This window comes from Streptococcus oralis (assembly GCF_023109315.1).
Taxonomy (GTDB): domain Bacteria; phylum Bacillota; class Bacilli; order Lactobacillales; family Streptococcaceae; genus Streptococcus; species Streptococcus oralis_BS.
Genome location: NZ_JALDUF010000002.1, coordinates 1 through 56,530 on the forward strand (window position 1 = coordinate 1; position 56,530 = coordinate 56,530).

The 56,530-nt window shown below is 41.4% G+C and carries 55 protein-coding genes, 17 tRNA genes, 4 pseudogenes, 1 riboswitch and 2 other annotated features; of the genes and pseudogenes, 58 read left to right on the plus strand and 18 right to left on the minus strand.

Annotated elements, in window-relative coordinates; all coding sequences use genetic code 11:
• Positions 1-181 precede the first annotated feature (181 nt).
• From M1F74_RS02580 to M1F74_RS02665, 18 genes are all read left to right on the plus strand, one after another.
• A tRNA-Val gene (locus M1F74_RS02580) sits at positions 182-254 on the plus strand.
• Between the two features lie 4 nt (positions 255-258).
• A tRNA-Asp gene (locus M1F74_RS02585) sits at positions 259-331 on the plus strand.
• A 24-nt stretch (positions 332-355) separates the two neighbouring features.
• Positions 356-428 (plus strand) — tRNA-Lys (locus M1F74_RS02590).
• A gap of 5 nt (positions 429-433) precedes the next feature.
• Positions 434-515, plus strand: a tRNA-Leu gene (locus tag M1F74_RS02595).
• A 12-nt stretch (positions 516-527) separates the two neighbouring features.
• A tRNA-Thr gene (locus M1F74_RS02600) sits at positions 528-600 on the plus strand.
• A 27-nt stretch (positions 601-627) separates the two neighbouring features.
• Positions 628-699: transfer RNA gene (locus tag M1F74_RS02605), tRNA-Gly, on the plus strand.
• A 7-nt stretch (positions 700-706) separates the two neighbouring features.
• Positions 707-792, plus strand: a tRNA-Leu gene (locus tag M1F74_RS02610).
• An 11-nt stretch (positions 793-803) separates the two neighbouring features.
• Positions 804-877: transfer RNA gene (locus M1F74_RS02615), tRNA-Arg, on the plus strand.
• A 15-nt stretch (positions 878-892) separates the two neighbouring features.
• Positions 893-966: transfer RNA gene (locus tag M1F74_RS02620), tRNA-Pro, on the plus strand.
• A gap of 5 nt (positions 967-971) precedes the next feature.
• Positions 972-1,045, plus strand: a tRNA-Met gene (locus M1F74_RS02625).
• A 13-nt stretch (positions 1,046-1,058) separates the two neighbouring features.
• A tRNA-Ile gene (locus tag M1F74_RS02630) sits at positions 1,059-1,132 on the plus strand.
• Between the two features lie 11 nt (positions 1,133-1,143).
• A tRNA-Ser gene (locus M1F74_RS02635) sits at positions 1,144-1,233 on the plus strand.
• A 10-nt stretch (positions 1,234-1,243) separates the two neighbouring features.
• A tRNA-Met gene (locus M1F74_RS02640) sits at positions 1,244-1,317 on the plus strand.
• 3 nt (positions 1,318-1,320) lie between these two features.
• A tRNA-Phe gene (locus M1F74_RS02645) sits at positions 1,321-1,393 on the plus strand.
• An 18-nt stretch (positions 1,394-1,411) separates the two neighbouring features.
• Positions 1,412-1,482 (plus strand) — tRNA-Gly (locus M1F74_RS02650).
• Positions 1,483-1,516: 34 nt separating this feature from the next.
• A tRNA-Ile gene (locus tag M1F74_RS02655) sits at positions 1,517-1,590 on the plus strand.
• 6 nt (positions 1,591-1,596) lie between these two features.
• Positions 1,597-1,684 (plus strand) — tRNA-Ser (locus M1F74_RS02660).
• Between the two features lie 144 nt (positions 1,685-1,828).
• Positions 1,829-2,533 carry a hypothetical protein gene (locus tag M1F74_RS02665; RefSeq protein WP_247946216.1) on the plus strand — a complete coding sequence of 235 codons (705 nt, stop codon included), beginning with the start codon at positions 1,829-1,831 and terminating at the stop codon, positions 2,531-2,533.
• 102 nt (positions 2,534-2,635) lie between these two features.
• On the opposite strand, the gene birA is transcribed toward M1F74_RS02665, so the two are convergent.
• Together birA and M1F74_RS02675 are read right to left on the minus strand one after the other, a co-directional pair.
• Positions 2,636-3,574: a bifunctional biotin--[acetyl-CoA-carboxylase] ligase/biotin operon repressor BirA gene (gene birA / locus M1F74_RS02670; protein WP_247946217.1), complete on the minus strand. Its 939-nt coding sequence runs from the start codon at positions 3,572-3,574 to the stop codon at positions 2,636-2,638.
• Entirely contained in the window at positions 3,571-4,431 is an 861-nt protein-coding gene (locus tag M1F74_RS02675) for an AraC family transcriptional regulator (protein WP_247946218.1), read from the minus strand. Before M1F74_RS02675 ends, birA begins: the two co-directional genes overlap by 4 nt.
• Positions 4,432-4,538: 107 nt before the next feature.
• Between M1F74_RS02675 and M1F74_RS02680 the strand changes: the two genes are divergently transcribed.
• The 14 genes from M1F74_RS02680 (at position 4,539) to M1F74_RS02745 (ending at position 19,632) form a co-directional block, all read left to right on the plus strand.
• Positions 4,539-6,701, plus strand: a complete 2,163-nt coding sequence (locus tag M1F74_RS02680) for an alpha-galactosidase (protein WP_247946219.1) — start codon at positions 4,539-4,541, stop codon at positions 6,699-6,701.
• Between the two features lie 34 nt (positions 6,702-6,735).
• Positions 6,736-7,986: an extracellular solute-binding protein gene (locus M1F74_RS02685; protein WP_247946220.1), complete on the plus strand. Its 1,251-nt coding sequence runs from the start codon at positions 6,736-6,738 to the stop codon at positions 7,984-7,986.
• A gap of 18 nt (positions 7,987-8,004) precedes the next feature.
• A complete protein-coding gene (locus M1F74_RS02690; RefSeq protein ID WP_247946221.1) occupies positions 8,005-8,877 on the plus strand; it encodes a carbohydrate ABC transporter permease in 873 nt (290 codons plus the stop codon).
• 16 nt (positions 8,878-8,893) lie between these two features.
• A complete protein-coding gene (locus M1F74_RS02695; RefSeq protein WP_247946222.1) occupies positions 8,894-9,727 on the plus strand; it encodes a carbohydrate ABC transporter permease in 834 nt (277 codons plus the stop codon).
• Between the two features lie 201 nt (positions 9,728-9,928).
• Positions 9,929-11,371: a sucrose phosphorylase gene (gene gtfA, locus M1F74_RS02700; protein WP_247946223.1), complete on the plus strand. Its 1,443-nt coding sequence runs from the start codon at positions 9,929-9,931 to the stop codon at positions 11,369-11,371.
• A 132-nt stretch (positions 11,372-11,503) separates the two neighbouring features.
• On the plus strand, positions 11,504-12,697 hold the full coding sequence (locus tag M1F74_RS02705) for an O-antigen ligase family protein (protein ID WP_247946426.1): 1,194 nt from the start codon (positions 11,504-11,506) through the stop codon (positions 12,695-12,697).
• A gap of 143 nt (positions 12,698-12,840) precedes the next feature.
• Complete coding sequence (locus M1F74_RS02710; RefSeq protein ID WP_247946224.1) at positions 12,841-13,278, plus strand: MarR family winged helix-turn-helix transcriptional regulator; 438 nt, start codon at positions 12,841-12,843, stop codon at positions 13,276-13,278.
• Between the two features lie 3 nt (positions 13,279-13,281).
• The gene (locus tag M1F74_RS02715) at positions 13,282-14,046 is read left to right on the plus strand and encodes a nuclear transport factor 2 family protein (protein ID WP_247946225.1); all 765 of its coding nucleotides are present in this window, start codon (positions 13,282-13,284) and stop codon (positions 14,044-14,046) included.
• Between the two features lie 14 nt (positions 14,047-14,060).
• The gene (locus M1F74_RS02720; protein WP_247946226.1) at positions 14,061-14,789 is read left to right on the plus strand and encodes an ATP-binding cassette domain-containing protein; all 729 of its coding nucleotides are present in this window, start codon (positions 14,061-14,063) and stop codon (positions 14,787-14,789) included.
• Positions 14,782-16,302, plus strand: a complete 1,521-nt coding sequence (locus M1F74_RS02725; protein WP_247946227.1) for an ABC transporter permease/substrate-binding protein — start codon at positions 14,782-14,784, stop codon at positions 16,300-16,302. The genes M1F74_RS02720 and M1F74_RS02725 overlap by 8 nt, the downstream gene beginning before the upstream one ends.
• Before the next feature lie 337 nt (positions 16,303-16,639).
• Complete coding sequence (locus M1F74_RS02730) at positions 16,640-17,242, plus strand: hypothetical protein (protein ID WP_000846130.1); 603 nt, start codon at positions 16,640-16,642, stop codon at positions 17,240-17,242.
• Positions 17,242-18,033, plus strand: a complete 792-nt coding sequence (locus M1F74_RS02735) for an energy-coupling factor transporter transmembrane component T (RefSeq protein WP_000130447.1) — start codon at positions 17,242-17,244, stop codon at positions 18,031-18,033. The genes M1F74_RS02730 and M1F74_RS02735 overlap by 1 nt, the downstream gene beginning before the upstream one ends.
• Positions 18,009-18,845 (plus strand): ABC transporter ATP-binding protein, encoded by an 837-nt coding sequence (locus M1F74_RS02740; RefSeq protein ID WP_247946228.1) that lies wholly within the window; start codon positions 18,009-18,011, stop codon positions 18,843-18,845. The genes M1F74_RS02735 and M1F74_RS02740 overlap by 25 nt, the downstream gene beginning before the upstream one ends.
• Positions 18,832-19,632 (plus strand): energy-coupling factor ABC transporter ATP-binding protein, encoded by an 801-nt coding sequence (locus M1F74_RS02745; protein ID WP_060628726.1) that lies wholly within the window; start codon positions 18,832-18,834, stop codon positions 19,630-19,632. The genes M1F74_RS02740 and M1F74_RS02745 overlap by 14 nt, the downstream gene beginning before the upstream one ends.
• Positions 19,633-19,856: 224 nt before the next feature.
• On the opposite strand, the gene M1F74_RS02750 is transcribed toward M1F74_RS02745, so the two are convergent.
• The 5 genes and pseudogenes from M1F74_RS02750 to M1F74_RS02770 form a co-directional block, all read right to left on the minus strand.
• Positions 19,857-20,018, minus strand: coding sequence for a hypothetical protein (locus M1F74_RS02750; protein WP_001062367.1), 162 nt, complete (start codon positions 20,016-20,018; stop codon positions 19,857-19,859).
• The gene (locus tag M1F74_RS02755) at positions 20,006-20,233 is read right to left on the minus strand and encodes a hypothetical protein (protein ID WP_001152920.1); all 228 of its coding nucleotides are present in this window, start codon (positions 20,231-20,233) and stop codon (positions 20,006-20,008) included. The genes M1F74_RS02750 and M1F74_RS02755 overlap by 13 nt, the downstream gene beginning before the upstream one ends.
• Positions 20,234-20,245: 12 nt before the next feature.
• Positions 20,246-20,503 (minus strand): plasmid replication protein, encoded by a 258-nt coding sequence (locus M1F74_RS02760; protein WP_001287840.1) that lies wholly within the window; start codon positions 20,501-20,503, stop codon positions 20,246-20,248.
• Positions 20,496-20,882, minus strand: a pseudogene (locus M1F74_RS02765) (DNA replication protein); the annotation flags it as partial. The pseudogene M1F74_RS02765 and the gene M1F74_RS02760, both read right to left, overlap by 8 nt.
• A pseudogene (locus M1F74_RS02770) lies at positions 20,868-21,191 on the minus strand (IS6 family transposase); the annotation flags it as partial. The pseudogenes M1F74_RS02770 and M1F74_RS02765, both read right to left, overlap by 15 nt.
• A gap of 39 nt (positions 21,192-21,230) precedes the next feature.
• Between M1F74_RS02770 and pnuC the strand changes: the two are divergent.
• Positions 21,231-21,737 (plus strand): annotated as a pseudogene (gene pnuC / locus M1F74_RS02775) (nicotinamide riboside transporter PnuC); the annotation flags it as partial.
• 36 nt (positions 21,738-21,773) lie between these two features.
• Here the strand turns inward: pnuC and M1F74_RS02780 are convergent.
• Together M1F74_RS02780 and M1F74_RS02785 are read right to left on the minus strand one after the other, a co-directional pair.
• A complete protein-coding gene (locus tag M1F74_RS02780; RefSeq protein WP_000958145.1) occupies positions 21,774-22,106 on the minus strand; it encodes a hypothetical protein in 333 nt (110 codons plus the stop codon).
• Positions 22,107-22,132: 26 nt separating this feature from the next.
• Positions 22,133-22,687, minus strand: a complete 555-nt coding sequence (locus M1F74_RS02785; protein WP_247946427.1) for a TetR/AcrR family transcriptional regulator — start codon at positions 22,685-22,687, stop codon at positions 22,133-22,135.
• Between the two features lie 132 nt (positions 22,688-22,819).
• On the opposite strand from M1F74_RS02785, the gene M1F74_RS02790 reads away from it, so the two are divergent.
• The gene (locus M1F74_RS02790; RefSeq protein ID WP_247946229.1) at positions 22,820-23,710 is read left to right on the plus strand and encodes a cation diffusion facilitator family transporter; all 891 of its coding nucleotides are present in this window, start codon (positions 22,820-22,822) and stop codon (positions 23,708-23,710) included.
• 33 nt (positions 23,711-23,743) lie between these two features.
• Here M1F74_RS02790 and galR read toward each other — a convergent pair whose 3' ends face one another.
• On the minus strand, positions 23,744-24,748 hold the full coding sequence (gene galR / locus M1F74_RS02795) for a LacI family DNA-binding transcriptional regulator (RefSeq protein WP_247946230.1): 1,005 nt from the start codon (positions 24,746-24,748) through the stop codon (positions 23,744-23,746).
• Between the two features lie 164 nt (positions 24,749-24,912).
• Here galR and M1F74_RS02800 point away from each other — a divergent pair, with 164 nt between their 5' ends.
• The 8 genes from M1F74_RS02800 (at position 24,913) to M1F74_RS02835 (ending at position 31,955) form a co-directional block, all read left to right on the plus strand.
• Positions 24,913-26,091 (plus strand): galactokinase, encoded by a 1,179-nt coding sequence (locus M1F74_RS02800; protein WP_247946231.1) that lies wholly within the window; start codon positions 24,913-24,915, stop codon positions 26,089-26,091.
• Between the two features lie 11 nt (positions 26,092-26,102).
• Positions 26,103-26,762: an HAD family hydrolase gene (locus tag M1F74_RS02805; RefSeq protein ID WP_247946232.1), complete on the plus strand. Its 660-nt coding sequence runs from the start codon at positions 26,103-26,105 to the stop codon at positions 26,760-26,762.
• Positions 26,759-28,246, plus strand: coding sequence for a UDP-glucose--hexose-1-phosphate uridylyltransferase (locus M1F74_RS02810; protein ID WP_247946233.1), 1,488 nt, complete (start codon positions 26,759-26,761; stop codon positions 28,244-28,246). The genes M1F74_RS02805 and M1F74_RS02810 overlap by 4 nt, the downstream gene beginning before the upstream one ends.
• A 69-nt stretch (positions 28,247-28,315) precedes the next feature.
• Positions 28,316-28,720 (plus strand): PaaI family thioesterase, encoded by a 405-nt coding sequence (locus tag M1F74_RS02815; RefSeq protein ID WP_057489289.1) that lies wholly within the window; start codon positions 28,316-28,318, stop codon positions 28,718-28,720.
• A 99-nt stretch (positions 28,721-28,819) separates the two neighbouring features.
• Positions 28,820-29,674, plus strand: a complete 855-nt coding sequence (locus M1F74_RS02820) for a DNA adenine methylase (RefSeq protein WP_247946234.1) — start codon at positions 28,820-28,822, stop codon at positions 29,672-29,674.
• Between the two features lie 25 nt (positions 29,675-29,699).
• Positions 29,700-30,467: a DNA-methyltransferase gene (locus tag M1F74_RS02825; RefSeq protein ID WP_049520473.1), complete on the plus strand. Its 768-nt coding sequence runs from the start codon at positions 29,700-29,702 to the stop codon at positions 30,465-30,467.
• Positions 30,460-31,032 (plus strand): PD-(D/E)XK nuclease superfamily protein, encoded by a 573-nt coding sequence (locus tag M1F74_RS02830; protein ID WP_049520394.1) that lies wholly within the window; start codon positions 30,460-30,462, stop codon positions 31,030-31,032. Before M1F74_RS02825 ends, M1F74_RS02830 begins: the two co-directional genes overlap by 8 nt.
• Positions 31,033-31,046: 14 nt before the next feature.
• On the plus strand, positions 31,047-31,955 hold the full coding sequence (locus M1F74_RS02835; protein ID WP_247946235.1) for a type II restriction endonuclease: 909 nt from the start codon (positions 31,047-31,049) through the stop codon (positions 31,953-31,955).
• 45 nt (positions 31,956-32,000) lie between these two features.
• Here M1F74_RS02835 and M1F74_RS02840 read toward each other — a convergent pair whose 3' ends face one another.
• From M1F74_RS02840 to M1F74_RS02855, 4 genes are all read right to left on the minus strand, one after another.
• Complete coding sequence (locus M1F74_RS02840; RefSeq protein ID WP_247946236.1) at positions 32,001-33,263, minus strand: nucleobase:cation symporter-2 family protein; 1,263 nt, start codon at positions 33,261-33,263, stop codon at positions 32,001-32,003.
• Positions 33,263-33,844: a xanthine phosphoribosyltransferase gene (locus M1F74_RS02845; RefSeq protein ID WP_000770431.1), complete on the minus strand. Its 582-nt coding sequence runs from the start codon at positions 33,842-33,844 to the stop codon at positions 33,263-33,265. The genes M1F74_RS02840 and M1F74_RS02845 overlap by 1 nt, the downstream gene beginning before the upstream one ends.
• Before the next feature lie 120 nt (positions 33,845-33,964).
• Positions 33,965-34,060: riboswitch (purine riboswitch) on the minus strand.
• A 132-nt stretch (positions 34,061-34,192) separates the two neighbouring features.
• Positions 34,193-34,579, minus strand: coding sequence for a bleomycin resistance protein (locus M1F74_RS02850; protein WP_247946237.1), 387 nt, complete (start codon positions 34,577-34,579; stop codon positions 34,193-34,195).
• An 11-nt stretch (positions 34,580-34,590) separates the two neighbouring features.
• Positions 34,591-35,418 (minus strand): exodeoxyribonuclease III, encoded by an 828-nt coding sequence (locus M1F74_RS02855; protein WP_247946238.1) that lies wholly within the window; start codon positions 35,416-35,418, stop codon positions 34,591-34,593.
• A 133-nt stretch (positions 35,419-35,551) separates the two neighbouring features.
• Here M1F74_RS02855 and M1F74_RS02860 point away from each other — a divergent pair, with 133 nt between their 5' ends.
• The 14 genes from M1F74_RS02860 (at position 35,552) to trpA (ending at position 50,927) form a co-directional block, all read left to right on the plus strand.
• Positions 35,552-36,007: a DUF3290 family protein gene (locus tag M1F74_RS02860; RefSeq protein WP_000675329.1), complete on the plus strand. Its 456-nt coding sequence runs from the start codon at positions 35,552-35,554 to the stop codon at positions 36,005-36,007.
• Positions 36,004-36,639: a DUF421 domain-containing protein gene (locus M1F74_RS02865; RefSeq protein ID WP_033606255.1), complete on the plus strand. Its 636-nt coding sequence runs from the start codon at positions 36,004-36,006 to the stop codon at positions 36,637-36,639. The genes M1F74_RS02860 and M1F74_RS02865 overlap by 4 nt, the downstream gene beginning before the upstream one ends.
• 198 nt (positions 36,640-36,837) lie before the next feature.
• Positions 36,838-38,583, plus strand: coding sequence for an ABC transporter ATP-binding protein (locus M1F74_RS02870; RefSeq protein WP_247946239.1), 1,746 nt, complete (start codon positions 36,838-36,840; stop codon positions 38,581-38,583).
• A complete protein-coding gene (locus M1F74_RS02875; RefSeq protein ID WP_247946240.1) occupies positions 38,573-40,315 on the plus strand; it encodes an ABC transporter ATP-binding protein in 1,743 nt (580 codons plus the stop codon). Before M1F74_RS02870 ends, M1F74_RS02875 begins: the two co-directional genes overlap by 11 nt.
• Positions 40,316-40,498: 183 nt before the next feature.
• The gene (locus M1F74_RS02880) at positions 40,499-41,191 is read left to right on the plus strand and encodes a sugar transferase (protein ID WP_000922231.1); all 693 of its coding nucleotides are present in this window, start codon (positions 40,499-40,501) and stop codon (positions 41,189-41,191) included.
• Positions 41,192-41,233: 42 nt separating this feature from the next.
• Positions 41,234-42,460 carry a DegT/DnrJ/EryC1/StrS family aminotransferase gene (locus M1F74_RS02885; RefSeq protein WP_001134529.1) on the plus strand — a complete coding sequence of 409 codons (1,227 nt, stop codon included), beginning with the start codon at positions 41,234-41,236 and terminating at the stop codon, positions 42,458-42,460.
• Between the two features lie 42 nt (positions 42,461-42,502).
• Positions 42,503-42,728 (plus strand) — a binding site (T-box leader).
• Positions 42,729-42,889: 161 nt separating this feature from the next.
• Entirely contained in the window at positions 42,890-44,068 is a 1,179-nt protein-coding gene (gene trpB, locus M1F74_RS02890; RefSeq protein ID WP_045616748.1) for a tryptophan synthase subunit beta, read from the plus strand.
• Positions 44,065-44,290, plus strand: a binding site (T-box leader). It overlaps the preceding gene by 4 nt.
• Before the next feature lie 377 nt (positions 44,291-44,667).
• On the plus strand, positions 44,668-46,029 hold the full coding sequence (gene trpE, locus M1F74_RS02895; RefSeq protein WP_045616749.1) for an anthranilate synthase component I: 1,362 nt from the start codon (positions 44,668-44,670) through the stop codon (positions 46,027-46,029).
• A complete protein-coding gene (locus M1F74_RS02900) occupies positions 46,026-46,592 on the plus strand; it encodes an aminodeoxychorismate/anthranilate synthase component II (RefSeq protein WP_000601900.1) in 567 nt (188 codons plus the stop codon). The genes trpE and M1F74_RS02900 overlap by 4 nt, the downstream gene beginning before the upstream one ends.
• A 10-nt stretch (positions 46,593-46,602) precedes the next feature.
• Positions 46,603-47,607, plus strand: a complete 1,005-nt coding sequence (gene trpD, locus M1F74_RS02905; RefSeq protein ID WP_247946241.1) for an anthranilate phosphoribosyltransferase — start codon at positions 46,603-46,605, stop codon at positions 47,605-47,607.
• Positions 47,604-48,371 (plus strand): indole-3-glycerol phosphate synthase TrpC, encoded by a 768-nt coding sequence (gene trpC, locus M1F74_RS02910; RefSeq protein ID WP_084938956.1) that lies wholly within the window; start codon positions 47,604-47,606, stop codon positions 48,369-48,371. Before trpD ends, trpC begins: the two co-directional genes overlap by 4 nt.
• Positions 48,358-48,957 (plus strand): phosphoribosylanthranilate isomerase, encoded by a 600-nt coding sequence (locus M1F74_RS02915; protein ID WP_162278920.1) that lies wholly within the window; start codon positions 48,358-48,360, stop codon positions 48,955-48,957. The genes trpC and M1F74_RS02915 overlap by 14 nt, the downstream gene beginning before the upstream one ends.
• The gene (gene trpB / locus M1F74_RS02920; RefSeq protein WP_247946242.1) at positions 48,935-50,158 is read left to right on the plus strand and encodes a tryptophan synthase subunit beta; all 1,224 of its coding nucleotides are present in this window, start codon (positions 48,935-48,937) and stop codon (positions 50,156-50,158) included. The genes M1F74_RS02915 and trpB (M1F74_RS02920) overlap by 23 nt, the downstream gene beginning before the upstream one ends.
• A complete protein-coding gene (trpA, locus tag M1F74_RS02925) occupies positions 50,151-50,927 on the plus strand; it encodes a tryptophan synthase subunit alpha (protein ID WP_247946243.1) in 777 nt (258 codons plus the stop codon). Before trpB (M1F74_RS02920) ends, trpA begins: the two co-directional genes overlap by 8 nt.
• On the opposite strand, the gene M1F74_RS02930 is transcribed toward trpA, so the two are convergent.
• The gene (locus tag M1F74_RS02930; protein WP_247946244.1) at positions 50,899-51,558 is read right to left on the minus strand and encodes a prepilin peptidase; all 660 of its coding nucleotides are present in this window, start codon (positions 51,556-51,558) and stop codon (positions 50,899-50,901) included. The genes trpA and M1F74_RS02930 overlap by 29 nt on opposite strands.
• Before the next feature lie 69 nt (positions 51,559-51,627).
• Between M1F74_RS02930 and M1F74_RS02935 the strand changes: the two genes are divergently transcribed.
• Positions 51,628-52,083, plus strand: a complete 456-nt coding sequence (locus M1F74_RS02935; RefSeq protein ID WP_000973462.1) for a GNAT family N-acetyltransferase — start codon at positions 51,628-51,630, stop codon at positions 52,081-52,083.
• Positions 52,084-52,162: 79 nt separating this feature from the next.
• Positions 52,163-53,422 (plus strand): S41 family peptidase, encoded by a 1,260-nt coding sequence (locus M1F74_RS02940; protein WP_247946245.1) that lies wholly within the window; start codon positions 52,163-52,165, stop codon positions 53,420-53,422.
• A 532-nt stretch (positions 53,423-53,954) separates the two neighbouring features.
• Here M1F74_RS02940 and M1F74_RS02945 read toward each other — a convergent pair.
• The 3 genes and pseudogenes from M1F74_RS02945 to M1F74_RS02950 form a co-directional block, all read right to left on the minus strand.
• Entirely contained in the window at positions 53,955-55,100 is a 1,146-nt protein-coding gene (locus M1F74_RS02945) for a low temperature requirement protein A (RefSeq protein WP_247946246.1), read from the minus strand.
• Between the two features lie 214 nt (positions 55,101-55,314).
• Positions 55,315-55,410, minus strand: a pseudogene (locus M1F74_RS10135) (XRE family transcriptional regulator); the annotation flags it as partial.
• 384 nt (positions 55,411-55,794) lie between these two features.
• On the minus strand, positions 55,795-56,310 hold the full coding sequence (locus tag M1F74_RS02950; RefSeq protein ID WP_000672740.1) for a DUF308 domain-containing protein: 516 nt from the start codon (positions 56,308-56,310) through the stop codon (positions 55,795-55,797).
• Positions 56,311-56,530 lie beyond the last annotated feature (220 nt).

Genomic DNA, 56,530 nt, shown 5'->3' on the forward strand with positions numbered 1-56,530 from the left:
CGAACACAGTAGTTAAGCCCTAGAACGCCGGAAGTAGTTGGGGGTTGCCCCCTGTGAGATATGGAAGTCGCTTAGCTCGAGGGAGTTTAGCTTAGTTGTAATTGAGAGGAAATCGAAATTACAATCGGCGGATGAGAGAAACGAAGTTTCTTACCGTTGGCTGAGCTAGACTCCACCCTTTGGGAGTTTAGCTCAGCTGGGAGAGCATCTGCCTTACAAGCAGAGGGTCAGCGGTTCGATCCCGTTAACTCCCATATAGGTCCCGTAGTGTAGCGGTTATCACGTCGCCCTGTCACGGCGAAGATCGCGGGTTCGATTCCCGTCGGGACCGTTTAAGATAACGGAAGTTATTTTAGACTCGTTAGCTCAGTTGGTAGAGCAATTGACTTTTAATCAATGGGTCACTGGTTCGAGCCCAGTACGGGTCATATTTGCGGGTTTGGCGGAATTGGCAGACGCACCAGATTTAGGATCTGGCGCTTAACAGCGTGGGGGTTCAAGTCCCTTAACCCGCATAATAGAAAGTAGCCGGCTTAGCTCAGTTGGTAGAGCATCTGATTTGTAATCAGAGGGTCGCGTGTTCAAGTCATGTAGCCGGCATTTTTTTATATAGAATAAGAGGTCGATGCGAACGTAGTTCAGTGGTAGAACACCACCTTGCCAAGGTGGGGGTCGCGGGTTCGAATCCCGTCGTTCGCTTAGAGAGGCCGGGGTGGCGGAACTGGCAGACGCACAGGACTTAAAATCCTGCGATTGGTAACGATCGTACCGGTTCGATTCCGGTCCTCGGCATATAATGATGAGCACCCTTAGCTCAACTGGATAGAGTACCTGACTACGAATCAGGCGGTTAGAGGTTCGACTCCTCTAGGGTGCATTTTTTTATTTAACGCGGGAAGTAGCTCAGCTTGGTAGAGTACTTGGTTTGGGACCAAGGTGTCGCAGGTTCGAATCCTGTCTTCCCGATTGATGGCGGTGTAGCTCAGCTGGCTAGAGCGTCCGGTTCATACCCGGGAGGTCGGGGGTTCGATCCCCTTCGCCGCTATAATGATCTTGTTGGACCTTTAGCTCAGCTGGTTAGAGCTCTCGGCTCATAACCGAGTGGTCGTAGGTTCAAGTCCTACAAGGTCCATTGCAAATAATGGAGGATTACCCAAGTCCGGCTGAAGGGAACGGTCTTGAAAACCGTCAGGCGTGTAAAAGCGTGCGTGGGTTCGAATCCCACATCCTCCTTTAGGATTAACGCGGGATGGAGCAGCTAGGTAGCTCGTCGGGCTCATAACCCGAAGGTCGTAGGTTCAAATCCTGCTCCCGCAATTTGGCTCGGTAGCTCAGTTGGTAGAGCAATGGATTGAAGCTCCATGTGTCGGCGGTTCGATTCCGTCTCGCGCCATTTTATAGGATTCTTTATGCGGGTGTAGTTTAGTGGTAAAACTACAGCCTTCCAAGCTGTTGTCGCGAGTTCGATTCTCGTCACCCGCTTTGAACTTTGTTCAAATACCAAGTTTTTTAACTTGGGCGCGTAGCTCAGGTGGTTAGAGCGCACGCCTGATAAGCGTGAGGTCGGTGGTTCGAGTCCACTCGTGCCCATTAATAGGAGAATTACTCAAGAGGCTGAAGAGGACGGTTTGCTAAATCGTTAGGTCGGGTAACTGGCGCGGGGGTTCGAATCCCCCATTCTCCGTACTTAGAGAGCTAGTAAGCTCTTTTTTTTTTTTGTGTATTTCTTTTAAAATAATAGTGAGTAAAAATTTTTAATATAGCAACAGCTTTGCTAGGTTTAGTGCTATAATAGGAATAAAGATTTTGAGACATTAGGTGATTCTATATGAAAAATGGAATAAAATTTTGTAGTATTTTTTATAGATTTATACTATTTATATTTGTAGTGATTCTAACTGGGATTTCGATGATCTTAGATACAACAGAAGCTCAAATTCGCTTTTTAAAACTATCCTTGATTGTTGGGCAAGAGGGGGTGAGGATTGTTACAGTTGTAGTTTTGCTCCTTACTTTTCTTCTATCTTTCTTGTTTAAATGGAAATGTTCAATTCATAAAAAAGGGATTTATCTAAGAAAAATTGATTTATTTGTAGCTTGGGATGAGATTAGAGGTCTTAGCCATGTCTGGATCAATGAATATCATCGTGGACCTCATGGTTTCCTGTTCTATAATCGTAAGACGCTGGTTATTTATAGGAAAAATTACCAACCGATTTGTCTTTATAATATTTCATTATTGGCCTTATATGTGGCTAAATGGTATTATCCAAAATTGAAAACCAATATAGTCTTAGCAACGTTGGCAAGTCTCTTCAATATGGCTTTAAATGCATGCTTCTTGTACGAGATGTTTAGTAAAAATTTGGTGAATATAAAAGCTGAAGTCTTTATGTTTTGGCTGCTTTTATATGCTGTTAAAGTTTTTGCGCTGCCATTGATTATGCTTGAATATGAGAATCACTGCTATGGAGCTTCTTTGGTACATAGCACGGCATATAAAAAGAATGCCTCAAAAGCTATCCACCTGTAAATTGTTGACAGGAAGCTAGCTATTTATATATCTGTTACTTTCTACATTCAAAAAGCACTATATGTTACTAGTTGAGGTTCTAGACACCATATAGTGCTGTTATTAAGTCCAGCTAGTGAGTGAGATTTCACCACTATTGAGCCAGATTTCTGTCTGGTCATCAAGCTGGATAAGGAGTTGTCCTTTGTCGGAGATGTCCTTGGCGACTCCTTTTTTTTCAGTCTGTTCTTGGATAAAACTGACCTCTCTTCCTAGAACAAGAGAGTGTTCTTTATAAAGGTAGAGTAGTTCTTCGGGTGCTGTTTGGTAGAAACAACGCCAAATTTCTGAGATTAGTTCGTTTCGTGTGATAGGAGCTGGTGGTGTAAAGAGACTTCCAGCTTTTTCTTTTATCTCTTTGGGAAAATCGCTGATGGCAAAGTTGATTCCAACGCCGATAATGACATCTGTAACCACCCCTGTCTCAACTGATGTCATTGCTTCGGTGAGGATACCTGCCATCTTTTTATTTTTAAAGTAGATGTCATTTACCCATTTGATATCTACTTCTATCATAGTTAGGTTTTTAATGGCTTTGTAGACTGCAGCAGCTACAAGGAGAGTATAGGATGGGAGCTTTTCATAGGGAAGGTTTGGTTGAATATGCAGGGACATATAGATCCCACCCTGAGATGGAGAATAGTAGGGACGCTGAAAGCGTCCACGACCTGCTGTTTGACAGGTTGAAAGATAGAGTGTATTTCCATTGTTTCCAGCCTCAATCCCTTCTTTTGCATCTGTTTGGGTTGATTTGGTCTCAGGTTTGTAGCGAATGGTTAAGTTGGTGTTCTCCTGAATCAAATCAGGCAATATCAGATCGCCTTGAATAAGCTTATAGCCTCTATTTTTGATACTGTCAATTTCTAGGCCTTCTTGTTGAAGACGTTGGATCGCTTTCCATATAGATGTACGGCTTAAATTCAGTTCTTCTCCGATTTTTTCTCCGCTAACATAGTCGTTTTCTCTAGCTAATATTTGGTAGACTAGTTGGTGTGATTTCATTGTTTTTCCTTTCTAGATAAGAGGGAGTGAGAGTATTCTTTTCGAGTTTGACTAGGTGTTTTATGGAAAAACTGCTTGTAGGCTTTTGAGAAATGTAGTGGATCTGAAAAACCCACAGAATACGCAATGACTTTGATCGTTTCAGTGGTGTGTTCTAGTAACTGTTGAGCACGGTTCATTCGAACGAAAAGTAAATATTCTTTTGGAGAGAGTTGGTGAAATTCTTTAAACACACTAGTTAAGTAACTTCTATGAACCGATAGCTCTTTTGCTAAATCTTGAATGGTGAGCGATTGTGGATAGTGACTATCAATTAATCGTTTGCAGTCAAGATAGAGCTGGTGGGTTGATGAAATATTCTCTTTTTTCTGATTGGGAGCAATCGTTCCTAGATGAAACATTAGTTCATGGAGTTGTCCCATGATGTGTAGTTGAGCCAATTCATTAGATTTTGTAATCTGAGCGAAGCGGACAATATCTGAGATGAGTTTTGCAGTTGTCTGTGTATGACAGTTATTTGACTGGATGAGGTAGGATTGGTCAGAAATTTGAGATAGAGCAAAGTAGTCAGGTGCCCTCCCTCCAGTGATCCCCAACCAGTAGTAAGCCCAAGGATCCTGGCTATCTGCTTGATAGAATGTTAATTCATCTGGTTTTAATAGAAAGAAATCTCCTGTCTTTAAATCAACAATTTTCCCCTTATAATGGAACTGCCCTTTTCCTTTAGTAATGTAATGGAGTACATAGGTATCTCGAATAGCTGGGCCAAAAGAGTAGTTAGGTGTGCATTCTTCATAGCCGTAAAAGCTAAGAGAAAGATCAATTGTTCCAGTCTGGTATTCTGAAAAAACGAGCATGGGGCACCTCCTACCTAACATTTTACCATACTTTAGAGACATTTTTCTATTTTGGAAAGCGCTTTTATTTGCTAAAATTTTATCAGGAAATCGATGAGGTACAAGTTATGGGAATTCGGATAGAGAATAATCTATTTTACATTGAGAGTAAAGGTTTAAGTTTGATTATTGAAAATAGGGATGGGTTCTTATTATTAAAACATTTAGGAAAGACTATTAAGAACTATAGAGGCTCTAATAGTGTTTATGAATGCGATCATGCTTTTTCAGGTAATCCAACAGCTACTAATCGAACCTTTAGTTTGGATACGCAACGTCAAATTTTTGGGCAACATGGTTTGGGTGACTTTAGAAAACCAACTTTACAGGTTCAACATGATGCAACTGAAGTAACAGACTTTCGATTTGTAGAAGCAAAGATTTTAAAAGGTCAGAATGGTCCACAGGGCTTACCTTCTCCTCACAGCATGGATGGTACAGAGACTCTTGTCTTGATTTTAAAAGATCCTCAAGCTAAACTTAGTCTGACTTTGTATTATACAGCTTTTGATAATGATGCGACAATTGCTAGTTACAGCAAATTGGAGAATAATAGCAATCAGGAAGTTGTCATTCATAAGGACTTTTCTTTTATGGCTGATTTTCCTGCTGCAGCTTACGAAATAGTGACTTTACAGGGAGCTTATGCTCGTGAAAAGACTGTCCGACGTCAACAGGTTGAGCAAGGAATCTTTTCGATTAGTTCGAACCGTGGAGCTTCTGGGCATGCTCAAACACCAGCTCTTCTATTATGTGATCAAGGAGTTACAGAGGATGCTGGGAATGTGTTTGCTCTACAACTACTGTATAGTGGAAACTTCGAAGCTTTTGTCCAAAAGAATCAACTGAATGAAGTTCGGGTGGCTATTGGCATTAATCCAGAAAATTTTTCTTGGAAGTTAGATCCTGAGGAAAACTTTGAAACACCGGTAGCTTTAGTGACCTATTCAGATAAGGGATTAACTGGTATCAGTCATGAAAGTCAGAATTTTGTACTTAAGCACATTATGCCAAGTAAATTTTCTAAAAAAGAGCGTCCAATTCTAATCAATAACTGGGAAGCTACCTACTTTGACTTTCAGAGAGAAAAACTGTTAGAACTAGCTGATGAAGCTAAGAAAGTTGGAATTGAACTTTTTGTATTAGATGATGGGTGGTTTGGTAATCGCTTTGATGATAATCGTGCTTTAGGTGATTGGGTTGTGAATGAGGAAAAATTGGGTGGAAGTCTAGAAAGTCTGATTTCAGCGATCCATGAAAGAGGTTTGCAGTTTGGGCTTTGGTTAGAACCGGAGATGATTTCTGTTGATAGCGACTTGTATCGTAAACATCCTGACTGGGCTATTCAGGTTCCAGGTTATGAGCATACCTATTCTAGAAATCAATTAGTACTTAATCTTGCCAATCCTCAGGTAGTAGAATATTTGAAAAATGTTTTAGATGAACTCCTCTCTCATCATAAAATTGATTACATCAAATGGGATATGAACCGCAATATCACTAATATGGGGAATGGTTCAGTTTATCTGGAAACCCAGATGCAGTCTCATCAGTATATGTTGGGGCTTTACGAACTCGTTTCTTATCTGACAGAGAAACACAGTCATATTCTCTTTGAGTCCTGCTCTGGTGGTGGTGGACGAAATGATCTTGGTATGATGCGTTATTTCCCACAAGTCTGGGCTAGTGATAATACTGATGCTATTGCACGTTTACCAATACAATACGGTTCATCCTATCTCTATCCAACCATTTCTATGGGTGCTCATGTGTCAGCAGTGCCAAATCATCAGATGGGACGAATGACACCATTGGAAACTCGCGGTCATGTGGCCATGATGGGGAATCTGGGTTATGAGCTTGATTTAACAAGTTTATCAGATGAAGAGAAGGCTGAGATTGCTAACCAGGTGAACTTGTATAAAGAATTGCGGCCAGTAGTCCAGTTGGGAAATCAGTATAGGTTAATCAATCCCGATGCTGAATCCAATGAAGCAGCTGTACAATTTAACTATGGAAATCAAACGATTGTAACCTACGTCCGAGTTTTATCGGTTGTGGAAACAATGGAAACCACCTTGAAACTAAAAGACTTAGAGGTGGAAGGGCTTTATGAGCTGGAAGGGACAAACATTGTTTATTCGGGTGCAGAGCTCATGTATGCAGGTTTAACTGTTACCCTATCACCAGGAGATTTTTTGAGTAGACAGTATAAATTCAAGAGACTATAATAAAAGCGTATAAATTTATCAAGGAGGCATTCCAATGAAATGGTATAAGAAAGCAGGTTTTCTTTTAGTAGCTGGGGCATGTTTACTAGGCCTAGTGGCTTGTGGTCAGAACAATCAATCAGCTGATGGAAAGGTAACGATTGAGTTTTTTAACCAGAAGACCGAGATGGCAGATACCTTGCAAAGGATAGTGGATGATTTTGAGAAGGAACACCCTAATATTGATGTGAAGTTGACTACAGTACCTTCAGCTGGAATTGTTCTAAAGACTCGGATTTTATCAGGAGATGTTCCAGATATTATTAATATCTATCCTCAAAATATGGATTTTCAGGAGTGGGCTAAGGCAGGCTATTTTGCAAATATGACAGGAAAACCCTATCTTGAGAACATCAAGAATGACTATGCCGAAAAGTATGCGATTAATAATAAAGTTTATAGTGTGCCTTTAACGGCCAACCTTTATGGAATCTACTACAATAAAACAAAGTTTAAAGAATTAGGACTTGAGGAACCGAAGACTTTTAAAGAGTTTCAAGAGATTGTTAAAAAGATAAAGGATAGTGGGAATTCTCCATTTGCAGTTGCAGGCAATGAAGGCTGGACATTAAATGGTTACCACCAACTTTCTCTCATTACCCTTACGGGTAGTGGAGACGCGGCTAATAACTATCTTCGCTTTTCAAAACCAAACGCCATTTCTGCAGATGATGCTATTTTAAAAGCAGATGCGGAACGACTCGATTTATTAGCAGATAATGCTCAAGATGGTTGGCGTGGTGCCTCTTATAATGATGCGGTGGTAGCATTTTCGAGTGGAAAAGCCTTGATGATGCCACAAGGATCATGGGCATTAGCCGCAATTAATCAACAGGATCCAAAATTTGAGGTGGGGATGTTTGCCTTTCCTGGAGAAGAAGTAGGAAAAGAAGTCACTGTTGGTGCAGGGGACATGGCATTATCAACTTCAGCTACTACCAAACATCCGAAAGAAACCGAAGAATTTATCAGCTATATGACTAGTCCAAAAGCTATGCAGTCATACTATGATGTAGATGGATCACCAGTTGCGGTGAAAGGCATACAGGAAAAAGAAGATTCAGCGCTTGCAGCTATTTCTAAACTGGCTTTTACGGACAAACATTATGTTTGGTTGGGCCAACGCTGGAACTCTGAAGAAGACTTTTTTAATCTAAGTGCAGGTTACCTGATGGATAAAAATCTGAAAAATATGGCAAACAATCTCAATGCTTTCTTTAATCCAATGAAGGCAGATTTGGACTAGAATAGGAGTTAAGATGATATGGCTATTCGAAAATTTTTAAATAAATACTGGGGTTGGACATTTTTGCTTATCCCGCTTGCTTTACAAGCTATCTTCTTTTACTTTCCAATGGTACAAGGCGCTTTCTATAGTTTGACTAACTGGACTGGATTGACCTATAATTATAAATTTGTTGGTTTAAATAACTACAAATTGCTGATGATTGATGGTAAATTCTTCACAGCCATAGCCTTTACTTTGATTTTAACTCTGGCATTGATTGTTGGTGAGATTACAATTGGGATGGTTGTGGCACGAGCCTTAAATTCGAAGATGAAGGGGCAGACCTTCTTTAGAGCTTGGTTCTTTTTCCCGGCTGTTTTGTCTGGTTTGACAGTTTCCTTGATTTTTAAACAATTTTTCAACTATGGTCTTCCAACGATTGGAAAAATTTTAGGAATTAGCTTTTTACAAGAGAGTCTATTGGGGACACCAGTCGGAGCGGTAGTGGCAACTATTTTTGTTCTTCTATGGCAAGGAGTAGCAATGCCAATCATTCTCTTTCTTGCTGGTCTTCAGAGTATTCCAACCGATATTTTAGAAGCAGCATCAATTGATGGTGCAACAAGCAAACAAACTTTTTGGAAGATTGAATTACCCTATTTGCTGCCAACGATTTCTATGGTTTTTATTCTGGCTCTTAAGTCCGGCCTGACTGCCTTTGACCAGATTTTTGCCTTGACGAGTGGTGGTCCAAATAATGCAACGACGTCTCTTGGACTTTTAGTATACAACTATGCTTTCAAGAGTAATCAATATGGATATGCGAATGCAATTGCCTTGATTTTATTCTTAATTATTGGAATTGTTTCTATTATCCAAATCAAGCTATCAAAGAAATTTGAAATCTAATAGAGGAGTCCTACACATGAAAAAAGAAGAAAAATTGAATCAGTTTTGGAAATATGTCCTCTTGATAGTCGGTGGTATTCTTATACTTGTTCCTTTGTTGGTAACGGTATTTAGTTCTTTCAAGACAACTAAGGATATCATGAATCATTTCTTTAGTTTGCCCAATCCTTTTACCTTAAGTAATTATGAACGATTAATTTCGGATGGAATTGGAGGCTATTTCTGGAATTCAGTTGTTATTACGGTATTATCATTGATTGTAGTAGCTTTCTTTATACCAGCTGCAGCTTATTCCATTGCTCGAAATATGTCCAAGAAAAAAGCCTTTGCAATTATGTATTCGCTCTTGATTTTAGGTATATTTGTTCCATTTCAGGTGATTATGATTCCTATCACAGTTATGATGAGTAAACTCGGTCTAGCAAATATGTGGGGGCTAGTAATACTCTACCTAACTTATGCCATTCCACAGACTCTCTTCTTGTATGTTGGTTATATAAAAATCAGTGTACCAGATAGTTTGGATGAAGCTGCGGAAATCGATGGGGCTGATCGTTTTACAATTTATCGTCGAATCATTTTTCCAATGCTGAAACCCATGCATGCTACAACTTTGATTATCAATGCACTATGGTTCTGGAATGACTTTATGTTGCCATTGTTGATTCTGAATAAGGATTCAAAGATGTGGACTTTACCTCTCTTCCAATACAACTATCAAGGTCAGTACTTCAATGACTATGGCCCAAGTTTTGCATCTTATATTGTGGGAATTGTAACGATAACCATTGTCTACCTCATCTTCCAAAAACATATCATTTCAGGAATGAGTAACGGGGCAGTGAAGTAAGAAAGTGCTTAGGGAATTTATAATTCCATACATAGACGAACGGTTCAGCTTGTTGACAATTCTATGTAGAAAACAAGAAAGTCGTACTTAGTTGCTTGCAGTTTAGTACGAGTTCAATGTGAACAAAAATCTAAAAATATCTTTCATTTACGAAGCCAGGTCATATAAGACTTGGCTTTCATCAGAAAAAGGAGAACATCTATGACCATTCAAAATAAAACTATGTTGATTACTTACTCAGATAGTCTTGGAAATAATCTTAAAGACTTATATGAGAATTTGGAAGAGCATTTTGGTGATGCTATTGGAGGAGTTCACCTTCTACCATTTTTCCCATCAACAGGTGATCGTGGATTTGCGCCAGTTGACTATGATGAAGTGGATTCAGCTTTTGGTGATTGGGAGGACGTTAAGCGTTTAGGTGAGAAATATTATCTTATGTTTGACTTTATGATTAACCATATTTCTCGTCAATCGAAATATTATAAGGACTATCAAGAAAAACATGAAGCTAGTGAATTTAAAGATCTCTTTTTAAACTGGGACAAGTTTTGGCCGGAAAATCGTCCGACACAAGCTGATGTAGATTTAATTTACAAGCGTAAGGATCGTGCACCAAAGCAAGAGATTCTTTTTGCAGATGGTTCAGTAGAACATTTGTGGAATACTTTTGGTGAGGAGCAGATTGATCTTGATGTGACCAAAGAAGTAACGATGGCATTTATTCGTAAGACGATTCAACATTTAGCAAGTAACGGGTGTGACTTGATTCGTCTAGATGCCTTTGCTTATGCAGTGAAGAAATTGGATACCAATGATTTCTTTGTGGAACCAGATATTTGGAATTTATTGGACAAAGTTCGAGAAATAGCAGCTGAGTATGGGACAGAGCTCCTACCTGAGATTCATGAACACTATTCGATTCAGTTTAAAATAGCGGATCATGATTACTATGTTTACGATTTTGCCCTTCCAATGGTGACCCTTTATACTCTTTACAGTTCCAGAACAGAGCGTTTGGCTAAGTGGTTAAAGATGAGCCCGATGAAGCAATTTACGACACTAGATACCCATGATGGGATTGGAGTGGTGGATGTCAAGGATATCCTGACCGATGAGGAAATTGACTATGCTTCAAATGAGCTCTATAAGGTTGGAGCGAATGTCAAACGTAAGTACTCTAGTGCAGAGTATAACAATCTAGATATCTACCAAATCAATTCGACCTATTATTCTGCGCTTGGAGATGATGATGTCAAGTACTTTCTCGCTCGTCTGATTCAAGCTTTTGCTCCAGGCATTCCTCAGGTTTACTATGTGGGTCTATTAGCAGGAAAAAATGACTTGAAATTATTAGAAGAAACCAAAGAAGGTCGAAATATTAATCGTCATTACTATAGTAATGAGGAAATAGCAGAAGAAGTTCAACGTCCTGTGGTGAAGGCCCTTCTCAATCTATTTTCTTTCCGTAATCAATCAGAGGCCTTTGACCTAGAAGGGACTATTGACATTGAAACACCAACAGCTTACAGCATTGTAATCAAACGCCAAAATAAAGACAAGTCCGTAACAGCAGTAGCAGAAATTGATTTGCAAAGTCAGACCTATCAAGTATTAGAAAACGGCAGAAAAATTCAGTTCTAGTGTTATATTAATGAAACAGTTTTTTTGTGGCGAAAACGTGTTCATTGTTCCCAAATGACGGAAAAAATGGTAGAATATAAAGATAGTTTAGCATTTATCTTCTGGAGAAATCCAGAACAGAAAGGATCCGTTTTGAAATCAATTGGATTACTGGATAAGATAAGAGGGCTTTCGAAAAAAGATTTCTTTTTGTATTTGATGATCATAAGTATCTTTTTACCTTTTTATTTATTCTTATCCCTCTTTGCTTTATATTTGATAGGTTTACTTGTTACTGGGGAGATGAAGGGAATTATCAAAGGATTAATCAAACATCCTGTACTTCTCTTTTTTATTGCCTATAGTAGTATCATCTCTATCGTCGCCAAGAACTGGCTTGGATTGGTTGCATCTTTACTGATGTTTCTCTTCCTCGTTTTCTTTAGTTATTACCAGAAACGTCTGACACATGCTTTCTTTCGACTGATACTGCAGACAATCTTGTTTGGTAGTGTGCTCTCTGCGGCTTTTGCTACCTTGGAGCATTTCCAAATTGTAAAGAAATTTAATTATGCTTTTCTTTCGCCCAATATGCAAGTATGGCACCAGAACCGTGCAGAGGTCACCTTCTTTAATCCTAACTACTATGGGATTATTTGTTGCTTCTGTATTATGATAGCTTTTTATCTCTTTACAACGACGAAGTTAAGATGGTTGAAAATCTTTTGTGTGCTAGCAGGTTTTGTGAATCTATTTGGTTTGAATTTTACGCAAAATAGAACGGCCTTTCCTGCCATCATCGCTGGTGCAATCATTTATCTTTTTACAACTATTAAAAACTGGCGCGCCTTCTGGCTCAGTATTGGAGTTTTCGGGATTGGTCTTTGTTTCCTCTTCTCAAGCGATTTGGGTGTCCGTATGGGAACGCTAGATTCTTCAATGGAGGAGCGTGTTTCAATCTGGAATGCGGGTATGACTTTGTTTAAGCAAAATCCGATTTGGGGTGAGGGTCCACTGACCTATATGAATTCCTATCCGAGAATCCATGCACCTTACCACGAACACGCGCATAGTCTTTACATCGATACTATTTTAAGTTATGGTTTGATTGGAACCATTCTCCTATCCATTTCTTCGGTTATCCCGGTTCACATGATGATGGATATGAGTCAGGAGTCTGGTAAACGACCAATTATCGGTCTTTATCTCTCCTTCCTTACAGTAGTCGCTGTACATGGAATTTTTGACTTGGCTCTCTTCTGGATACAGTCAGGATTCATCTTCTTGCTAGTTATGTGCAGTCTACCACTGGAACATCGAACACTGGTGTCTGAAATGACAGATTAAGTTACTCAAGAACGAAGATCTTCTACTTTAGGTAGGAGGTCTTTTTTGTTGGTGGAAATTATTTCTAAATCGAAATAGTTGACAGATGGAATGATAGGTGTTACAATGGAGAAAATTCGATATAGAAAAAAATTGGAGAGGTCATGAAAGATAGTCATTTGGTAGCTCATCATATTCGTTTGTTAAATGGGCGGATTTTTCAAAAGTTACTGAATCAGGATCCTGAGGCTCTTTATCGGAGTGAACAGGGAAAGATTTTAGCGGTTTTATGGAATAGTGAAACGGGCTGTGCAACTGCGACAGATATTGCGCTGGCGACTGGTCTCGCTAACAATACGCTAACAACCATGATAAAGAATCTTGAGGAGCAAAACCTGGTCATCATTAGCCCATGTGGAATAGATAAGAGAAAGAAATATGTCAAGTTGACAGAGCAAGGTTGGTCGCAGAAAGAAGTGGGCAATCGTGTCAGTCAAAAATTAGATGCAATTTTTTATAAAGGCTTCTCTGAAGAAGAAATCCGTCAGTTTGAAAGCTATCAGGAACGCATCTTAGAAAATTTAAAAGAAAAAGAGGCATAAATCATGTCAAAACAAGTGAAAAATGCTCACAACCTATACATTCATGCTATTCAAGATGGACGAGTTGCTGAGGCTCAGGCCCAGTCTGTAGGCGATACTTATATCCAACACTCGACAGGTGTGCCTGACGGAAAAGAAGGATTTGCAACCTTCTTTGCAAATTTCTTTGAGCGCCATCCCGAGCGTGAGATGAAGATTGTCCGCACTATTGAAGACGGCAATCTGGTCTTTGTGCATGTTCACCAATATCTCAATGGCGGGGAAGCTCAATGGGTGACGACGGATACTTTCCGTGCGGATGAGAACGGCCGTATTGTAGAGCATTGGGATGTCATTGACTACTATCGAACACCTGAAAACGGCCAATTAGATCAGATTTTTGGTGATTTTGAAATCACAGATTTGGATAAGACAGCAGAAAATAAAAAGTTAGTCCGTCGTTTCTTGACAGAAGTTTTCCAAAATGGGGAGCTGGAGCAGTGGAGTGATTATGTGGCGGACGATTTGATTCAGCATAATCATGAGATTGGCCAAGGAAGTGCTGCTTATAAAAACTATGTGGCTGAACATGGTGTCACTTTTGACTTTGTTTTCCAGCTTTTGGGACAAGGAAATTATGTGGTCAGCTTTGGACAAACTCAGATAGATGGGGTGCCTTATGCCCAGTACGATATCTTCCGTTTGGAGAACGGCTTTATTGTGGAGCATTGGGATAATAAGGAAGTTATGCCTAAGGTAGAAGACTTGACCAACCGAGGAAAATTTTAAATTGAGGACTAAGAATGATTGAATATAAAAATGTAGCGCTACGCTATACAGAAAAAGATGTTTTGAGAGATGTCAATTTACGGATTGAGAATGGGGAGTTCATGGTTTTAGTTGGGCCTTCTGGGTCCGGTAAGACGACCATGATTAAGATGATTAATCGTCTTTTGGAACCGACTGATGGAAATATTTACATGGATGGCAAGCGCATCAAAGACTATGACGAGCGTGAGCTTCGTCTTTCTACTGGTTATGTTTTACAGGCCATTGCTCTTTTTCCCAATCTAACGGTTGCGGAAAATATTGCTCTCATTCCTGAGATGAAGGGCTGGACTAAGGAAGAAATTGCTCAGAAAACAGAAGAGCTTTTAGCTAAGGTTGGTTTACCGGTAGCTGAGTATGGGCATCGCTTACCTAGTGAATTATCTGGTGGAGAACAGCAACGGGTCGGGATTGTCCGTGCCATGATTGGTCAGCCTGAGATTCTCCTCATGGATGAGCCCTTTTCAGCCTTGGATGCTATTTCGAGAAAACAGTTGCAGGTTCTGACGAAAGAATTGCATAAAGAGTTTGGTATGACAACGATTTTTGTGACCCATGATACGGATGAAGCTTTGAAATTGGCGGACCGTATTGCTGTCTTGCAGGATGGAGAGATTCGTCAAGTGGCGAATCCCGAGACGATTTTAAAGGCTCCTGCAACAGACTTTGTAGCAGACTTGTTTGGAGGTAGTGTTCATGACTAATTTGATATCAACTTTTCAGGATCGTTTTGGTGATTGGGTAACAGCTCTATCTCAACATTTGCAGTTGTCACTGTTGACCTTGTTACTAGCTATTTTTATCGCTATTCCTTTGGCTGTTTATCTTCGCTATCATGAGAAGTTGGCGGACTGGGTCTTGCAGATTGCAGGGATTTTCCAGACCATTCCGTCTCTGGCCTTATTGGGACTTTTTATCCCCTTGATGGGAATTGGAACCTTGCCTGCTTTGACAGCTCTAGTGATTTATGCGATTTTTCCGATTTTGCAAAATACCATTACTGGGCTGAAGGGAATTGATCCAAGTCTACAAGAGGCTGGGATTGCCTTTGGGATGACTAGATGGGAGCGTCTCAAGAAGTTTGAAATTCCACTTGCCATGCCTGTTATGATGTCTGGTATTCGGACGGCGGCGGTTTTGATTATCGGTACGGCAACCTTGGCTGCCTTGATTGGGGCAGGGGGACTGGGTTCCTTTATCCTTTTGGGAATTGACCGCAATAATACCAGTCTGATTTTGATTGGGGCCCTTTCTTCTGCAGTGCTGGCCATTGCCTTTAACTTCCTACTAAAAGTGATGGAAAAAGCAAAATTGCGGACGATTTTCTCTGGTTTTGCCTTGGTGACCATATTGCTCGGTCTGTCTTATAGTCCAGCCCTCTTAGCTCAAAAAGAGAAAGAAAACTTGGTGATTGCTGGGAAATTGGGACCGGAACCAGAAATTTTGGCAAATATGTATAAGTTGCTGATTGAAGAAAATACCAGTATGACTGCGACTGTTAAGCCGAATTTTGGGAAAACAAGCTTCCTCTATGAAGCTCTGAAAAAAGGGGATATTGATATCTATCCTGAATTTACTGGTACGGTGACTGAAAGTTTGCTTCAGCCATCACCCAAGGTAGGTCATGAGCCAGATCAGGTTTATCAGGTGGCGCGTGATGGCATTGCCAAACAGGATCATCTGGCCTATCTCAAACCTATGTCTTATCAAAATACCTACGCTGTAGCTGTTCCGAAAAAGATTGCTCAAGAATATGGCTTGAAGACCATTTCGGACTTGAAAAAAGTGGAAGGACAGTTGAAGGCCGGTTTTACTCTCGAGTTTAATGACCGTGAAGATGGCAATAAGGGCTTGCAATCAATGTATGGTCTCAATCTCAACGTAGCGACCATGGAGCCAGCCCTTCGCTATCAGGCAATCCAGTCAGGTGATATTCAAATCACGGATGCCTATTCAACCGATGCAGAGTTGGCGCGTTATGATTTGCAGGTCTTGGAGGATGACAAACAACTCTTCCCACCTTATCAAGGGGCACCACTTATGAAAGAAGCTCTTCTCAAGAAACATCCTGAGTTGGAGACAGTTCTCAATAAACTAGCTGGTAAAATCACGGAAAGCCAGATGAGCCAGCTCAACTATCAAGTCGGTGTTGAAGGCAAGTCAGCAGAACAAGTAGCCAAGGAGTTTTTACAAGAACAAGGTTTGTTGAAGAAATAGTTTGAAAATGTCAAACTCAACTTGCTTAAACGACTATAGAAAAGAATGCTCAGACAATGTCGTCTGGGCTTTTTTGATATTAGAGTTACTGAATGTCTTTCAAAATGGAAAATAAGAGGAAATTTTTAGGATTTTCTAAAATTTTACTGTAAATACACTTGACTATTCACAAAATAGGTGTATAATGTGTTGTGAACTACTTAACAAATAAGGATTTTCAGCTCATGTCGACTAAGGATGGAAATCTTGTGTATAGACAGTTCAGTAGATATATAATAGAGCGTTGCGTCCGAAAGTCTATCCAGACACGGCTCTTTAAAAACAAAAGGAGAAGATTATGAAAACAGAACCGATTCATCGTACCAGTATGTGGAAATTTAAGTTAAGTGCTGCCACCATGACTTTGATTCCCGCTGCCGTGGGGATTAACTATGTTGCCAAAGCCTTGGCGGAGGGGTTAAAGTTGCCCGTTTGGCTGGGGTCTTTGGGAACCTTTCTTACCAGCATGTTGGCTGGGCCGGTTGCCGGTGCCATTAGTGGTTTCATCAACAACGTGATCTATGGGCTGACCTTATCGCCAATTTCAACCGTGTATGCGATTACCAGCATCGGAATTGGGATTGCTGTCGGAGTTTTGCACGCCAATGGGTGGTTCTCGTCAGCGCGACGAGTATTTGTTTCTGCTATTATTATTGCCATCGTTTCAGCTGTCATTTCAACGCCACTCAACGTCATCTTTTGGGGTGGTCAGACCGGTATCGCTTGGGGTGACTCATTGTTTGCGGTAATGGTCGCCAATCATGCACCAGTGTGGCTGGCCTCATTTACCGATGAGTTTGTCTTGGATATTTTGGATAAAGTCTGCGTGGCCTACCTGGCATTCTTCATCTATCGTCAGCTGCCGAAGCGGATGGTGCACTTCTTTAGCGATGATAAATGATGACTGATAAAACATTGATTTCTGGAGCGCCACGGGTCAAGCTCAAGTGGTACCAGGTGATCGATCCGATTACTAAGCTCTTGTTCATCTTGGACATGACGTTGTTGAGCTTTGCCAGTATGAATTTATTGCTTCAGGCCGGATTAATTCTTGTCGCAACACTGCTATTGTTATTTTCCAAATTGAGTTCTACCACCTTTAAGGCGCTGGGATTCAGCCTGTTTCTGATTTGCACCATGCTGATCATCCAAGGGTTATTTTACAGTCGGAATCAAACTGTGCTGTTTTCTGTGCTTGGGGTGTCGTTCTACAAAGAAGGCCTGATTTACGCCACCACTCTGGGTTGTCGAGTATTGGTGATTATTTTGACCAGTGGCTTTTTTATGGTGACCACGAGTATTTCAGAAAACGCGGCCTATTTGGAACTGTCCGGATTGTCTTATAAAACCGTCTACGTTCTGATGTCGGTGTGTTATATTTTGCCGGAAATGATGCGCAATATGCGGAAAATCCAGCAGGCACAAAAAGTTCGCGGAACCAATCCGCAAAAAACGTTGATTCAGAAATTAAAGTCAGTCCTGCCGGTTCTAATTCCATTGGTGATTAAGACCTTGGATCAATCGATGACGCGGTCGATTTCTCTCCAACTGAGAGGTTTTGATAATCTCAACCGGACTGTCAGAACCTCCCAGCGCGTGTATCGCCTGTCGCGGACGCTGCACATTGGTCTGACTGGATTGGCAATTTTATTGATTGGGTGGAAGATATGGATGAAGATAAACGGATTGTAATTGAAAATTTGACCACCCGTTATCCGGGTACTGAGCAACCACAACTGCGTCAGATTAACGCGGAGGTTCATACCGGCCAGGTGGTTGGGATTATCGGGAATAGCCACTCCGGCAAATCGACTTTGTGCCGTGTGCTGGCAGGGGTCATTCCCAAAATTATGTCTGCTGAGATTGAGGGCGATTGGCACATGTTTGGCCAGCGAGTGTCTGACAATTGGCCCGTTTATAATGCCATCAATGGAGTTGTACTGCAAAATCCAGCTGGCCAACTAAGCGGGTTGGCAGACACGGTTGCCGATGAAATCGCCTTTGACTTGATTAATCAGGGAATGACTGAAGGACTGATTCAAAAACGGGTTGAAGAAGTTGCCACGCAAATGGGGCTGATTGAACAGCTGAATTTGCGTCCCGAGAGCCTTTCCGGTGGTCAGATCCAGCGGTTGGCAATTGCCACGGCGATTGTGGCTAATCCGGCTGTTTTGATTATGGATGATCCGACCAGTGAGATGGATCCCCTTGGTCGCCGGCAATTTTTCCAATGGCTGGCCCAAGTCAAAGATACGACTGTCTTCATTGTCGCCAGTGAAATTGACGATTTGTGCGAAGTCGCCGACGTTGTGTGGGTGCTGCACGAGGGTCAAATGGTAGCCCAGGGCAGGCCGGGTGAGGTGTTTAATCATTTGGCAGCTGACTGGCAGATTCCAGCCCCGACAATCCAGCAACTTGCTCAAAAAATGGATTGGCACTTGGCTGATGGCCGGTATCTGGTGAATTACGCTGATCTGAAGGAGGTTCGTTATGTCCACAATTGAACTGAGCCACCTGACGTTCACTTATCCGGAACGGTCCTTTAGCTTGGATGTTGAAGACAAACACTTCACCGATCCGATGGTGGCGATTGTCGGCCAAAATGGTGCCGGCAAATCAACGCTCTTCAAATTGTTGACGGGTTTGCTGACACCACAAACCGGTGTGATTAAGATCGATGGAGAAAATTTTAATGATCTTAAACCAGTCGAAAAGTTACTGAAGGTTGGGATTACTTTTCAGAATCCTGACGATCAGCTTTTCAACCCGACCGTTCAACGAGAGGTGGAGTGGAATGTCGCGCAGGTCATGGATGACCACGACACGATTACGAGGCGGGCTTTAGCGGCTCTAAAAAGAGTTGGCTTGGATGATAAAACAGCTGAAAGTCCATATGACCTGTCATTGTCGGAACGCAAGCTGTTGAGCGTTGCCACAGTTTTGGCAGTGGATCCGGCGATTTATTTATTTGATGAGCCGATGATGTCGCTTGATTGGGAAAGCCGGCGCAAGTTGACCGCAATTTTCCATCAGTTGGCTGATTCGGGCCACCAAGTTGTGACCATCACCCATGACATGGATTGGGTCGCCGCCGAGTTTGAGTCGGTGTATGTTATGGAACACGGGAAGTTTGGCTTCGCCGGGAGTCCACGGGAATTGTTCAGCAATCACGAACTTGTCCAGCGAGTGGGATTACTACCACCGCGGATTATGGACATAGCGGAGTCGCTGGGTGATTCACAGACATATTTATCGGTTAATGATTATTGCCAGAAAAATCGAGATGTATAGAAAAAGTCACCTCTGCGGGTTTTCCAGGTTGAAGGATTAACTTCAGCTTCTGGCAAGAACTCATATGGGTGACTTTTGTGTTTAATAACGTTTCATGATCATCGGGTGCTTCCTCAGATCACTCGGTTTGATTTTACTTTGTTTCATGGTCATAATCATATACCATTTCTTTTGGATTTTTTGTTTGACTAATACAAAATAGGTCTTCATAGGTCTTCGCATTTTTAGCGCCCATTAGGATCATCAGTATAATTTTCTGAATTAGGAGACTGTCCCATCACTATTCGAACTTCGTCTCCCAACTTACGCTGTTCCCATTCATCCGTGAATCCTTTAAATCGCAATTCTGGAACTTTCTTTTTAACTGAATCATCTATTTTCGCCATAGTCCCCACCATTTTATTGGTTTTTCTTGTTCTTCTATCCTTTTTTGATCTTTGATTTGTTCCTGTAAATTTTCCAACTTCTCTTTAAGAGCGTTCACTTCATCTTTATATTGATTGTCTAAGTGTTTGAATTCTGTTTCCTGTGAGGGCATTTTGAGGGCTTTTAAGTTATCATTTTCCGCCTTGTATTCTTCTAGCAACTTTTTATCTTGCAAGGCTAATCGTTGTTACTGGTCTAACAAATTAGTTAGTTTTTCTATTTGTTGGTCTTTGCTACTTATTTGTTGGTCTTTGGTATTTGATTTGCTACTACTTTCTACTTTACCTAAAATTATTTTTTCTGCTTTAGAATTTATTAGATTAGACCCATTGGAACTTTTAAGCTGTAATTCTTTTGGTAACCTTTGGTAGTGATATTGAATATTTTGTTTTGTAACACTCAACTCATCCGCCAGCTCTTTGATCGTTTTTAAGTCTTCACTCATGGTTTAAGTCCTGCCTTTTAACCGTTGGTAGATATTGTTCAATGGCTTTTTTGAGGTAGCGTGCGATATTATGCTTAGAATATTCTTCACGTCTGCTGGCAACATAAGACAAGTGGTCTTTGACACTATTTAGCCCTCTTAATTCTTTCAGTTCGTCATAGAGGGGGTAAACATGGACTTGCAATCCTGCCATGATTTTTGTATCTTGCATTTCAAACGGACTTAGCAACATATTTTCTAGCAATAGCGTGGTGTACTTGCTTTTCATTGCTTCAATAGCTAGCTTATCTTCGGTTTCTGCTTTGCGTGCTTTATCTTCTTGATAGGCGGTATCTTCTAACTTATAGCTGTTATCGTCTGCTCGACGTTTCTTTCGTAACCAGATATCCAATGTTAAACCGTCCGCATCAATCGCTCGATAGAGATAATGCTAACGCCCCTTAATTTTGATATAGGTTTCATCCATTTTCCACGAATCGAAGGACTGTTTATTTTTCTTTTTCCAGAGATGATAGAGGATTTTACTGTATTCTTGAACCCACCGATAAATCGTAGTGTGACAAACATTTATTCCACGGTCATAAAGCAATTCCTGAACTTCACGATAGCTCAGATTGTAACGTAGGTAATAACCAACAGCGACAATGATGACGTCTTGTTGGAATTGTTTGCCTTTAAAATGATTCATCTCTCAAGCCTTACTAACCTTTTTTCTGCTCTTTGAGAAGCTGAAGGTCGTGCTAGTAACTACCTATTTGGTTTGATTAATTCCATCATTTATCTGGTGCTTGCCCTTCAAAAAGGCTTCTATGGTGAGGTTTTAACAACTCTCTATTTTACAATTATGCAGCCAATTGGTCTCTTGGTTTGGATTTATCAAGCCCAGTTTAAGAAAGAACAACAAGAGTTTGTCGCACGTAAACTAGACGGCAAGGGTTGGACAAAGTATCTTTCTATTAGTGTTCTTTGGTGGTTGGCCTTTGGGTTTATTTATCAGTCTATAGGAGCTAATCGTCCCTATCGTGATTCTATCACTGATGCGACCAATGGTGTAGGGCAAATCCTCATGACAGCTGTTTACCGTGAACAGTGGATATTCTGGGCTGCTACTAATGTCTTTTCAATCTATCTCTGGTGGGGAGAAAGCCTGCAAATCCAAGGGAAATACCTAATTTATCTCATCAATAGTCTAGTTGGGTGGTATCAGTGGAGCAAGGCAGCAAAAAGCGCTTAAAAAAGTAAAAAAAGGATCAGATGATCCTTTTTTGTGTTAGAGCAAAATGAATAATACCGTAATGACAATAGCACTCGTTATACGAATAATGTGGTGCGATATATGTTGATTTTCTTGCTGTCGACCGTTCCAGTAGGCACCATAGCAGACGATACTCGAACCCACAATCCATAGTAGAATGGTTGCCAGTGGGACGAAGTAAAAGATAGCTAGAGCCAGAGAAGTGATGCAACTGCCGACCAAGATGCACGTGTTTCCCAGACTGTAGTTCTTTTGTTTCATGGCTGAAAAAGCAGCAGCAAGGTGAAGTAATGAGAATGCGAGAGCTAGTACGATTGTTAGTATTCCTAGAATCATCGAAGTTAACATAGTTGGTTCCTTTCTGAGTTACAGGCTTAGTTATCAAGTGGAGTTGTAGAGGTCACCTCCATTACATCAAGGTAAAATTTCACCACTTGGTCTTCAGTATAAGATTTTCCTTTTTTTAGCCACCAAGTTAGAGTCTCGATAAAGTTCGTCACAACAAAATGCTGGAGGTAGGAGGCCGGAATGTTTGGATAGGCCTCTTGCAAGTCATCCGCCACCATGGGATAGACGTGGTGTTCGAGTTCCTTGTGTAGTTGGCGGAGAAAGTAGTCGTTTTTGGAAAAAAGAAGACTGGTGACATGATCTTGGTTTTTTTGAAAATGTAAAAAGATATGGGCGAGGTAGTCCTCGGTAGTCAAGTGTTCTTCCCTTTCAAAAAGATGATGAAAGAGGTAGCGACAAAGTTCATCTAAAAGCAGTTCCTTGCTCTCGTAGTGACAGTAAAAGGTCGAGCGCCCAACATCTGCCAAGTCAATGATATCTTGGACAGTAGTAGCATCATAGCCCTTGTCGTTCAAAACTTGTAGAAAAGCTTGATAGATGGCTTTTTTAGTCTTGCTGACTCGACGGTCTCTTTTTGGCATATAGACACTTGAGACAAACTGTTCAGAACTGAACATGGCTGACAGTTTGCTTCTATCCTTTCTTTGGATTTTATTAGATAATACAAATGAAAGAAGTATGTATATACCCATTATACCAAAGGAGGGAGAGAAATGAGTTCTAAAACATCTATCTGGTTAGCTTTTTTCTTAAATTTAAGTTATGCGATTGTTGAGTTTATCGCAGGAGGAATCTTTGGTTCAAGTGCAGTTCTTGCTGATTCTGTTCATGACTTGGGAGATGCTATAGCCATTGGCATCTCAGCCCTTTTAGAAACAATCTCCAACCGTGAAGAAGATAGACAGTACACCTTGGGTTACAAACGTTTTAGCCTTTTAGGGGCCATGCTAACGGCTGTGATTCTTATGATAGGGTCTGTCCTAGTGATTTTGGAAAATATCACGAAGATTGCTCATCCGCAACCCGTTAATGAAAATGGTATCCTCTGGCTGGGAATCATTGCAGTGGTCATTAATGTGCTAGCAAGTCTGGTAGTTCGTAAAGGAAAGACAAAGAATGAGTCTATTCTTAGCTTGCATTTTTTGGAAGATACTCTTGGTTGGTTGGCTGTCATTCTAATGGCGATTATACTCCGATTTACAGATTGGTATATCCTTGATCCGCTCTTATCACTGGTTATTTCCATCTTTATTCTGTCGAAAGCCATTCCTCGCTTTTGGAGCGCACTAAAAATTTTCCTAGATGCTGTGCCAGAAGGGGTTGAGACAAGTGATTTGGAGAAGGATTTAGAGGCTTTACCCAATGTCAAAAGTGTCAATCAACTTAGCATTTGGTCCATGGACGGTCTAGAGAACAATGCTGTTGTCCACATTTGTATCAAGGACTGGGAGCAGATGATTGAGACCAAAGAAGTGGTGCGTCAATGTTTAGAAGAAAGAGGCGTGCAGAATATCACTATTGAAGTGGATAGCAGTCAAAGCAATCATGCGCAACATAGGCGGAAGGTGAGAGAGTTAGAGCAGAAGCATGGTCATCATCATTAGAAAAACGACCTCTAGCGAGGTCGTTTTGTTATCCTATTCATTCCTCGTACTTTCTCTCAAAGTCAGTCTGGTGCCCAGCATGGTTAGGCTAGGGATTTTGCGACCGTGGAGGACTTCCTTGTTAAGAATATCCATACCTGCTCGGCCCATTTCCTCAGTATAGACCGTGATACTAGAGAGGGGAGGGTAGACTTGCTTGGTCAGGCTAGTGTCGTTAAAAGAAATGAGGCTGACGCGGTCTGGTAGGCTGATTCCAGCTTCTTGAAGGGCACGAAGGGCGCCGATGGCTAAACTATCGCTGGCGGCGAAAAAGGCTGGTGGGAGTTGATCACCCAACTTGTGAATGGCCTCCTTCATCAAGTCATAGCCAGACTGGGCCGTAAAGCTCCCCTGAAAAACCAGTTCTTCATGGTAGATACCATTTGCTTGGGTAATGTCTTTGAAATTTTCTAGCCGCTTATCCTGGATAATTTCTTCCTGGTCGGTTGTTTCCTCAAGGCCTGTGAGAATTCCGATACGATCAAGCCCTTGGCTGAGGAAGTGATCGACAACTTGTTTTACAGCAGTGTAAAAGTCAGTGATAATACAGGTATGTCCCAATGAAAGTGTATCGCTGTCTAAAAAGACTAGGGGTTTTTGGTATTCTTCAAAGGCAGTGATCTGTGATCGGCTGAACTTTCCGATACAGAGAATGCCAATCACTTCCTCGCTCAGGGTAAATGGATGGTCATTAAAATAGCGCAAGATATCATAGTCCAACTCTTGGGCTCTTTTTTCGATACCGAGGCGAATCTGGTAGTAGTAGAGGTCGTCCAACTCCCCTTGTTCGCTGACCCATTGGATAATGGCAATCTTTTGCTTGGGTTTGTGGGATTCGCCTGTCTTGAGGTGCTTAGTATAGCCCAGCTCTTCCGCGACGGTTAAAATACGGTGTCTGGTTTCTTCTGTAACAGATAGACTCTGGTCGCGATTGAGGACACGAGATACGGTCGCGATAGAGACAGAGGCTAGCTGTGCGATGTCTTTTAAGGTAGCCATAAATCCTCCTCCTTTTAGGTTAGTATATCATATTTTTCTGCTTTTTACTAATAGTTTAGTAAAAGTTTAGTAAAAAGGATTGACCTTGGCAAATGCCTTGGATACAATAGAAGAAAACGATTACGCGTTAAGGCGACTTAACGGACAGTCAAAGGAGAATTCATATGACACAAGATCTTACTACTGAAGCCCTTCGCAAAGATTTCCTTGCTGTTTTTGGTCAAGAAGCAGACCAAACTTTCTTTTCACCAGGACGCATCAATTTGATTGGTGAACACACAGACTACAACGGTGGGCACGTTTTTCCAGCCGCTATTTCCTTGGGAACTTATGGGGCGGCTCGCAAGCGTGACGACCAAGTCTTGCGTTTCTACTCAGCCAACTTTGAGGACAAGGGTATCATCGAAGTGCCTCTTGCTGACCTCAAATTTGAAAAAGAGCATAGCTGGACCAACTATCCAAAAGGGGTTCTTCATTTCTTGCAAGAAGCTGGGCACGTGATTGACAAAGGGTTTGATTTTTATGTTTATGGAAATATCCCAAATGGTGCAGGCTTGTCATCATCAGCATCCTTGGAACTTTTGACAGGGGTTGTGGCAGAGCATCTCTTTGGTTTAAAACTAGACCGTTTGGATTTGGTTAAAATCGGAAAACAAACAGAAAATAACTTTATAGGAGTCAACTCTGGTATCATGGACCAGTTTGCCATTGGTATGGGTGCTGACCAGCGTGCCATTTACCTGGATACCAATACGTTAGAATATGACTTGGTGCCACTTGATTTGAAGGACAATGTTGTTGTCATCATGAACACCAACAAACGCCGTGAACTAGCGGACTCTAAATACAATGAACGCCGTGCTGAGTGTGAAAAAGCAGTGGAAGAATTGCAAGCTGCCTTGGATATTCAGACCTTGGGTGAATTGGATGAGTGGGCTTTTGACCAATACAGCTATCTAATTAAAGACGAAAATCGTTTAAAACGTGCTCGCCATGCTGTGCTTGAAAACCAACGTACTCTTAAAGCTCAAGCAGCCCTTCAAGCAGGTGATTTGGAAACATTTGGTCGCTTGATGAATGCGTCACACGTTTCTCTTGAGCATGATTATGAAGTAACTGGCCTAGAATTGGACACACTTGTTCATACAGCTTGGGATCAAGAAGGTGTTCTCGGTGCTCGTATGACAGGGGCAGGATTTGGTGGCTGTGCCATTGCCTTGGTGCAAAAAGATGCTGTTGAGGCTTTTAAAGCAGCTGTTGGCAAGCACTACGAAGAAGTCGTTGGATATGCTCCAAGCTTCTATATCGCTGAAGTTGCAGGTGGCACTCGCGTTTTAGACTAGGAGAGAAGTAAATGGACGCTGTAATATTTGATTTAGATGGCTTATTAGCTGATACTGAGATCATTTCTCTAAAAGTTTATCAAGAATTGCTTAAAGATTTTGGAATTCCTTTCACAGAAGAAACATATTCTAGAGAATACAGTGGACATAGGGAAGAGGAGAATGTTCAACGATTTTTAGATACCTATGATTTACCTTGGAACTTTGACCAAACCTTGGAAAAAGTTTATGAACTGGAAGCTCGAATATTAGCCAAAGGTGTAAATTTAAAAAAAGGTGCTAAAAATTTGCTTGCTTTTTTGCAAAGAGAAGGTATTCCAATCGCTTTAGCAACTTCAAGTGTTGAATCTAGAGCTAGAATGATTTTGGATAGTAATGGGATACTGTCCTTATTTGACCATCTAGTTTTTGCAAAAGATGTAAAGCGAAGCAAACCTTACCCTGATATATTTTTAAAGGCCTGTAGTGATTTGAATGTTTTACCAGAGAATTGCTTAGTACTAGAGGATAGTGAAGCAGGGATTGAAGCAGCGTATAGAGCTGGGATACCAGTTATTTGTATTCCAGACTTAAAAATGCCAGCACAGTTTTTCTTAAATAAAACAGAACAAGTTTTTCAGGATTTAGATGCTGTCAGAGACTATTTAGAAAGTAAGAAGGAGAATCAATGAGTCAGGGAATTCTAGACGCATTTATCACGGAAGTCATTGCTGGAAGTTCATTTGAGGAAATGGATCGAATCTACCTAACCAATCGTGTTTTGGCTCGAGTGGGTGAAGGTGTTTTGGAAGTTGAGACTGATCTGGATGAGTTGATTGACCTCAAGGACCAGCTGGTCGAGGAAGCGGTTCGATTAGAGACGATTGAGGATAGTCAGACTGCGCGTGAAATCCTCGGTGCTGAACTGATGGACTTGGTAACCCCTTGTCCAAGTCAGGTCAATCGTGACTTCTGGGCAACCTATGCCCAATCTCCTGAGCAGGCAATTGCGGACTTCTATCAACTTAGCCAGAAAAATGACTACATCAAGCTCAAGGCCATTGCTAAAAATATTGCTTATCGTGTACCGTCTGATTACGGAGAGCTTGAGATTACCATCAACCTCTCTAAGCCTGAAAAGGATCCAAAGGAGATTGCGGCAGCCAAGTTGGTGCAAGCTAGCAATTATCCCCAGTGTCAGCTTTGTCTAGAGAATGAGGGCTATCATGGTCGGGTCAACCACCCAGCTCGCAGCAATCACCGCATTATCCGTTTTGAAATGGCGGGTCAGGAGTGGGGCTTCCAGTATTCGCCCTATGCTTATTTTAATGAGCACTGTATTTTCTTAGACGGTCAGCATCGTCCCATGGCCATTAGCCGTCAAAGCTTTGAGCGTCTGCTGGCTATCGTAGAGCAATTTCCGGGCTATTTTGCGGGTTCAAATGCCGACCTGCCAATCGTGGGAGGGTCTATTCTGACTCATGATCACTATCAGGGAGGCCGTCACGTATTTCCCATGGAATTGGCTCCCTTGCAAAAGACTTTCCGATTTACTGGTTTTGAGCAGGTCAAGGCTGGGATTGTCAAGTGGCCTATGTCAGTGCTACGTTTGACTTCGGATTCCAAAGAAGATTTGATCAACTTGGCTGATAAGATTTTGCAGGAATGGCGGCAATATTCAGACCCTGAAGTACAGATTTTGGCAGAGACAGACGGGACACCACACCATACCATTACCCCCATTGCCCGTAAACGCGATGGTCAGTTTGAGTTGGATTTGGTCTTGCGAGACAATCAGACATCGCCAGAGCATCCTGATGGCATCTATCATCCCCACAAGGATGTTCAACATATCAAGAAGGAAAATATCGGCTTGATTGAGGTCATGGGCTTGGCTATCTTGCCACCTCGTTTGAAAGCAGAAGTGGAGCAAGTCGCCAGCTATCTTGTAGGAGATGGTGAAGCAGTTGCAGACTATCATCAGGAATGGGCAGACCAGCTCAAAGCCCAACATCCAGATCTAGCAGATAAAGAAAAAGCCCTTGAAATCGTCAAGGACTCTGTGGGTGCTATCTTTGCGCGTGTTTTGGAGGACGCAGGGGTTTACAAGCAGACGAAACAAGGACAGGCAGCCTTTATGCGCTTTGTAGAACAGGTCGGAATTTTGCCAGACTAGGAGCTTTCTCCTTGCACAGTCCTATAAAAAGTAGTATCATAGTGTCGTTTGAAATATCAGGAGGAAACGATGAAAGATTTGCATTTTGACGCTATATCTGCCTTTGAAAATTACGAAATAGAAAAAATGAGAGATGGTCATGTTGTGGTGACGACAAAAGTAGTGGACTCGTCGCTCAACTACTATGGCAATGCCCATGGTGGCTATCTCTTTACCCTTTGTGACCAGATTAGTGGTCTAGTGGTTATCTCGCTGGGGCTTGATGGAGTGACGCTTCAGTCCTCTATCAACTACCTCAAGGCAGGAAAACGCGACGATGTGCTGACCATTAAAGGAGAATGTGTCCATCATGGACGCACAACCTGTGTGGTAGATGTTGATATCACCAATCAAGAAGGCAGAAATGTCTGCAAAGCAACCTTTACCATGTTTGTCACAGGACAAAGGTCAGAAGAAAGACAGGTAAGGATATAAAGATAAATGAGTAGGACAAATATAGCCTACTCATTTTAAATTTACAAGAGTAGTAAAATACCAAGCTAATGGTTATGTTTCTGTGGTATAATACTAAGTATGAATATTGAACAAACGAAAAAAATTATTCTACAACCATTCACTAAATGGACAGGCGGTAAACGACAATTATTACCTATCATAAAAGAACTTATGCCTGAAACGTATAATGATTATTATGAACCTTTTATCGGAGGGGGGGCATTATTTTTTGATATAGCTCCTGAAAGGGCTGTTATTAATGATTATAATTCTGAGTTAACCAACTGTTATCAACAAATCAAGGATAATCCTCAGGAGTTAATTGACTTATTGAAGTATCATCAGGAAAATAATTCAAAAGATTATTACTTACAATTACGCTCAGCTGATCGTGATGATAGAATAAACAATATGTCCGATGTCCAAAGAGCTGCTCGAATTCTATATATGCTAAGAGTCGATTTTAATGGGTTATATCGAGTGAATTCTAAAAATCAATTCAATGTACCATACGGTAGCTATAAGAATCCTAAAATTGTTGATGAAGAGCTAATATTTGCTATTTCAGATTATCTAAATAACAATCTAATAGAAATTAGAACGGGCGATTTTGAGGATGCGCTCTTAGATGTTCAAGAAGGAGATTTTATTTATTTCGATCCTCCGTATATACCATTATCTGATACAAGTGATTTTACATCGTACACTCATGAAGGTTTTTCTTATGATGATCAAGTTAGATTAAGAGATACATTTAGGAGACTAAGTGATGCAGGTGCTTATGTTATGTTGTCAAATTCATCGAGTCATTTAGTAGAGGAATTATATCGAGATTTTAATATCTATTATGTAGAAGTTACACGAACAAATGGAGCTAAGTCTTCAAGTCGAGGAAAAATTTCTGAAATTATAGTTACAAATTATGAAAATTAACGAATATAAGTATGGGGGTGTTTTAATGACAAAACCATACTATAATAAAGACAAAATGATTCTTGTTCATGCAGATACGTTTAAATTATTATCAAAAATGAAACCAGCGAGTATGGATATGATCTTTGCTGACCCACCATATTTTTTAAGTAATGGTGGAATATCTAATTCAGGGGGACAAGTTGTTTCTGTTGACAAAGGAGATTGGGATAAGATTTCTTCCTTTGAGGAAAAGCACGAATTCAATCGTAAATGGATACGTTTAGCAAAAGAAGTTTTGAAACCTAATGGGACTATATGGATTTCAGGGAGTCTGCATAATATTTACTCTGTTGGAATGGCATTAGAGCAAGAAGGTTTTAAAATTCTAAATAATATTACTTGGCAGAAAACAAACCCTGCACCCAATTTATCTTGTCGTTATTTTACTCATTCTACTGAAACTATTTTATGGGCAAGAAAAAACGATAAAAAAGCTCGCCATTATTATAATTACGATTTGATGAAAGAGCTGAATGATGGTAAACAAATGAAAGATGTTTGGACAGGAGCGTTGACGAAAAAAGCTGAAAAATGGGCTGGGAAGCATCCAACACAAAAACCAGAATATTTACTGGAACGTATTATTTTAGCATCTACTAAAGAAGGAGACTATATTTTAGATCCATTTGTTGGCAGTGGTACTACGGGTGTTGTTGCAAAGCGATTAGGTAGAAGATTTATAGGTATCGATGCTGAAAAAGAATATTTGAAGATAGCTAGAAGAAGATTAGAGGAGGAAAACTATGGCTAGAAAACCAAATAAACATGGAGGAGGAGCCAAAACGACCACTAATGGTTTGAAATTTGAAAGAGATACTGATTTTTCGGAATTAGTAGACTCCCTTCCAGGATATGAAGTTAAAGAAATAGATTTCAAAGATAGAAAAGCAACAAAAGGCTTTGAAGTTTTTAGAATTGGGGAAGAAGAAATCATTGGTAAAATTATGCCTCAATATAGATTTTATGATTTTTTGAAAGAATTGGGGATTAAGAATACCAATTCTAAACAATGGAAACCAGATGAAGTATTTATAAATTTTGAAAATCATACAGTTTATATAGTTGAGAAAAAATGGCAGGAAAGCGAAGGAAGCGTTGATGAAAAACTACTGGGCTTTGGCAATAAAAGACGTATTTATCAACGTTTGTTAGATAGTGTGCCAGAGGGTGAACCATTTTCTGTGCAATTCATATTTGTTGGAAATAAAAGTTTTTTTGGTCAAGATAAATATCGTGATACTTTTGAAATGTTACGAGGGGATGGCATCAAAATAATGCTTGATGAATACGACATGACATTTTTTGGTTTATTTTAATTACAAGGTGAATTATGGATTTTAATACTTACATTTCTTCATCATCAGAAGATAGATTACAAAATTTTTTAAATACTCTCTCAATTACCAACAGAACTCCTGAATATTATGTAAATTGGGAGAAAGTTGATCGTGAGACAAAGAAGTATGAACTAGAGTTGAATACTTTAAACTACTTAATTGGTAAAGATGATATCTATTCAGACGCATTATACCTATTCACTAAACAACCTAATTTGTTAAAAGCAATTCCTAGCTTGATTGCAAGTCGTGATAAAGTTTTAGATGTTTTAACAATAGATGAAAACGATAATATGTCTTTTGAGCAATTGGATTTCAAAACGATAGACACTAGTAGAATAGATGATTACATGAAATTTATTGAGCAATCTGGTTTATTAAATTTTTTACAACAACATGCTAATCGTTCATTAGTTGATTATGTTTATGGAGTAGAGACTGGATTAGATAGCAATGCACGAAAAAACCGAAGTGGAACAACCATGGAGGGGATTTTAGAGAGACATGTAGCAAAAATTTCTCAGGAACAAAAACTGGAATGGAAATCTCAAGCTACAGCCCAATTTATTAAGGATAAGTGGGGGATTAAAGTACCTGTTGATAAGTCTGAGAGAAGATTTGATGTTGCAGTTTATTCCCGAGAAAAACATAAGGTTTGGCTGATTGAAACGAATTACTATGGCGGAGGAGGAAGTAAATTAAAAGCGGTGGCTGGAGAATTTACTGAACTTAGTCAATTTGTTATTACCTCAGATGACGATGTTGAATTTGTTTGGGTTACTGATGGTAAAGGATGGAAAACAGCCCACTTACCACTAGCAGAAGCATTTAGCCATATTACGAATGTATTTAATTTAGAAATGTTAAGAGAAGGATTTTTAGCTGATTTATTTTTACAATGATTGTTCATTAGCTATATACAAAAAAGAGGCTCACACCTCTTTTTCTTATTTCTTTTTCCGATTTAATACTGCATTTAGGACAATGGCAAGTAGGCTGGCTACGACGATTCCGTTTGAGAAGAACATTTGGAAAGCTGTCGGCATGCTGACGAAGAGATTACTATTGTTGAGTCCGACACCTGCAGCGATGGAAACTGCTGCGATAAGGAAGTTGTGTTCATTGTTAGCAAAATCAACGCGGGCGAGGATTTGCATCCCTTGAAGGGAAACAAAACCAAACATCACCAGCATGGCACCACCGAGGACAGGACTCGGAATAATTTGAGCTAGGGCACCAAACTTAGGAAGGAGTCCAAGGAGGACTAGGAAACCAGCTGCGTAGTAGATTGGCAGACGGGTCTTGATACCTGATAATTTAACCAACCCAACGTTTTGTGAAAATCCTGTGTAAGGGAAGGTGTTAAAGATTCCTCCGAGAAGTACGGCCAGACCTTCTGCACGGTAACCGTTGCGAAGGCGCGTGCTGTCGATTGGATCATTGGTAATATCAGACAAGGCCAAGTAAACACCAGTGGACTCAACCATAGAAACCGTTGCGATGATACACATCATGACGATAGATGAGATTTCAAAGGTTGGCACCCCAAAGTAGAGGGGAGTTGGGACATGGACAAGTGGTGCTGCTGCAACAGGGGAGAAATCAACCAAGCCCATGGTAGCAGCAATGGCGGTTCCAACAACCAGACCAATCAAAATGGAGATAGACTTGATAAATCCTTTGGTAAAGATGTTGATCAAGAGGATGATTAGAACAGTGATGGCTGCAAGCAAGAGACTTTGACCAGTTGGCTCTGGAACATTATTTCCCATATTTCCAATAGCTACAGGAATCAGGGTCAATCCAATCGTGGTAATGACAGATCCTGTTACGATAGATGGGAAAAGATTGGCTACTTTTGAGAAAATGCCTGAAATCAGAACTACATAAATCCCAGAAACGATAAGGGCACCAAACATAGCACCGCTACCGTGACTTTGACCAATCATAATCAAAGGAGCGACGGATTGGAAGGCAACTCCGAGAACGACTGGTAGTCCAATCCCAAAGTATTTGTTGAGTTGGAGTTGGAGGAAGGTCGCCACCCCACACATGAAGATATCGGTAGAAATCAGGTAGGTCAATTGCTCAGCTGAATAGCCCAGAGCTGTCGCAATCATAATAGGAACTAGGATAGATCCTGAGTACATTGCGAGCAAGTGCTGCAAGCCAAGAACGGCTGCTTGCGAGTGTTTTTCTTGTTGTTGCATTAGAGATCTGCCTCCTTAAATACGACCTGACCGTTTTCAAAACGTTCCAAACGAGCGAGCGATAGGACGGGGTATCCTGCTTTTTCAAGCAAATTACGACCATCCTGGAAAGATTTTTCAATCACGATACCAATCGCTTCAACTTTTGCTCCAGCTTGTTCGATGATTTGGATCAAACCTTTGGCAGCTTGGCCATTAGCAAGGAAATCGTCAATAATCAAGACCTTGTCTTCTGGTGAGAGGAATTTTCCAGCGATGGAAACCGTGCTCGTCACCTGCTTGGTAAAGGAGTAAACCTCAGCAGTTAAGATGCCTTCGTTCATGGTGATGTTTTTAGCTTTTTTGGCGAAAATCATGGGAATGTTTAGGGCTTCAGCTGTAAAAACGGCTGGGGCAATACCTGACGCTTCAATAGTCACGACCTTGGTAATGCCAGCAGAAGAAAATTTTTCCGCAAATACCTTACCGATCTCTCGCATCAAGCTAAAATCAACTTGGTGGGTTAAAAAGGAATCCACCTTAAGGATGTTGTCACCCAAGATATGCCCATCCTGAAGGATGCGCTCTTCTAATAATTTCATAAGACCTCCTAAAGTCTAAAAGATGCTTCATTTACTTGTTTAGAGTTTCTAGCAAGAAATAGAAAAAGAACCTACTTAATCCCCTAAGTAAGTCCCCAAAATAGGCATGGTCAAAACCATACCTTCAGCTGACATACTCATTGTTAGGTGTTCCGGCACCTTGTAGAAACGTCGTGCCAATTCACGACATAAACAAGTAAAATGATACTATTATCAAACGCAATAGCGTTAATGTTATTATTTTACACTAAATAGCTTTAGAAATCAAATATTTTGTTAGCAAATAGATCATAAAAGCGAACGAATAAAAGGCTGCAACGCTAGAAAGTATTGTAGCCTTTTATTCTTCTATTCGCTAAATCTTAAAAAATAGCCATCAGGATCTAAAATCGCAAATTCATGAGGGTGAATAAAGCTATCTCCCACTCGAAATTCTCTTTTGGTCAGCGGACGATGGATAGGATAGTCAGCTTCCAGCAGTTTTTGGTGGAGCTGAGGGACATCTTCAATGCCAAAGGAAATATTGACACCGCGCCCGAAAGGATAGGTCAGTTGGGCTAATTCTTCTGTGCTGCCTTCTTCTAGCATAAGTTGGCAGTCTTCAAGCGATAGGAAGAGAAATTTCTCCTCTGGACGCTCGTATTCGATTCTAAAACCGAGTAAGTCGCAGTAGAAGGAACGGGACTGTTCTAAATCACTTACAACAAACTCGGGAATAACTGCATTGTAGTTCATAGTGAAAATCCTTAAAGTTCAATTTCCAATACAATCGGCGTATGATCTTGACGTGCGCCTGAGTCAATCATGTCAGACTTGGTCACCTTGTCAGCGACGCGATTGCTGGTGAGCCAGTAGTCGATTCTCCAGCCTGTATTGTTGATTTTAGAAGTCTTGCTGCGTTGTGCCCACCAAGTGTAACGTTCTGGGACATCGCCATGAATGTGGCGGAAGGTGTCAGTAAATCCAGTTGCCAAGAGGTTGGTAAATCCAGCACGTTCCTCGTTGGTAAATCCAGGCGAACGACGATTGCTGGCAGGATTTGCAAGGTCGATTTCCTTGTGGGCTACGTTGTAGTCTCCAGTCGCAAGGACTGGTTTTTTTTTGTCTAGTTGAGCCAAATACTCAGCATATTTGACATCCCAGACTTGGCGTTCTTCCAAGCGTTTGAGACCATCGCCAGCGTTTGGTGTGTAAACTTGGGTCACGAAAAATGTTTCAAATTCCAAGGTGATGATGCGGCCTTCCGAATCCATGGTAGAAGGAGCACCGATTTCTGGGAAGCTAATCGTTGGTGTGAGTTCTTTCTTATAAAGGAACATGGTTCCAGCGTAGCCTTTGCGAGCAGGTTCTTGAGAGGAACGCCAAGTGTTTTCATAGCCTGGAAAGAGTTCTTCAAGTACTTCTAGGTGTTTTTTTGTAGGCCCTTTTGCAGAAAGCTTGGTTTCCTGAATAGCGATAATATCAGCATTTTCGGCTACCAAGGTTTGTAGGACTTCTTGGGACAATTTTGCACGAGCTGAGTCGCTCGTTAGGGCTGCATTGAGGGAATCGATATTCCATGAGATGAGTTTCATAATGTTACCTTTTTCATTCAGATTACAGACTATATTATACCAAAAAAAGGCGCATTTCCCCAACGTATGGTTTGAAAAATCACCCTCTTTCGTTTATAATTAAGAATGATTTTATGAAAGGGAGTGAAAATACATGAAATTCTATTCTTACGACTATGTACTCAGCCAAATCAGTCAGCAAAATGGCATCATGATTGGCTTTGGGATTGTGCTCCTAGCTATCACAGGATTTTTTGCTTTTAAAGCCTATCGAGATAAAAAGGGGACTAAGTTTCGGGAATTGGTCATGATTTTGGCCTTGACCTTGGTAGCCATGCTTTTGGTAACAATCTCAAAATACCAGACCAATCAAGCCTCTAACAACCAATTTCAAACTTCCCTTCATTTCATAGAGGTTGTTTCCAAAGACTTGGGAGTGGATAAATCAGAAGTTTATGTCAATACTTCTGCAGCCACTGATGGAGCACTTATCAAGGTAGGTTCAAATTTCTATCGTGCCATGAACGGGAGCCAACCAGACAAGTATCTTTTAGAGAAATTAGAATTGCATCAAACAGACGCTATTGAATTGGTGGAGGTAAACAAATGACACTCAATTATATGGAAATTTTAATCAAACTGGCCTTGGGTCTTTTCTCTCTTGTTTTTGTTATTAATGTGACAGGAAAGGGGAATCTAGCACCTAACTCTGCTACAGACCAAATTCAGAACTATGTTCTTGGTGGTATCATCGGTGGGGTGATTTACAATAGTTCAATCAGCATTCTGCAGTACGCAGTGATTTTGATGATGTGGACGATTTTGGTCTTGACCCTCAAGTGGCTCAATAACAATGTTCGTTTTGTCAAACGCTTGATTGATGGAAAACCAACTCTCCTTATCAAAAATGGGCAGATTGACCCAGAAGCCTGTCGTTCAGTTGGTTTGTCTGCAGCAGAAGTTGCTCTCAAACTTCGTAGCCAAGGAATTTTCCAGATGAAACAGGTCAAACGAGCTGTGCATGAGCAAAATGGCCAACTCATCGTGGTCCAAATGGGAGATGAAAATCCTAAGTATCCAGTTGTGACTGACGGTGTGATCCAAGTCGATGTTTTGGAATATATTGACCGTAGCGAAGAGTGGTTGCTTGATAATCTCAGCAAACAAGGGCATGACAATGTGGCCAATATCTTTATCGCTGAGTACGACAAGGGTGTCGTCTCAGTCGTAACATATGAATAAGAAAAACCTGAGGTCTTGTACTCTTCAAAAATCAAATTCAAACTGCGTCAACGTCGCCTTGCCGTATGTAGGTTACTGACTTCGTCAGTTCTATCTACAACCTCAAAGCAGTGCTATGAGCAGCCTGCGGCTAGTTTGATCTTTGATTTTCATTGAGTCTTGGCCTCAGGTTTCCATTTGCAATCAGAAAGGGATTTTATGTCCATTATTCAAAAACTCTGGTGGTTTTTCAAGTTGGAAAAGCGCCGTTATTTAGTCGGGATTGTGGCCTTGATCTTGGTTTCCGTCCTCAATCTCATTCCTCCCATGGTTATGGGACGGGTGATTGACGCCATCACTGGGGGACAATTAACCCAGCAGGCCCTCCTTCTTAATCTATTTTATCTACTGCTTGCAGCCTTTGGGATGTACTATCTGCGCTATGTTTGGCGCATGTATATTCTTGGAACTTCCTATCGTTTGGGGCAGATTATGCGATCTCGCTTGTTTGAGCATTTCACAAAAATGTCGCCAGCCTTTTATCAGACCTATCGAACGGGGGACTTGATGGCACATGCCACCAATGATATCAACGCCTTAACCCGTTTAGCAGGTGGAGGTGTTATGTCTGCGGTGGATGCTTCTATCACGGCACTGGTGACTTTGCTGACCATGCTTCTTAGCATTTCATGGCAGATGACCTTGGTTGCCATTCTTCCCTTGCCTTTCATGGCTTATGCGACTAGTCGTCTAGGGAGAAAGACCCACAAGGCCTTTGGCGAGTCACAGGCAGCCTTTTCCGAACTTAATAACAAGGTGCAGGAGTCTGTATCAGGTATCAAGGTGACCAAGTCATTCGGTTATCAGGCGGACGAGTTGAAGTCCTTTCAGGAAGTCAATGAATTGACCTTCCAAAAGAACCTCCAAACCATGAAATACGATAGTCTCTTTGACCCCATGGTTCTCTTGTTTGTTGGTTCGTCCTATGTTTTAACCCTCTTGGTCGGCTCTTTGATGGTTCAGAAAGGGCAAATCACGGTTGGGAATCTGGTTACCTTTATCAGCTACTTGGATATGTTGGTCTGGCCTCTTATGGCCATTGGCTTCCTCTTTAATATCACTCAGCGAGGCAAGGTTTCTTACCAACGGATTGAGGAACTTTTATCTCAGGAATCACCTGTAAAAGATCCTGAATGTCCTCTGGACGGTATTGAAAATGGACGCTTGGAGTACGATATTGATAGTTTTGCCTTTGAAAATGAGGAAACACTGACGGATATTCACTTTAGTTTGGAAAAAGGGGAAACTCTTGGCTTGGTCGGACAGACAGGCTCTGGGAAAACATCCTTGATCAAGCTTCTCTTGCGAGAATACGATGTGGATAAGGGAGCTATTTACCTAAACGGTCACGATATTCGGGACTATCGTCTGACAGACCTTCGTAGTCTCATGGGCTATGTTCCTCAGGACCAGTTCCTCTTTGCGACTTCGATTTTAGACAATATCCGCTTTGGAAATCCTGACCTGCCTTTATCAGAAGTCGAGGAAGCGACTAAGTTAGCCCAAGTTTACCAAGATATTGTAGATATGCCTCAGGGATTTGATACGTTGATTGGTGAAAAAGGAGTCAGTCTTTCAGGTGGGCAAAAGCAGCGCCTAGCCATGAGTCGAGCTATGATTCTAGACCCTGATATCTTAATTTTAGATGATTCCCTGTCCGCCGTGGATGCTAAGACGGAGTATGCGATTATTGACAATCTCAAGGAGACGCGGAGGGATAAGACAACCATTATCACAGCACATCGTCTCAGTGCAGTTGTCCATGCAGATTTGATTTTAGTTCTGCAAAATGGACAGATTATCGAACGAGGTACGCACGAAGACCTGCTAGCTCTAGATGGCTGGTATGCCCAAACCTACCAGTCTCAGCAGTTGGAAATGAAAGGAGAAGAAGATGCAGAATAAACAAGAACAATGGACTGTATTGAAGCGCTTGATGTCCTATCTCAAGCCCTATGGTCTCCTCACCTTTTTGGCACTCAGTTTTCTCCTTGCGACGACGGTCATTAAAAGTGTCATTCCCCTTGTAGCTTCCCACTTTATCGACCAGTACCTCAGTAATCTTAATCAACTGGCCGTGACCGTTTTGCTGGCCTACTATGGCCTTTATCTCCTACAAACTCTAGTTCAGTATGTCGGGAATCTTCTCTTTGCGCGGGTATCCTACAGTATTGTTAGAGATATTCGTCGCGATGCCTTTGCCAATATGGAGAAACTGGGCATGTCTTATTTTGACAAGACGCCAGCAGGCTCCATCGTTTCTCGTTTGACCAATGATACCGAGACCATCAGTGATATGTTTTCAGGGATTTTATCCAGCTTTATTTCAGCAGTTTTCATCTTTCTGACAACTCTCTATACCATGTTGGTGCTGGATTTTCGTTTGACAGCTTTAGTCTTGCTCTTTCTTCCCTTGATTTTCCTTTTGGTCAATCTCTATCGGAAAAAATCAGTGAAAATCATCGAAAAAACCAGAAGTCTCTTGTCGGATATCAATAGTAAGTTGGCAGAGAATATCGAGGGAATCAGGATTATCCAGGACTTTAATCAAGAGAAGCGCCTGCAGGCAGAATTTGATGAAATCAACCAAGAACACTTGGCCTATGCCAACCGTTCTGTAGCCTTGGATGCCCTCTTCTTGCGCCCTGCCATGAGTTTGCTGAAACTGCTAGGATATGCCGTTTTGATGGCTTACTTTGGTTACCGTGGTCTTTCTATCGGGATAACGGCCGGAACCATGTATGCCTTCATCCAGTATATCAACCGCCTTTTTGATCCCTTGATTGAGGTGACGCAAAACTTTTCAACCCTTCAAACGTCCATGGTGTCTGCAGGCCGTGTCTTTGCCTTGATTGACGAAACGACCTATGAGCCTCTTCAAGAAGATGGACCAGCCAAAGTCCAAGAAGGCAATATCCGTTTTGAACATGTGTGTTTCTCATATGATGGCAAACATCCGATTCTGGATGATATTTCCTTTTCAGTTAACAAGGGCGAAACCATTGCCTTTGTAGGTCATACAGGTTCGGGGAAATCTTCGATTATCAATGTCCTCATGCGTTTTTATGAATTTCAGTCAGGCCACGTTCTCTTGGATGATGTGGATATCAGGAACTACAGTCAGGAAGAGCTGAGAAAAAACATCGGTTTGGTCTTACAGGATCCCTTCCTCTATCACGGGACTATCAAGTCCAATATCGCCATGTACCAAGATCTTAGTGATGATCAGGTCCAGGCTGCAGCTGCCTTTGTCGATGCAGATTCCTTTATTCAGGACCTTCCGCAGGGTTATGATGCACCTGTTTCTGAGCGTGGTTCGAGCTTTTCTACTGGCCAACGCCAGCTTCTTGCCTTTGCTAGAACTGTCGCCAGTCAGCCTAAAATCCTGATTTTGGATGAAGCGACAGCCAATATTGACTCTGAAACAGAAAGTTTGGTTCAAGATTCCCTAGCTAAGATGAGACAGGGTCGGACGACCATTGCTATTGCTCATCGCCTTTCGACCATCCAAGACGCCAACTGCATCTACGTCTTGGACAAGGGGCGTATCATCGAGAGTGGAACCCATGAGGAACTCTTGGCCTTGGGAGGAACCTATCACAAAATGTATAGCTTGCAGGCTGGGGCCATGTCCTAATACTCTTTGAAAATCTCTTCAAACCATGTCAGCTTTATCTGCAACCTCAAAGCTGTACTTTGATTTTCATTGAGCACCAGAAGGAAATTCTTCAAATCACAGATTTCTTGCACCGCCTTTTCCATTTTGTGGTATAATGAAAAATGTTGACAAATAGTATAATAAAAACAAAGGAGAAACAGCATGCTGAAATGGGAAGACCTACCCGTGGAAATGCAATCAAGCGAGGTTAAGTCTTACTACCAGCTTGTCTCTAAAAGGAAAGGTTCGCTGGTTTTCAAGCGTTGCCTGGACTGGGTTCTGGCCCTGTTTTTGCTACTTTTGACCTCTCCCGTCTTTCTTGTCTTGAGCATTTGGATCAAGTTGGATAGCAAGGGACCTGTCATTTACAAGCAAGAGCGCGTGACCCAGTATAATCGTCGGTTCAAGATTTGGAAGTTCCGTACTATGGTAACGGATGCGGATAAAAAAGGAAGTCTGGTGACTTCTGCTAACGATAGTCGCATTACCAAGGTTGGAAATTTCATCCGCCGTGTGCGTTTGGACGAACTACCTCAGCTGGTCAATGTCCTTAAAGGCGAAATGTCCTTTGTAGGGACCCGTCCTGAAGTGCCACGTTACACAGAGCAGTATAGTCCTGAAATGATGGCGACCTTGCTCTTGCCAGCAGGAATCACCTCTCCAGCCAGTATCAACTACAAGGATGAGGACACCATCATCAGTCAGATGACAGAGAAAGGTCTGTCGGTTGACCAGGCCTATGTCGAACATGTCCTTCCTGAAAAGATGCGCTATAATCTCGCCTATCTCCGAGAGTTTAGTTTCCTTGGAGACATCAAAATCATGTTTCAAACCGTGTTTGAAGTACTAAAATAAAGTAGTCATGAGAAAATGAGTACAGATAAAAGGAGCAAATCAATGCCAAATTACAATATTCCATTTTCACCTCCCGATATTACCGAAGCTGAAATTGCTGAAGTAGCGGATACCCTTCGTTCTGGTTGGATCACAACAGGTCCGAAGACAAAAGAACTGGAGCGCCGCTTGTCTCAATACACACAGACACCTAAGACTGTCTGCCTCAACTCTGCGACAGCCGCTCTTGAGTTGATTTTGCGTGTTTTGGAAGTGGGACCTGGGGATGAAGTCATCGTTCCAGCTATGACTTATACAGCTTCATGTAGTGTTATCACACACGTAGGAGCGACACCTGTCATGGTGGATATTCAAGCAGATACGTTTGAGATGGACTATGACTTGCTTGAGCAAGCCATCACTGAAAAGACTAAGGTGATTATTCCGGTTGAGCTTGCAGGGATTGTTTGCGACTATGATCGTTTGCTCCAAGTGGTGGAGAAGAAACGGGACCTCTTTACAGCTGCTAGCAAGTGGCAAAAAGCCTTTAACCGTATCGTAATTGTCTCAGATAGTGCCCATGCTTTGGGATCTACTTATAAAGGACAACCAGCTGGATCTATCGCTGACTTTACTTCCTTCTCATTCCACGCCGTTAAGAACTTTACAACGGCTGAGGGAGGAAGTGCGACTTGGAAAGCCAATCCAGCGATTGATGACGAAGAGATGTACAAGGAGTTCCAAATCCTTTCCCTTCACGGTCAAACAAAGGATGCTCTTGCCAAGATGCAATTGGGTTCATGGGAGTACGATATCGTCACACCAGCCTACAAGTGCAATATGACCGATATCATGGCTTCGATTGGTTTGGTACAATTGGACCGTTACCCAGCTTTGCTAGAACGTCGTAAGGACATCGTGGACCGCTATGATCGTGGTTTTGCAGGTTCTCGCATCCGTCCATTGGCACACAAGACTGATAGTGTCGAATCTTCACGCCACCTCTACATCACCCATGTAGAAGGAGCAAGTTTAGAAGAACGCAACCACATCATCCAAGAATTGGCCAAAGCAGGAATTGCAAGTAATGTACACTATAAACCGCTTCCTCTCCTGACAGCCTATAAGAATCTTGGTTTCGATATGGCAGATTATCCAAGAGCCTATGCCTTCTTTGAAAATGAAATTACGCTTCCTCTTCATACAAAATTAAGCGATGAAGAAGTTGATTACATCGTTCAGACTTTGGTGAGAATTTCTGAAGAAATCCTCGGTTCTGGAAAAAAATAATAAAAAATCTTGACAAAAAGCGGACAATAGCATATAATATTCTCAACAAATCAGAAAAGTAACTATTTTTGATCTTCAGGGAGCCTGTGGTGATTGTGAACAGGTGGTTGGAAGTAGTGAAAGTGGGCTGATTTTAAAAATGAATTTGAAACAATGAAAATTCGGTGCGCACACCTTACAGTGCAACTTGTTGTTAGACAAGGCAGAGATGTAAAGGGGAATAGTCCCTTTATAATTGAGGTGGCACCGCGTTACCAACGCCCTCACATGGAAGTAGATTCTGTGTGTGGGCTTTTTTCTTTCGGTCATTTTGTTTATCTTTTATTAGGGCGTTAAGTCGCTTTGATGAACTTGAGTTCTATCTGCAGCTCCTTGCCTACTACTAAAAGCAAACAAAAAGCCGAATTAATATGGAAAGAGGAAAAATTTATGACAACTAAAGGTTATTTTGGACAATTTGGTGGTAGTTTTGTACCGGAGCCGATTCAGGCTTTGTTGGATGAGTTGGAAATGACATTTGACAAATACAAGGATGATCCAGAGTTTTTGGCAGAATTTCGCCATTACTTGAAGGATTATTCAGGTCGTGAAACACCGCTTTATTTTGCGGAAAGTTTGACAGATCACTTAGGTGGCGCTAAGATTTATCTCAAGCGCGAAGATCTTAACCACCTTGGTTCTCACAAACTTAACAACGTTTTAGGACAAATTCTTCTTGCCAAACGTATGGGCAAAAAACGAGTGATTGCGGAAACAGGAGCTGGTCAGCACGGTGTTGCGACAGCAGCAGCTGCAGCTAAGTTTGGTATGGCTTGTGATGTCTACATGGGGGCAGAAGATGTGGAGCGTCAACGTCTCAATGTTTTCCGCATGGAGATGATGGGAGCAACTGTTCACGCGGTTGAAACGGGGACACGAACTCTCAAGGATGCGGTCGATGCAGCCTTTGGAGCATGGATGAATGACCTTGAAGCCTTCTATGTTTTGGGATCGGCTGTGGGACCTCACCCTTATCCTACTATTGTCCATGAGTTTCAAAAGGTCATCAGTGAAGAATCTCGTCGTCAAATCTTGGAAAAAGAAGGCCGTTTACCAGACTACGTCATTGCCTGTGTAGGTGGTGGTTCCAATGCTATCGGTGCTTTTTCACAGTATGTGGCTGATGAAGAAGTCAAATTGGTTGGGGTCGAAGCTGCCGGTCACGGACTTGACACAGACAAGCATGCAGCCACTATGACAAAGGGTAGTGTCGGAATTGTCGATGGTATGAAGACCTATGCAGTCTTTAAGGAAGACGGAGAGCTGGCGCCAGTTTACTCTATCTCAGCTGGTTTGGACTATCCAGGGGTTGGCCCAGAACACGCCTACTTTAAAGATTCAGGTCGCGTGGAATATGTGGCAGCGACAGACGAAGAAGCTGTTCAAGCCTTGCTCCTTCTTAGTAAGACAGAAGGGATTATCCCAGCGATTGAAAGTTCGCATGCTATCGCAGAAGCGGTTAAACGTGCACCGAAACTAAGTAAAGATGACATTATCATCATCAATGTCTCTGGTCGTGGAGACAAGGACGTAGCTGCCATTGCAGACTACCTAGAAGCTAAGAAATAAGAGATGGAAAAATTACAGTACTTTCTTTCCCAGAGAGCTTGTGGTTGCTGGAAACAAGCAGAGAAAGCTGTAAGGTTGGGTCCATCTGAAACGAGAGAAGAAAACATAATTCTCAAGGGAGTGCCCTTTATCGCACAGCCTGTTACAGGAAAGTTCTGAGACAGGAATGAGAGATAGGAGAAATCCTATAATTGAGGTGGCACCGCGAATTTCGTCCTCACGCAAGTTATTTTGCGTGGGGATTTTTATATATTTATCGTAGATATGGTCATCAGTTTTAAATTATGCTTCATCAATAGATAGATTTCTATAAAATATTTGCAAACGAAGTGAGCATTGAAACGCTATTTCCCGCCATAGTGGTATTCTAGAGAAGTAAAGATGCTTCTCTAGAACGGAATTTTTGAGAGTAAAATAGTTCGGGGAACTATTTTAGCTTGAGCCTAGAAATGAATGAGCGAGGAGCTCGAAAATTAGGTCTTTCATTTTATGGTTTTCTAAAATCATCCACTGGATAATTTTACCTCCCGTCCGCACTATTTAAGGGAAATAGAAAAAAGACAAAAAATTAAAAATAAGAAACTGAAAGGGAAATTACAATGGAACGAATCATTCATGGAGATGTCTTATCACCAATCTTGGCTTATATGCGCCTAAAGGGGCAACACAAGGTGATCTTAGAAAGTATTCCGAGAGACAAGGAAACCGCTCGTTTTTCTATCCTAGCCTATAATCCTGTTTTTGAGATTCAGTTTGAAAATGGAGTCCTCTATCAAAATGGGCAAGTGATTGATCGGGATCCTTTGGATTTCCTTTATGATGTGACTCATAAGAGCCAGCACCATTCAGACCTCCCTTTTGGTGGGGGAGCTATTGGCTTTGTCGGTTACGATATGATTTCTCTTTATGAAGAAATTTGCCAAATCCCTGAGGATACCATTGGGACGCCAGACATGCATTTCTTTGTCTATGAGAGTTATATGGTCTTTGACCATAAGAAGGAAAAAATCCATGTCATTGAGGATGCTCTATATAGCGATCGCAGTCAAGAGGATTTGGAAAAAGCCTTGAACCAAGTGCTTGAGGAATTACGCATCCCTGCTTCAAATGAATTTGAAGATTTGGATTTATCACCGCTGGACTTCAAGCCCCACATCGCTTCTCAGAAGTTTGAGCAAATGGTGGAAACAGCTCGTGACTTGATTCGCAATGGAGACATGTTCCAATGCGTACTCAGTCAGCGCTTCTCAGCAGAGGTTACTGGTAATCCATTTGACTTTTACAGAAATCTTCGCGTGACCAATCCATCTAATTATCTCTATTTCTATGATTTTGGGGATTATCAAATCATCGGTGCCAGTCCAGAAAGTTTGGTTTCAGTTAAAAATGGCATCGTGACAACTAATCCGATTGCAGGTACGCGACCAAGAGGGGCTACGGATGAAGAGGACAAGGCCTTGGCGACAGACCTGCTTTCTGATGAGAAGGAAACAGCAGAACATCGGATGTTGGTAGACTTGGGGCGTAACGATATTGGTCGCATCTCTGAAACAGCCAGTGTCCAAGTTACCAAGTATATGGAAGTGGAGCTTTTCCGCTATGTCATGCATTTGACCAGCGTGGTGAAAGGGCGTTTGCTTCCAGAATTAACAGCCATGGATGCTTTGAAATCTACACTTCCAGCTGGAACAGTTTCAGGAGCACCAAAGATTCGGGCCATGAGACGCATCTATGAACTAGAAACGGAAAAACGAGGCGTATATGCAGGAGCAATCGGCTACTTGTCTGCGACGGGTGATATGGACTTCGCCATTGCCATCCGAACTATGATTCTCAAAAATCAAACAGCTTATGTGCAGGCTGGGGCAGGGATTGTCTACGACTCTATCGCAAAAAACGAATACCAAGAAACCATTAACAAGGCAAAATCAATGACTAGAATTGGAGAACTAAGACCATGATTTTATTGATTGACAACTATGATTCTTTTACCTATAACTTGGCGCAATACATCGGGAATTTTGCAGAAGTGCAGGTCTTGAGAAATGATGATCCCAAGCTGTATGAAGAAGCTGAAAAAGCAGATGGTCTGGTCTTTTCTCCTGGTCCTGGTTGGCCAGTTGATGCTGGAAAGATGGAAGATATGATTCGTGACTTTGCAGGTAAGAAGCCAATTCTAGGGATCTGTTTGGGTCACCAAGCTATCGCAGAAGTCTTTGGTGGGAAGCTAGGTTTAGCTCCAAAAGTCATGCATGGGAAACAGAGCCATATTAGCTTTGAAGCGCCATCTGTTCTCTATCAAGGCATTGAGGATGGTCGTCCAGTCATGCGCTATCACAGCATTTTGATTGAAGAAATGCCAGAAGGCTTTGAAGTGACAGCTCGTTCGACTGATGACCAGGCTATTATGGGAATTCAACACAAAAGCCTGCCGATTTATGGCTTCCAGTACCATCCAGAAAGTATCGGAACGCCAGATGGCTTGTCTTCTATTCGGAATTTTATCGAGAAGGTTGTAAAGTGAGGAAACTAGGATGAAAGAGATTATTGAAAAACTAGCAAAATTTGAAAATTTATCAGGTGTGGAAATGACAGATGTCATCGAGCGTATCGTAACTGGGCGTGTAACTGAAGCGCAGATTGCTTCTCTCCTCTTGGCTCTTAAGATGAAGGGGGAAACACCGGAAGAACGCACAGCCATTGCCCAAGTCATGAGAGGGCATGCCCAACATATTCCAACTGAGATACATGATGCTATGGATAACTGCGGTACAGGTGGGGACAAGTCTTTCAGCTTTAACATTTCCACAACTGCAGCCTTTGTCTTGGCTGGTGGCGGCATTCATATGGCTAAGCACGGTAACCGTTCGATTTCTTCTAAATCAGGTTCGGCAGATGTCCTTCAAGCATTGGGCATCAATCTTGATCTCAAATCAGCTGAACTAGGTAAGATTTTTGATAAAACTGGAATCGTCTTTCTCTTTGCTAAAAATATGCACCCAGATATGAAATACATCATGCCAGCTCGTTTGGAGTTGGGAATTCCAACAATCATGAACTTGACTGGTCCACTGATTCACCCAATGGCCTTAGAAACACAGTTGCTTGGTATTAGTCGTCCAGAACTGCTAGAAAGTACAGCTCAAGTTTTGAAAAATATGGGTCGCAAACGTGCCGTTGTGGTTGCTGGACCAGAAGGTCTTGATGAAGCTGGCTTGAACGGAACAACCAAGATTGCTCTTCTTGAAAATGGCGAAATCACCTTTTCAAACTTTACTCCAGAGGATTTAGGGATGGAGCGCTACGCTATCGAAGATATCCGTGGTGGCAATGCTCAGGAAAATGCAGAAATTTTGCTCAGCGTTCTTAAAAATGAACCAAGTCCATTCTTGGAAACTACAGTTTTAAATGCTGGTCTTGGTTTCTATGCTAATGGTAAGGTAGATAGTATCAAGGACGGAGTTGCCTTGGCCCGTCAAGTGATTGCTAGTGGCAAGGCCCTTGAAAAACTCAGACTGTTACAGGAGTACCAAAAATGAGTCAGGAATTTTTAGCACGAATCTTGGAGCAGAAGGCGCGTGAGGTCGAGCAGATGGAGCTGGAGCAAATCCAACCCCTGCGCCAGACCTATCGTTTGGCAGAATTTTTAAAGAATCACCAGGACAGATTACAGGTAATCGCTGAGGTCAAGAAAGCTAGCCCTAGTCTGGGAGATATCAATCTCGATGTGGATATTGTGCAACAGGCCCAGACTTATGAAGCGAACGGCGCAGTGATGATTTCGGTTTTGACAGATGAAGTTTTCTTTAAAGGGCATTTGGATTATTTGCGTGAGATCTCCAGTCAGGTAAACATTCCAACGCTCAACAAGGACTTTATCATCGACGAAAAGCAAATCATCCGCGCCCGCAATGCAGGTGCGACAGTCATCTTGCTCATTGTCGCTGCCTTGTCAGAAGAACGCTTCAAGGAACTGTATGACTACGCGACAAAGCTTGGTCTGGAAGTCTTGGTTGAGACCCACAATCTAGCTGAACTAGAGGTAGCCCACAGACTTGGTGCTGAGATTATTGGGGTTAATAATCGCAACTTGACCACCTTTGAAGTCGACTTGCAGACCAGTGTAGACTTGGCCCAGCACTTTAAGGAAGATTGTTATTACATATCTGAATCTGCTATTTTCACAGGGCAGGATGCGGAACGAGTAGCACCGTACTTTAACGGAATTTTGGTAGGGACAGCTCTTATGCAGGCAGAGGATGTGGCTCAAAGAATCAAGGAGTTGCAGATTGACAAAGGTTAAGATTTGTGGACTATCGACCAAAGAAGCGGTAGAGACAACCGTATCAGCAGGGGCGGATTACATCGGTTTTGTCTTCGCACCTAGTAAAAGACAGGTGACCTTGGAAGAGGCTGTTGAGATGGCAAAGCTCATTCCTGTCAACGTTAGAAAGGTTGGTGTATTTGTTTCACCAAGTCGAGCAGATCTGCTAAAAGCGATTGACAAAGTTGGCTTGGACTTGGTTCAAGTTCATGGTCAGGTAGGGGATGGTTTGCTTGAGAATTTGCCTTGTGCCAGTATTCAGGCTGTGCAAGTAGATGGAAATGGTCATGTGCCAAATTCTCAGGCAGATTATCTACTCTTTGATGCCCCTGTTGCTGGGAGTGGCCAGACCTTTGACTGGGGTCAACTGGATACGACAGGACTAGCTCAGCCCTTCTTTATCGCAGGTGGGCTTAATGAAGATAATGTAGTAAAAGCAATTCAACACTTTACTCCCTATGCAGTAGATGTATCAAGCGGAGTGGAGACAGATGGACAAAAAGATCATGAAAAGATCAGAAGATTTATAGAGAGGGTAAAGCATGGCATATCAAGAACCAAATAAAGATGGATTTTACGGAAAATTCGGCGGACGTTTCGTCCCAGAAACATTGATGACAGCAGTTTTGGAGTTGGAAAAAGCCTACCGTGAAAGTCAGGCAGACCCCAGTTTCCAAGAGGAATTAAACCAACTCTTGCGCCAGTATGTAGGTCGTGAAACGCCTCTTTACTACGCAAAAAACTTGACCCAACATATCGGCGGAGCCAAGATTTACCTCAAACGGGAAGACCTTAACCATACAGGGGCCCACAAGATTAACAATGCCTTGGGACAAGTTTTGCTTGCTAAACGCATGGGTAAAAAGAAAATTATCGCAGAAACAGGTGCTGGTCAGCACGGTGTAGCAACTGCAACAGCTGCGGCCCTCTTTAACATGGAATGTACCATCTATATGGGTGAAGAGGATGTTAAACGTCAAGCCCTTAATGTGTTCCGAATGGAGCTTTTGGGAGCTAAGGTTGAGGCCGTGACAGATGGTTCGCGCGTGCTTAAGGATGCGGTCAATGCAGCCCTTCGTTCATGGGTGACAAATATCGATGATACCCACTATATCCTTGGTTCTGCCTTGGGGCCTCATCCTTTCCCAGAAATTGTTCGTGACTTCCAAAGTGTCATCGGGCGAGAGGCTAAACAACAGTACCGTGACTTGACCGGCCAAGATTTACCAGATGCCCTAGTAGCTTGTGTTGGTGGTGGTTCTAATGCTATCGGACTCTTTCATCCATTTGTAGAAGATGAGTCTGTAGCTATGTATGGGGCTGAAGCAGCTGGACTTGGTGTGGATACAGAGTACCACGCAGCGACCTTGACCAAGGGACGTCCAGGTGTTCTCCATGGTTCTCTCATGGATGTGCTCCAAGATGCTCATGGTCAAATTCTTGAAGCCTTCTCTATCTCAGCAGGTTTGGACTATCCTGGTATCGGTCCGGAACATTCTCACTACCATGATATCAAACGTGCCAGCTATGTTCCTGTGACTGACGAGGAAGCTTTGGAAGGTTTCCAACTCTTGTCTCGTGTGGAAGGAATTATACCAGCCTTGGAATCAAGCCACGCCATTGCCTTTGCAGTGAAATTGGCCAAAGAACTCGGTCCAGACAAGTCGATGATTGTCTGCCTATCCGGTCGTGGGGACAAGGATGTAATTCAAGTCAAAGACCGCTTAGAAGCAGATGCAGCAAAGAAGGGAGAAGCCCATGCCTAAGACACTAACAGAAAAATTGAAGGCTATCAAAGCAGCAGGAAAAGGAATTTTCGTTCCTTATATCATGGCTGGGGACCATGAGAAAGGTTTGGATGGTCTCGGTGAAACAATCCACTTTTTAGAAGATTTGGGTATTTCAGCTATTGAAGTGGGTATTCCCTTTTCAGACCCTGTTGCAGATGGACCTGTGATTGAAGAAGCAGGCTTGCGCAGTTTAGCTCATGGGACTTCTACCCAAGCTTTGGTTGAAACCTTGAAAACCATTCAGACTGAGGTTCCACTGGTCATCATGACCTACTTCAATCCCCTCTTTCAGTACGGTGTGGAGAAATTTGTCAAAGATCTGGCAGATACAGCAGTTAAGGGCTTGATTATCCCAGACTTGCCTCATGAGCATGCCAACTTTGTAGAGCCCTTTTTGGCAGACACGGACATCGCCTTGATTCCCCTAGTTAGCTTGACAACAGGAATTGAGCGTCAGAAAGAGTTGATCAAGGGAGCTGAAGGCTTTGTCTATGCTGTTGCCATCAATGGGGTGACAGGGAAGTCAGGAAATTACCGTGCAGACTTGGACAAGCACTTGACACAATTGCATCAAGTAGCTGACATCCCAGTCTTGACAGGTTTTGGTGTATCTAGTCAGGCTGATGTAGAACGTTTCAATGCGGTGTCAGATGGCGTTATCGTCGGTTCGAAAATTGTAAAAGCCCTCCATCAAGGAGAGCCGATTCAGGAATTTATCAAACAAGCAGTAGCTTACCAAAAATAACCAAACAAGCAGCAAGTAAGAGGAAAGGCACAAAAGGAAGTCTTTCCTTTTTCTTTTGCGAAAGAAAGGCTAAAATCCCTGCCGCAGAAGCAAACTGGATCAAGATGAGTAATTCTGTCGCGCTAAAGATGAGAGAACAAGAAGCTAGAAAGAGGAAATCTCCTGCGCCTATTCGGATATCGATAAAATGAGCCATGATTCCGAGGGCAAGGAAGAAGACCATAATCGGATTCCAACCACAGAAAGACATGAGGATTAGGTGGAACGTCAGCCAGACTAGTAAGGGATATTCCTGATGGAGAAGGTCGTAGATGCCTAAGGTCAAGCCAGCAGTGATTAGGATGACTTGACCAAAGGAAAGCCAGCCCCATGACCAAGCCAGAAAGAGGACACCCAAGCCCAATTCAAAGAGGGCATACCAGAAAGGATAGTGTGCCTTGCAGTAGCGACAGCGAAAGCGATTGAAGAGCTGAGAGAGGATCGGAATCAAATCTAAGGGACGCAAGCGAGTCTGACAGGAATTGCAGTGGCTAGCTGGTCGAATAATGGATTGCTCAGGGAAACGGTCAATAACCAAACCCAAGAAAGAAGCGAGAATGCTCCCGACAAGAAAATAATAAAGATCAATCATACTTATCTATTCGTAAAAAATAAGAGAAGTAGTATAATAAAGAAACATTGATAAGATGGTGAGGTCAAGATGATGATTCGTTTTGAAGAAAATATGAGCACAGAAAACGCTCAATTCGTATGCCAATGGTCCAACTCCCTTGGCAAATCCTTCCAAGAACAATGGATGGGACCAAAGGTTCCTTTTCCACTGACCCTTCAAGCCTTGCAAGATTTGGAAGGAATCTTTTCAATCTTTGATGGACAAGAGTTTGTGGGGCTTATCCAGAAAATCAGGCTAGAAGACAGGAATCTTCATATCGGGAGATTTTTTATCAACCCCCAGAAACAGGGGCAGGGCTTAGGTAGCCAGGCTTTAAGGAAATTTGTCAGTTTAGCCTTTGAAAATGAAGACATAGATACTATTTCTCTAAATGTCTTCGAGGCAAATCAAACAGCTTACAATCTTTACCAAAAAGCAGGATTTGAACTCGTTCAAATGGTTGAAGTACCCATACGAAAATACATCATGAAAAAGGGCAGATAGCAGATTAACTTTGTAGTAAAAACTCCTTTTTCGCTGTGAAGAAGGCTATACTATTTTAAAGGTAGAAGGAACGGCTCGTATGAAAAAAACAGATATTTTTAAAGACATTATTTGGATTATGACACATGATTCATCTACAGTAAAAGATCGCAAAGGGTGCAACCCTCAGCCTTTTCTAGAAAAGATTACAGATGATATGGCTGAGCAAGAATTTCTCTATCAAGTCAGGACTTATCTTGCTAGTTTTGGGATTATTGGGCATGTTTCTTTTCATGATAAAAAATCAGGTCCGAAAGGTTTTCTTTTGAGGATAAGTGATCAGGAAATGTTTGTTGAGGAAGCAAACCAAGATACAGGCCTCCAAGTGGGGGATCGAATCCTCAGTCTGGACGGGATGAGTTTGGAGCAAGTAGCTTTGCAACACCCAAATTACTTTATTAGTCTGACTCTAGAAAGACGATACCGAGAATGGGCAGATTTGCTACTGATGGCAGAGCAAGTGACCGTCTTGCGAGATGGACAGGAGATGTCTATTACAGTTCGTGCTAGCCAGCAAGCTCAAAAAGCTCAGATCTTTTGGAAAGAGTTGGAGTCAGATATCCTCTATCTACGCTTAGATAATTTTATGGATGAAGAAGCGATTAGCCGTTTATACCAAGAGTGCTTGCAGAAGATTACTGAGACAGAAACTCTTATTATAGATGTCCGTTACAACAATGGGGGCACGGATTCTTTGTATTTTCCGCTCTTACATCTTGGCTTGGAGGAAGGGAAAGGCTATGACACTCTTGATTTACAGGATGATGGAATGGAAATTCTCTATACAGAAGGAAATGTCGAACGACGCTTAAAAGACTTTGAAACATGGCTTCAACAAGAAAATATCAGTCCTGATACGGTGAAACTGCTTGAAGATTTTCGTAATAACTTACTCCAAAATCGAGGGAAAGGCTATGTTCGGTATAAGGATGATCAGGACGAGCTTTTTCCAGGTGTTAAGGGTGGTCACTATCCAGAGCAAATTTTTGTTTTGTCGGATATTTATTGTGCCTCATCAGGAGATAATTTTGTCAAGATGATGAAGAATTTTAAGAAAGTAACAGTTATCGGCCGTCCAACGCTTGGTATTTTAGACTACTCAAATTGTTGCAAGGTAGATTATGATGATTACTTTTTGATGTTCCCAACTTCTCGCTGGTTGGCTATAGATAAAGGCAAAGGGATGACGAACAAAGGTGTTCTTCCTGATATAGAAGTCCCTTGGACTCCTGCACATTTTGAACGAGATGTAGATCTAGATAAATGTCTGGAGTTGATTGAGATGAAGAGGAAACATTAGATTGTTTAAATAAAAGACTTAGTTCTGTATGAAATAGAGCTAAGTCTTTTGCTTTTGATTTGTTTGTAATTGAGTAAAATGATTGTATCACTGAGGGGTAAAAGAATTTTTTACACACCAAATATATCTTGAGCATCCGTTGATAGAATAAAAGTAGGGAGGATACAAAAAAAGCCTTGAAACCAAGGCCTTTCCTGTTGTATTTAGATGCCACCTGCATGAATTTGTAAGAACTTTTCATATTGAAAATAAACAAAAATGTTGAAATATAGCTGATTTTAGGGAAATACTTTTAGGTATTTTCAATGTCAGGATTTAAAAATGGGGCAAAAGTGGGGCAAAAACAAATTAACGAAAAAAATATCGAGTTCGTGCATCAAGTAAATGATAAATTGCAAGAATAAGTGCAACATTTACTCGAACTCATCCTCTAGAGCTTCACTAGCAGTTCTGTAAGCTAAACATTTTCGTGGTCGGTGATTGATATCATATAAAGCCTTGGTTCCCAAAGCTTTTTTATGTTATAAACTCATTAAAAGAACCCCCAGTTAGATTTGGAATATTTTTTATTCTGTGTCACATAAAAATAAATAAAATGAATAGCTATAGCTAGAGCTAAAATGGTTGTTATACTCACTACTATTATAGGATTAGAAGCAAAGATTAAAGAGAGAATCAAGGCAGCCAGATAGAGTGTAGCTTGGACACAGTAGTAACTTTTCGAATAGCGAAGATAGTGTTTGTTACAGGGCCCATTTGCTAGGACAGCAGCTTGGAAGAGGCCAATTCCGATATAAAAGAAGCTGGTTGCAAAGAGAAGATTAGTTTCAGGATTCAGAAGAAAACTCATCGAAACGGTCATCATAAGAAGTCCAATGAAAATAGGATAGTGACTGTAAATTAGAAATAGTCCCTTTTGATTAGATTCTTCATCAATAGCATGGTCGAATTGACCAAAATAAAACAAGAACAGAGAAATCATAATAATGAAATAAAGAACCGAATAAATCGAGAAATTCTCGATTGTAAAGAAGTTAGCTAGCTCCGTAATCATCTCTCCAAACATAATAATGACAAGAAGGGAGATACGCTCGATTAAATGGGGGAGATTTACCTGGTAATGCTTATCTTTATTAAGCAAGATACTTGGCATAATAAATGTTAGCAGAATACTAGCAAATAAGATATAGACTCTAAGGTAAATAGGAAGAAGAGCTGCTAGATAGAATCCTAAACTTCCTAGACCTGTTATCCATAGAAAACCTTTGATACTTTCCCGATTAGCATCATCGGTTGATTTTCTAAAAAATTCAACCAAATATTGAAAAAATAAGGTAAGGGTTAATGTACCAATAGCCCAACAGAGATAATGAAAATATTGTTGCCAATCAGGTCCAATCATATTGGCTATAAAGAGTAAAATTCCCATTTTGATAAACATGATTACCATGTTAAATAAAGAGTTCTTTCCATAGCGATTGGTATAATCGGTTTGAATCATCCAGGAATCGATGAGAAACAAAGTAGCAATGAAAAAATCAAGGAAAGAATTCCAAGTCAAAATACCGTTATGAAGATGGTCAATTAAAGTAGTTACTTTTGAAATTGCAAAAACAAAAACTAGGTCATAAAAAAGTTCTGAAAATTCTACACGTTTATGCTTAATAAGAGTTGTCATATTAATACCTTTCTACTTTAGAAATACAATACATTATAACAGAAAATGGTAATGAAAGAAAGGAAGATGCTTAAATAACTTCATGTGGCGCGAATTGTCAAAACCTTGGAGCACATTTACCTCATGTACCAACTCACAGGCAGAGTGTTTGATGATTGATAATGAAGAATAAGATTTTACAATAGAAAAGCGAGGATATCCTCGCTTTTTTTATTTAATCTAATAGCTCCTTATTTTCAATTAAGAGTTCTAGTGGAGATTTATCCCTTGCTACAATAAAACCAGGTTCATATTGGTTATGAAGTGTTCTTTAAAAAGTGGACCGGCCAAACCGTTTCAGAATATAGAGTTCAGCCTCATGGATAGAGAGTGGGACAGAAACCGGTAATTCGTTAGAATTCGATTTCGTCGTCCCACCTCCGCACAGTTGAGTGGGCTCTACTACGCTGATTTCATCAGCTTTTAAAGCCCTACTCAACCACTGCGTCTTGTTCGATAATCCAAAGACAATTGAGAGGCTAGGACTTTTGTCCCAGCCTCCAATAAAGAGTGAGTGCTAAGACTACAAAAAAGCCTTGGTTATCAAGGCTTTTTTCTGTTGATTTAGATGCCCCAACTGAGCTAAGGAGGCAACAAAAAAAGCTGAGAATATGATTTCCCAGCTTTTTTGAATGCGATAGAAATAGCAACTAGACTATTTACGAAAGGCATCAAGGATATAGGTGAAACCAACAATTAAAAATGCAAAGGCAACGACATAAACGACAAAGACACTTGTAGCTACTGGATTGAACAAAATCACTAGACCTAGTAAAAATGCAAGCAACGCTATCCACATGATATGGTTGCCAATAATAGGGAAAATCAATCCCAAACGATTGCCTTTAAAGAAAACTATAATGGCTTCTACAATTAACCAAATTCCTAAAATAGTTGGAATGACAACTGGCAGCGTCACAAAGCCATAGGCAACGAGGTAAAGAGCTAAGAGAAGATTAACAATCCCTTGGAAAAGATGAGCTGGTGAGCGAAGCTCTTTTGGTACAGAGAAATAGCCTAAAATAGCTGCTATAGAAGAAACCAGTAAACCAAATGCAATCCACCAGCTGTAAGCAACAAGATTAGCTACTGGGTTTGTAAATAGGAAAAGTCCTAAAAGGACAAAAACAACTCCTGCAAGGAATAGCAGTAAACGATTAGAAAATTTCATTTCAATACCCCCTATATAGTATAGTATAGTTTGATAATAATAATATTATACACCTTTTTAGAGGAAATATCAATAAACAAAATGGAAAATTTGGAAGTTTCAGTCTGATTTATGAAAAGAAAATCAGTTTTTATTATTTTGAAAATAAAAAGAGAAGATAAAATTTGTCTTCTCTACATGAAAATATTGTATGGAATCAAAGCAAAAGTAACTGGCTTTA

Coding starts and splice junctions, on each gene's coding strand:
- M1F74_RS02665 (WP_247946216.1), top strand. CDS start 1,829: ATGAAAAATGGAATAAAATTTTGTAGTATTTTTTATAGATTTATACTA.
- birA (WP_247946217.1), bottom strand. CDS start 3,574: ATGAAATCACACCAACTAGTCTACCAAATATTAGCTAGAGAAAACGAC.
- M1F74_RS02675 (WP_247946218.1), bottom strand. CDS start 4,431: ATGCTCGTTTTTTCAGAATACCAGACTGGAACAATTGATCTTTCTCTT.
- M1F74_RS02680 (WP_247946219.1), top strand. CDS start 4,539: ATGGGAATTCGGATAGAGAATAATCTATTTTACATTGAGAGTAAAGGT.
- M1F74_RS02685 (WP_247946220.1), top strand. CDS start 6,736: ATGAAATGGTATAAGAAAGCAGGTTTTCTTTTAGTAGCTGGGGCATGT.
- M1F74_RS02690 (WP_247946221.1), top strand. CDS start 8,005: ATGGCTATTCGAAAATTTTTAAATAAATACTGGGGTTGGACATTTTTG.
- M1F74_RS02695 (WP_247946222.1), top strand. CDS start 8,894: ATGAAAAAAGAAGAAAAATTGAATCAGTTTTGGAAATATGTCCTCTTG.
- gtfA (WP_247946223.1), top strand. CDS start 9,929: ATGACCATTCAAAATAAAACTATGTTGATTACTTACTCAGATAGTCTT.
- M1F74_RS02710 (WP_247946224.1), top strand. CDS start 12,841: ATGAAAGATAGTCATTTGGTAGCTCATCATATTCGTTTGTTAAATGGG.
- M1F74_RS02715 (WP_247946225.1), top strand. CDS start 13,282: ATGTCAAAACAAGTGAAAAATGCTCACAACCTATACATTCATGCTATT.
- M1F74_RS02720 (WP_247946226.1), top strand. CDS start 14,061: ATGATTGAATATAAAAATGTAGCGCTACGCTATACAGAAAAAGATGTT.
- M1F74_RS02725 (WP_247946227.1), top strand. CDS start 14,782: ATGACTAATTTGATATCAACTTTTCAGGATCGTTTTGGTGATTGGGTA.
- M1F74_RS02730 (WP_000846130.1), top strand. CDS start 16,640: ATGAAAACAGAACCGATTCATCGTACCAGTATGTGGAAATTTAAGTTA.
- M1F74_RS02735 (WP_000130447.1), top strand. CDS start 17,242: ATGACTGATAAAACATTGATTTCTGGAGCGCCACGGGTCAAGCTCAAG.
- M1F74_RS02740 (WP_247946228.1), top strand. CDS start 18,009: ATGGATGAAGATAAACGGATTGTAATTGAAAATTTGACCACCCGTTAT.
- M1F74_RS02745 (WP_060628726.1), top strand. CDS start 18,832: ATGTCCACAATTGAACTGAGCCACCTGACGTTCACTTATCCGGAACGG.
- M1F74_RS02750 (WP_001062367.1), bottom strand. CDS start 20,018: ATGGCGAAAATAGATGATTCAGTTAAAAAGAAAGTTCCAGAATTGCGA.
- M1F74_RS02760 (WP_001287840.1), bottom strand. CDS start 20,503: ATGAGTGAAGACTTAAAAACGATCAAAGAGCTGGCGGATGAGTTGAGT.
- M1F74_RS02780 (WP_000958145.1), bottom strand. CDS start 22,106: ATGTTAACTTCGATGATTCTAGGAATACTAACAATCGTACTAGCTCTC.
- M1F74_RS02785 (WP_247946427.1), bottom strand. CDS start 22,687: ATGCCAAAAAGAGACCGTCGAGTCAGCAAGACTAAAAAAGCCATCTAT.
- M1F74_RS02790 (WP_247946229.1), top strand. CDS start 22,820: ATGAGTTCTAAAACATCTATCTGGTTAGCTTTTTTCTTAAATTTAAGT.
- galR (WP_247946230.1), bottom strand. CDS start 24,748: ATGGCTACCTTAAAAGACATCGCACAGCTAGCCTCTGTCTCTATCGCG.
- M1F74_RS02800 (WP_247946231.1), top strand. CDS start 24,913: ATGACACAAGATCTTACTACTGAAGCCCTTCGCAAAGATTTCCTTGCT.
- M1F74_RS02805 (WP_247946232.1), top strand. CDS start 26,103: ATGGACGCTGTAATATTTGATTTAGATGGCTTATTAGCTGATACTGAG.
- M1F74_RS02810 (WP_247946233.1), top strand. CDS start 26,759: ATGAGTCAGGGAATTCTAGACGCATTTATCACGGAAGTCATTGCTGGA.
- M1F74_RS02815 (WP_057489289.1), top strand. CDS start 28,316: ATGAAAGATTTGCATTTTGACGCTATATCTGCCTTTGAAAATTACGAA.
- M1F74_RS02820 (WP_247946234.1), top strand. CDS start 28,820: ATGAATATTGAACAAACGAAAAAAATTATTCTACAACCATTCACTAAA.
- M1F74_RS02825 (WP_049520473.1), top strand. CDS start 29,700: ATGACAAAACCATACTATAATAAAGACAAAATGATTCTTGTTCATGCA.
- M1F74_RS02830 (WP_049520394.1), top strand. CDS start 30,460: ATGGCTAGAAAACCAAATAAACATGGAGGAGGAGCCAAAACGACCACT.
- M1F74_RS02835 (WP_247946235.1), top strand. CDS start 31,047: ATGGATTTTAATACTTACATTTCTTCATCATCAGAAGATAGATTACAA.
- M1F74_RS02840 (WP_247946236.1), bottom strand. CDS start 33,263: ATGCAACAACAAGAAAAACACTCGCAAGCAGCCGTTCTTGGCTTGCAG.
- M1F74_RS02845 (WP_000770431.1), bottom strand. CDS start 33,844: ATGAAATTATTAGAAGAGCGCATCCTTCAGGATGGGCATATCTTGGGT.
- M1F74_RS02850 (WP_247946237.1), bottom strand. CDS start 34,579: ATGAACTACAATGCAGTTATTCCCGAGTTTGTTGTAAGTGATTTAGAA.
- M1F74_RS02855 (WP_247946238.1), bottom strand. CDS start 35,418: ATGAAACTCATCTCATGGAATATCGATTCCCTCAATGCAGCCCTAACG.
- M1F74_RS02860 (WP_000675329.1), top strand. CDS start 35,552: ATGAAATTCTATTCTTACGACTATGTACTCAGCCAAATCAGTCAGCAA.
- M1F74_RS02865 (WP_033606255.1), top strand. CDS start 36,004: ATGACACTCAATTATATGGAAATTTTAATCAAACTGGCCTTGGGTCTT.
- M1F74_RS02870 (WP_247946239.1), top strand. CDS start 36,838: ATGTCCATTATTCAAAAACTCTGGTGGTTTTTCAAGTTGGAAAAGCGC.
- M1F74_RS02875 (WP_247946240.1), top strand. CDS start 38,573: ATGCAGAATAAACAAGAACAATGGACTGTATTGAAGCGCTTGATGTCC.
- M1F74_RS02880 (WP_000922231.1), top strand. CDS start 40,499: ATGCTGAAATGGGAAGACCTACCCGTGGAAATGCAATCAAGCGAGGTT.
- M1F74_RS02885 (WP_001134529.1), top strand. CDS start 41,234: ATGCCAAATTACAATATTCCATTTTCACCTCCCGATATTACCGAAGCT.
- trpB (WP_045616748.1), top strand. CDS start 42,890: ATGACAACTAAAGGTTATTTTGGACAATTTGGTGGTAGTTTTGTACCG.
- trpE (WP_045616749.1), top strand. CDS start 44,668: ATGGAACGAATCATTCATGGAGATGTCTTATCACCAATCTTGGCTTAT.
- M1F74_RS02900 (WP_000601900.1), top strand. CDS start 46,026: ATGATTTTATTGATTGACAACTATGATTCTTTTACCTATAACTTGGCG.
- trpD (WP_247946241.1), top strand. CDS start 46,603: ATGAAAGAGATTATTGAAAAACTAGCAAAATTTGAAAATTTATCAGGT.
- trpC (WP_084938956.1), top strand. CDS start 47,604: ATGAGTCAGGAATTTTTAGCACGAATCTTGGAGCAGAAGGCGCGTGAG.
- trpB (WP_247946242.1), top strand. CDS start 48,935: ATGGCATATCAAGAACCAAATAAAGATGGATTTTACGGAAAATTCGGC.
- trpA (WP_247946243.1), top strand. CDS start 50,151: ATGCCTAAGACACTAACAGAAAAATTGAAGGCTATCAAAGCAGCAGGA.
- M1F74_RS02930 (WP_247946244.1), bottom strand. CDS start 51,558: ATGATTGATCTTTATTATTTTCTTGTCGGGAGCATTCTCGCTTCTTTC.
- M1F74_RS02935 (WP_000973462.1), top strand. CDS start 51,628: ATGATGATTCGTTTTGAAGAAAATATGAGCACAGAAAACGCTCAATTC.
- M1F74_RS02940 (WP_247946245.1), top strand. CDS start 52,163: ATGAAAAAAACAGATATTTTTAAAGACATTATTTGGATTATGACACAT.
- M1F74_RS02945 (WP_247946246.1), bottom strand. CDS start 55,100: ATGACAACTCTTATTAAGCATAAACGTGTAGAATTTTCAGAACTTTTT.
- M1F74_RS02950 (WP_000672740.1), bottom strand. CDS start 56,310: ATGAAATTTTCTAATCGTTTACTGCTATTCCTTGCAGGAGTTGTTTTT.